We start from the raw sequence: 44,693 nt of genomic DNA on the forward strand, positions 1-44,693 counted from the left end.
TTCCTTTAACTGAAGAATTTGACCATAATGCTTAAGAGAATCATATATCAATGTGTAGGAGTTGCCTGTATGGCATTAATTTTTACGGCATGTAAAACGCCAACAGTCGTAGAAAGAAACGCGAATACGAAAATGCCTGAGCGTTATAACAATGCTCAGGATACTGCCAATTCGGCAAAAATCAATTGGAAGGAATATTTTACCGATCCTTACTTGAATGCACTGATCGATACCGCATTGAAAAATAACCAGGAGTTAAATATTACATTGCGGGAAATTGAAATTGCCCGCAATGAAATCAGTGCCAAAAAAGGGGAGTATTTACCTTCTGTGGGGATCAGAGCCGGAGCCGGAGTGGAGAAGCCTGCCCGGTACACCAGCAAAGGGGCCAATGATGCTACCACCGATATCGAACCGGGAAAGGAAATGCCTGAGCCTTTGGCAGATTTTATGATTGGGGCTTATGCAACTTGGGAAGTGGATATTTGGCATAAGTTACGCAATGCGAAAAAAGCAGCTGTAACCAGGTATCTGTCTACTATAGAAGGAAAGAATTTTATGGTGACGAATCTGATTGCCGAAATTGCCAACTCCTATTACGAATTATTGGCATTGGATAATCAATTGGAAATTGTGAAAAATAATATTGATATCCAGAGCAATGCCTTGAAGATCGTAAAACTGCAAAAAAAAGCGACTCAGGTGACCGAATTGGCTGTGCGTAGATTTGAAGCACAAATGCTGAGTACGCAGAGTCTTCAGTATGAAATTCAACAGGAGATCATTGAGACAGAAAACCGGCTTAATTTTTTGGTGGGCAGGTATCCGCAATCCATTCCCAGAGACTCTCAGGCTTTTAGCACCTTAGTCCCCGGAACCATTCATGCGGGAAGCCCATCGCAACTTTTAGCGAACCGTCCGGATATTCAACAGGCCGAAATGGATATGGTAGCAGCCAAGTTAGATGTAAAAGTAGCCAAAGCCAGGTTTTATCCTTCTTTGGGCATTTCCGCAGGTATAGGGTTGCAAGCCTTTGATCCATCGTACTTGATCAAAACCCCGGAGTCATTGCTTTTTTCTCTGGTGGGAGATTTGGCCGCACCACTGATCAATAAGAAGGAAATAAAAGCCACTTATTTGAATGCGAATGCCAAACAGATACAGGCCGTTTACAATTACGAACGCACCATTCTGACTGCCTACATTGAAGTGGCTAACCGGTTATCAAAGATCAGTAACCTTGAAAAAAGTTACGATCTGAAAGAACAACAAGTGGAGGCATTGACCACTTCAATCACGATTTCCAATAGCCTTTTCAAATCGGCAAGGGCTGATTATATGGAAGTGTTGATGACCCAGCGCGATGCATTGGGGTCGAAGTTTGAATTGGTTGAGACCAAAAAACAACAAATGAATGCTTTGGTCGGTGTGTATCAGGCACTAGGTGGTGGATGGAGTGAAGACGAACGCCACTAAACTAGCTTCTCCTTAAGAAAGTACCCGGTATTTAAACCGAAGCTCCCTTCTGCTCGTTGAAGGGAGCTTCGGTTTTTCTGTAAATTGTTTTCTCTTATAGTTTGTAGAAAGTTGAAAAAAGTAACACAGAGGAGGCGTTTTTGAAACATTTCAAAAAAAAGAAAAAGTTGAATTCACTTCGACATCAAAAATGCAAGGTGAAAACCGTCTCACGTTTCATTAAGTCCGAGTTTACTGTGAGCTTTCCGTTATGCAAATACATGATTTGTCGGGATAAACTAAGTCCTATGCCGGAGCCTTGCTTTTTGGTAGAGTAAAAAGGGATGAAAATCTTTTCCAATGCCTCCGGGATAATACCAGGGCCATTGTCGCTTACTTGTATAAACACTTCGCAGTGGCTGCCTATACCTCCTATCAGTTTTACTTGTGGAGTTGGGGCTTCATGGGTAACTTCAATGGCATTTTTTAAAAGATTGATTAAAACCGTCTCGATTAATTCCAAGTCGGCTGTTAATTCCAAATCGAAAGGATGGGCTTTGCAGGTCAAGGTAATATTGGATTTTTGTGCTTCGACTTTGAACAACTGAGCGACTCTTTCCAGCAAGTTTTTTACCTTGAAAGTGCTAAAATTGGGTTTCGGAATATTGGAAAAACTGCGATAGGCATTGACAAAATGTAATAAACCTTTACTACGCTTTTCAATGGTGAGTAAGGCCTTTGTGATGTCTTGAATGGTTTGGCTGTTTAATTGAGGGGAATTGTTTTTAGCCAATTCCTCTTCCAATATTTCATTAAGCGTTTCTATATAGGAAGTGATCGGAGTGATAGAGTTCATGATTTCATGTCGCAATACTTTGGCCAGGTTTTGCCAGGCTTCCGCCTCTTTTTGTTGGAGTTCGGGTTGAATATTTTGTAACGAAACCAACTTAAAGGCTCTCCCGCGCAATCGCAATTCTGTGGCGGTGACCGAGAGTTGTAGTTCTTCGTTTTTCTGAGAATGGCGAAGGAGCATATTGCTACCCGGTTGAATTTTTTTCAGGATTTGAAGCAGAGTAGGATGATACTTTTCCAGTTCGGCAATGTTCCTAAGGTAAGGAGTTTCCAGTAATTTAATAGCGGCATTGTTGTATAGCTCCACTTTTCCGTCATAATCATACGAAAGCAGCCCCACCCTTACGTATTGCACTACAGTATTAAGATAGGACAGGTTTTCTTCCTTTTCAGCTCTTACCAGGCGAAACGCCTCTAATACCTTATTGAATGCCTCATTTAATTCTCTGAAACTTTTTCCTAATTGACTGTCTTTGCTAAATTTAACAGTGAAGTCCGAGCTCTCTACGGATTCTAAAAAGAAGGCAACTTTCCGATTGGTAGACTCCATATAATAGATAAGATTATAGACAATGATGGCAGAAACTATACCGCACAAGCCAGTCCATAAGTACCGTTCAGAGACAGTGAAATACGTACAGCCGCCAAAGGTTAGTGCCAACAAGAGAATTCTCCAGAGAATCTGGACTCTAAAGTGATTAAAGGTCATATTTTTCCATTCTACGGTAAAGGGACGTACGGGTGAGCCCCAGTTCACGGGCTGCTTGCGTCACACTCCCATGGTATTTCCTCAATATTTTCTGGATCATGATCTTTTCCACATGCTCGAGGTTAAAGTTGGAAATGACCACACTTTCCTTATCTTGGCCTTCCGCTTCATATGTTTGCCGGACATTGATAAACAGGTCTTCAGCCTGCAAGGTGTAACCTTTGTTCATGATTACCGCCCGTTCCATGACATGTTGTAACTCCCGCACATTGCCGGGCCAGGGATATTTTTGCATTCTTTTAAGAGCCGGCTCACTAAGGGAGCGGATATTTTTTTGATATTTTTTTACATATTGTTGTAAAAAATACTCGGCAAGTAAGGGGATGTCTTCAACTCTTTCTCTTAAGGGAGGAACATGTATCTCAATGGTATTTATACGGTAAAGCAAGTCTTGCCGAAAGCTTTTTTCTTTCACCATTTGATAGAGGTCCATATTGGTGGCAAAAATCTGTCTTACGTCTACCGGAATGGTCTTGTTAGAACCGACCCTGACCACATTTTTACTTTGCAAAACGCTTAACAATTTTGCTTGCATGGATATTGAAAGGTTGCCGATTTCATCCAGAAAAATACTACCTCCCGAGGCAATTTCAAAACGTCCGGGACGGTCTTCTTTGGCATCGGTAAAAGCCCCTTTGACATGCCCGAAGAGCTCGCTTTCAAATAAATTTTCACTCAAAGCACCCAGATCTACATTTACAAATACCGCTTCTGACCGTTGGGAGTTGCGGTGTATAGCTCGGGCGATTAATTCCTTTCCGGTACCGTTTTCTCCCAGGATCAATACATTGGCATCTGTGCGGGCGACTTGCCGTATAGTTTCATACAGTTGCAGCATCGGGGCACTTTGACCGATGATGGCCTGATAGTGATAGTCCATATCGGCACTGACTTGTTTTTGCCAGGAACGCAATTTTTCGGATTCCAGGCGGGACGCTCGCAATTTCATGGACGAAAGCACAGTGGCCAAGAGTTTTTTATTCTCCCAGGGCTTGACCACAAAATCGGTGGCACCTTCTTTGATCGCTTTGACGGCTAATTCCACATCACCGTAAGCGGTAATCAAGACGACTACGGCAGAGGGATCCAGTTTGAGTATTTGATCTAACCAATAAAACCCCTCCTTGCCACTACTGACATCTTTGGTGAAATTCATATCCAACAGAATCACATCGTAACTTTCGTTGTGCAATAGATCGGGAAGCACTTGAGGGTCTGTTTCGGTATCGACTTTGGCCAAATGGCGTTTCAAGTAAAGCTTGGCCGCATCCAGTACGTCTACATCATCATCGATTACCAATATTTTTCCTTGAAGCATAGCATCGTTTGAGTTTGTGTGAGAGATTTTTGTTTCCGGTCAGGTAATTTGTTACTGTTACCAAGTTACCTTTCTTTAAGTTTCTGACAGACAATCTATTCGGTGTTTACCAAAATCAGCGTGCTTTTTTTTCAGTTTTGAAGAACGAGTTCTTTTTCAAGAGGCTGTCCGAAATTCCCTTTTCTTGAAATATTTAAATGAAGGTTTTTCCTTTTTATACTTTTCGGACAGCCTCGTCTGGTATCAGAGAGTGCATCTGTATTTAGGGTGCTTGTTTCGGTAAAGTCCGTTTATGAATATCAAGGCAAAGTCTATACCTGTTCATAACAGAGCTTTTTCAGCCTCACGAACTCAATTGAAACGTACGCTAGCGAACAAATTAGTACGCTAGCGTGCAAATAAGTCAAGAAAATCCCCTAAAACAGGCCAAATTACAACTGGTATATTTGTTGGCATTTGTGGGGTACGAAAAAGCATTTACCGATTATGGACCGCCAGTTAAAAAAGAAAAAATGGACATCCCGAAAAATACTTTTCTTTAGTGGGAGTGTTTTGTTGGTATTCATTTGTTTATACACTTTGGTTTTTGCAAAGCACCGCTCCAAATTAAAAGTAGACAGCAGTAAAATTACGATTGCCACAATACAGGAAGGTGACTTTCAGGAATGGATCCCGGAGACGGGGCTTGTACAGCCTATAGAATCCTATTTCCTGGATGCCATTGAGGGGGGAATAGTACAGGAGTTGAATATTGAAACCGGTGCGATGGTTCAAGCCGGCACTCCTTTAATTACCCTTATAAATTCTAATTTACAACTGGAAGTACTCAACCGGGAAGCACAATTGTATGAGCAAATTAATAATTTGCGAACATCCCGTTTGTTGTTGAACCAAAACATTCAAAACCTGGAAAAGGAATTGGTTGAAGTCGATTACCAATTACAACTCGCTACGCCTGATTTTAAACGGCAAAAAGGATTGTATGAGGCAGAGGTCATTTCACTAAAGGAATTTGAAGAGTCCCAAGAACGCTTTGAGTACCACACCAAACGCAAAGCAATTCTCACGGCTGCTTATCAACAGGAACAAAAGTTAAAGGCTGTACAATTCAAGCAGCTCAATGACTCAGAAGCCCGTATGTGGAAAAGCCTGGAAGCTGTGGGAAAGATTTTGGATAATTTGGTAATCAAAGCTCCGTGGGAGGGACAATTTGCTTCCGAGCAACTGGAAATCGGGCAATCGATACAACAGGGGCAACGCTTGGGGCAAATTGATGTAGTAGATGATTTTAAACTCCGGGTACAAGTAGATGAATTGTATTTGTCTCGCATCAATGTAGGGCAGGAGGCTTCTTATGTAAACCCGTATGGGAAAGTGTATCGCTTGAAGGTAACCAAAGTATATCCTACGATTTCACAGGGAAGTTTTGAGGTGGATATGGAATTTCAGGGGGATACCCCGGAAGGAATCAAACGGGGACAGTCTTTGCGAATCAGAATAGAATTGAGTCATCCGGGACGGGCTTTATTGCTGCCGGCAGGAGGCTTCTTTCAATCAACAGGGGGCAATTGGGTTTTTGTGTTGGATGATTCCGGTGAAAAAGCAATGCCTCGCAAGATCCGTTTGGGGCGCAAAAATTACGAAAATTACGAAGTATTGGAAGGCTTGCAACCGGGAGACCATGTGATCACTTCCAGCTATGCCGATTTTGACAAGTATGAAATTCTGATTTTAAAATGATCGGAAAAGAAGGTAATTACATCTGATGAAATATATCCATCTCAAAAACAGGGATTTACCCTTCTGGAAAAGGGGCTGTTATTACCCATATAAACGTTTGTATTTATGATAAAAACGGTAAGACTAAGTAAAGTATACACAACAGAAGAAGTGGAAACTACTGCTCTTGATGCGGTGAATATAGAAATCCAAACCGGAGAATTTGTCGCCATTATGGGACCCTCGGGTTGTGGCAAATCCACCTTGCTTAATATTTTGGGTTTGTTGGATAACCCCAACGGTGGAGAATATTATTTCCTCGATCATGAAGTGGCCCGTTACTCCGAAAGTCAACGCAGTGATTTGCGCAAAGGCTCCATTGGCTTTGTCTTCCAAAGTTTTAATCTCATTGACGAATTAACTGTGTATGAAAATGTGGAGCTGCCCTTGTTGTACCTGCAAATCCCTGGCAAAGAACGGAGGAAAAAAACCGAATCGGTGCTGAAGCGAATGAACATTATGAACAGACGGAACCACTTTCCCCAGCAACTCTCAGGCGGACAACAACAACGGGTGGCGATTGCCCGGGCGGTGGTAACCGCTCCCTCCTTGCTATTGGCAGATGAACCGACCGGCAACCTGGATTCGGCCAATGGAGATGAAGTCATGCACCTCTTGGCGGAGCTGAACCGGGAAGGTACTACCATCGTGATGGTTACCCACTCACCGTACGATGCTAATTATGCCCACCGGATCATCCGGCTCTTGGATGGGCGAGTCGTTTCCGAAAATATCCGGGAGCAGTTTCATGTGTAAACCAAAACTCAGGTTAACTTAAACCTGTCAATCTATTTTAGGAGGGGGTACTCTTTTTACGTAAAAGGAAAGTTACTGTTCTGTGCATATTGCATTGGAATTCCCATCTTTTTGTCGCTAAACGTTGTCTGGAATACTTCTCTTATCGTATGCCACAGGAATGGGAGGTTTTTATAATTCCTCCGGTTTTATTGCTGTTTATTACACTTACTCTTGTAATGGTCATCAGTTTGAAAACAGCTTTGTCCAATCCGGTGAAAGCATTACGATACGAATAAAAAAACAGCAAATTTGTTTGAATCATGATGAAGAATTATCTACTGATTGCCCGGAGAAACCTTTCGAAGAATAAGGCTTTGTTTGCGATCAATGTCATAGGTTTGGGGCTAAGCATCGCCACCAGTCTTATTATCGCACTCTTTGTAACGGATGAATTAAGTTACGATTGTTATAATGAAAAAGCCGATCAAATCTTCCGGGTAGTTCTGAAGGGCAAAATCAATGATGAAATAGTGAAAGAGGCAGTATGCCCCGCACCGGTGGCCCCGACCTTAGAGCGTGAGTTTCCGGAAGTGTTGCAAAGTGCCCGCCTCTGTGATTCCGGCAGCCCCCGTATATCTTACCGCAACAAAACCTTCAGAGACAATAAACTGGCCTTTGTAGATCCGGTTTTTTTCAGCATTTTTACCCTGCCGTTCCTCAAAGGAGCTCCCCAAACAGCCTTGAAAAAACCTCATACGATTGTGATCACCAGTGAGCAAGCCGAAAAGTATTTTGGAGAGGAAGACCCCATCGGTAAGATACTGGAATTCAAAGATTGGAATCAGCAATATAAAGTGACCGGGGTAATTGAGAATATACCGGCCAATTCCCACTTTCATTTTGATTTTTTTGCTTCGATGGAAGGTTTGGCAAGTTCAAAGGAGCTAAACTGGGTTCAATCACATGGTTACCATCATTACCTTTTGTTGAATAAACAAAATAATTACAAAGCATTAGAGCGTAAATTACCATTGATTGTAGAGAAATACATGGGACCCCAATTGCAACAATCCTTAGGTCTTTCTTATACGCAATTTAAAGAAAAGGGCAACCGGGTAGGCTTGTTCCTACAGCCTTTAACGGACATTCATCTATTTTCTGACTTTACCTCTGTCACCGAACTGGAGCCCGGAGGAGATGTCAGATCCGTGTATATTTTCAGTTTGATAGCGGTATTTATCGTGCTTATTGCCTGTATCAATTTTATAAATCTTTCTACTGCCAGTGCCTCAAAAAGAGCCAAGGAGGTGGGGATCAAAAAAGTATTGGGATCAAACAAGTGGCAGTTGATTGCTCAGTTTTTGACCGAGTCTTTTGTTGTGATACTTTTAGCAATATCTTTAGGGGTGGTTCTGGTATTACTGAGCCTTCATTTATTTAATGACTTTTCCGGGAAAGAATTTCAAATAGAGTATATCGCAAACCTGAGAGTGATTTCTTTTTTGCTCCTGTTGGGGGTAGGTATCAGTCTCTTGGCGGGAAGTTATCCGGCTTTTTTTCTCTCTTCGTTCAACCCAATTTCCGCTCTGAAAAATAGATTTAGTCACACCGGGCAGGGTAAAGGGATACGTAACAGCTTGGTCATTTTCCAGTTTGTGGTATCGGCAGGGCTCATCTTCGCCACCATTATAGTAGATCAGCAAATGTCATTTATCCAAAACAAGGAAATGGGATATGATAAAGCCCAAATAATGGTGATCCGAAATTCCTGGGTGTTGGGTGAGAAAGAGGGGGTTTTCAAGAAGGAGCTGCTGAAAGACTCAAGGATAGAGAGTATTACGAGGTCAGGCTTTGTTCCCGTAGGGCCTTCTAACAGTACAATTTCGGTGGTTCAACCTCACCAGAGTTCATACGATATGAGACGGACTGCTTTTTATCATGTAGACGAACAATATATTTCTACGATGGGAATGGAATTAGTAAAGGGGAGAAACTTTTCAAAAGAATATGGTATGGAATCGGGCAATGTGATTATCAATGAAACGGCTGCAAAGCTTTATGGCTTTACCAATAATGTTATCGGACAAACCATAACCATGTGGACAGACTTGGAGGGAAGTAGAAAAGAGCTTACAGTCATTGGAGTCGTCAAGGATTTTCATTTCAAACCTTTACATCAACCCATTGCTCCTTTAATCATGTTGAATAAACCTAACCCCGGACTCATCATAAGAACAGGGGGGGAAGATATGCCCGGACTAATATCAAGCATCAAATCCCTTTGGAATGAGTTTGATGTAGAAGAACCGTTTACATATGCCTTTCTTGACGATCTGTATAATCAGGTATATATGACGGAGCAGAGAATACATACCATTCTGAGGGTCTTTACCCTGCTTACCATATTTGTGGCTTGTTTGGGTTTATTTGGCTTAGTAACGTTTAGTACGGAGCAGCGATTCAAAGAAATCGGCATTCGCAAAGTATTAGGTTCGAATGTAGTGCAAATAGTGGCCATGTTATCAACGGATTTTTTAAAGTTGATAGTGATTGCATTCCTTTTGGCTTTTCCCTTGAGTTTTTATTTTATCAATCAATGGTTGCAAGGTTTTGCCTACCGAATCGAAATCCGGTGGTGGGTGTTCCTGTTAACCGCCTTGATCACTGTGGTAATTGCCTTTTTGACCATCAGTGTTAAATGCATTAAAGCTGCGATGGCCAATCCTGTGGATACCTTACGGGATGAATGATAGTTAGAGGCGCAGTCAGATTGAACTTTAGATCAATGTCATAAACATGACACCTGTTTGTCGTAACAAAAGCACCTGGGTTTTGGTAGTTTTGGGTAAGTCATCCGAATGTTTTTGAATGATTGTAAAAAAATGTTTAATTGTTTGTAAACGAAGATGTTTACTAAAAAAAACTCAACGATCATCATGGAATACCCGTCAATTGCTGAAAATTTAATTTACCAACGAAAACGAAAAGGCTATACGCAAGAGGAGCTTGCAGGCAAAAGCAAAGTCACCATACGCACGATACAGCGTATTGAAAAAGGAGAGGTAAAACCACATTTACAAACCGTAAAATTACTTGCGGCTGCTTTGGCAATAGAGGTAGAAGACTTAATGATTTTAAAAAAATCCCAAGCAGAAACCTCGCAAGAAAAATGGCTGCTCTTGATGCACAGCGCTCCTGTATTGGGAGGGATACTGCCTTTATGCAATATATTATTTCCCTTGTTTCTCTGGCTTCACAAGCGGAAACATAACAAAGTATATGATATGCATGGAAGAGCTATTGTCAACTTTCAGATGACGATGAGCATTTTATTTTTGCTTTCCTTTATAGCTCTGGTGACCCTTGAAGGCTATGGTTTTTTCTTATTTATTGCCGTTATTCCTTATACTCTAACGGTTATTCTCATCAATATAGTGACCGCAGTTCATTCGCAAAAGTGTTATTATCCGTTGTCGATTCCTTTTTTAAGGACAAGAAAACCTTCTGCTTTTAAAAAGCTTGGGGCAATCATTATTTCGTTTTGTGCTTTGTTTTCAAGTGCATGTCATCCTGAACCATCCCCCAATATCACTCGTCTTGACGGATCGCTTATTACAACAGATTCCTTAACATCCAAAATCAAACAATTGATCCGGGATGCCGGAGTTCATGGGCTGGGTGTGACTGTATTTGAAAATAGCCACATCACTTATCAGAAAACTTTTGGGTACAAAGATTATAAAAAACAATCCTTGTTGAGTGATTCGACAAATTTGTACGGTGCTTCTTTAAGTAAGGCTGTTTTTTCTGTGTTGGTGATGAAGTTGGTAGAGGAGAAGGTGATTGATTTGGATACACCTTTAGAAACTTATTTACCCAAGAAAATCTATGAATACCAGCCGCTTACCCGGTGGCATGATGATTATTCGGGTTTGGCACAAGATACCTTGTATTCAAAAATTACCGCACGTATGTGCTTGAGTCATACCAGTGGGTTTCCGAATTGGCGTTGGTTTGAACCGGATCATCAATTAAGGGTGAAGTTTGAACCGGGTACACGCTATAGTTACTCCGGAGAAGGGTTCGTTTATTTACAGGTGGTGCTGGAAAAGGTACTTGGCCATAGCCTTGAGAAACTTGCCCAGCAAAAAATATTCAAGCCTCTGGGAATGAACCGGTCAAGTTATCAGTGGCAAGAAGCCTTTGAAGGTGACTACGCTGCCGGGCATACTACTACAGGAGTGCTTTATCCAAAAGATACGGACAACGAACCTCGAAGCGGAAGTACATTGGAAACGACTGTGGAAGATTATAGTAAATTTATGGAAGCGGTACTTCAGCGCAAAATACTTACAAAAGAATCCTGGGCTGAGCTTTTTACTCCTCAAATAAAATTGCATTCGCTCAAACAATTCGGCCCTTTATCGAATACGGACACTACCCTTTACCAAGACCTCTTGTTAGGGTACGGCCTGGGTTGGGGTTTGTTAAATTCTCCTTTTGGTTTCGGAGCATTTAAAGAGGGGCATGGTGATGGTTTTCAACACTATTCGATTCTCTTTCCGGAAGCCGGGAAAGGGATTTTAATCATGACCAATAGTGATAATGGCGAAAGCATTTTCAAAGAGCTTTTATCCGTGGCAATCAGGGATGTCTATACCCCTTGGCAATGGCAAAATTACATTCCTTATAATCATAACTTTCACTCGGATAAAATATGAACATGTACTTGCTTCCTTTTGTGTGTGTCATCTTTTTGGGGTGCCGCTTTAGTGCAGGTCAGGTATCTGGCAATAGAAAGCTTGAACCTGCCTTCCTTTCAGATAAGCAAACCGTTCATCCCGAGTTAAAGGGGGTTTGGAAGTCAATCGGAAACGGGTATCTTTTGGATGCCACCAACGATCGTATGGCCTTGTATAGTTATACAAAGAGCTATTGTTATAAAGAAAAGAAGGGATACTGGACTCAGTTGCTCCACTCTACGGCTCTCTTTTCCAGAAAGGGAGATACTCTTCATCTCTATTTGCATGATTATGGCGAAAAAACTACCGAACTCCAAGCGCGGAAAATCTTTGTAAGGATCCGTGCTCTCCCCGGCGGTTGTACGGAGTTAAGTGCGCTCCAGCAAAATGATCCGGTATTCCTTTTCGATTTGTTTTTGGAAACATTGGAATGTAATTATGCGTTCGCCCGGGAGCGCGATTTAAACTGGGCCAACATCAGAAAACAGTACCAGACAAGCATTTCAGCGGCTACCAGTTTGGAAGAACTTTTTCAAAGAATGGGGGAAGTGGTTTCCATGACCAAGGACCAACACACTAAAATTATTGCCAAAGACGGACGAAAACATCAATATGCCGTTACGCCTTCTGCAAAACGGGTTTGGGAAGCATTTGAAAAGCAAAATGCCATCGAAAATAGCCATGAGTATTTCGACTTGTTTTTTGAGACAAATTATAAGAACATCAGCGATAGCTTGTTGCTTGGCCAAGGCAAAAAAGTAGCCAATGGGAAAATCGAATGGGGGTTTGTAAAAGAGGATATTGGTTATATACATATTCATTCTCTTACGGGGTTTGCGTCACCTGCATTACCTAGAAAACAACATATGGATTCCTTGAATTTTTCTATGCAAGAAATCATGAAAGCGCTACGGGATACAAAGGCTTTGATCGTTGATATTAGCTTTAACTTCGGTGGGTATGATGCGGCCGGGCTTACTATTGCTAGTTATTTTACGAAAGAAACTGTTCAGGCGTATACCTTGCACACGTATTACGGGGGAGAGTTTTATGAAACCAGTACATTTAATGTGATTCCCGCAACAGAAACCTATAGTAAGCCAGTTTATTTGCTCACAACAGATATCAGCCGTAGTGCAGCCGAAACCTTTGCCATGCAAATGAAAGCCTTGCCCCATGTCACCCTTGTAGGCAGTAGAACCTTAGGGATTTTATCCAATATGTTAGGAAAGAATATCGGGGGTTTTTATTTGACTTGCAGCAATGGGAAATACGAGTCAACGGAAGGAGCTGTATACGAGGTTAATGGGGTGGAGGTAGATATTCCGAGGGAAGTGTTTTCAAGTGAAACTATTTTGCAAGGACATATGGAGGCTGTCAGAAGTATTGTAAAGTTGATTGAAAGTAAAGAGTAAATTTTGAATCTGTCATGCAATCTAAATTATTCCAAAGTCAAAGTTCCTTTTCTTGGGCAAAACTTCTTATGCAAATGCGCTACAAGGTTACCTATAAAGTGGTATTGTTTAAGTAATTTTGTCTCTCTTTATATTGTTAGTGCTTCCTTTGAATACGGTATGTTTTTTAATTCCTATTGATGTAGCTGGATGGGTAATCGCGTAGTTATCAATTCAGAGAGACAAATTTAATGGGGGTATTGCTGTTGATTGAATGGGGAAAGAAGCAGTTTTGACTGTTTAGAAGGCTGAAAATTCCGTATACTTTTTATAGCTCTTTTTCATGCAAACCCTATACTGGAATGGTATAAAAACTATTTTGAATGGAATTGTTGCAAAGGTGGTTTTTGGGTATTTTTTCTTATATTCAATGAACGTTGATTTTCAAATGTTAAACAAAGGTTTTTTTATTTTATTTTTTTAAAATATTGATTATGAGTTATTTGTGTATATGGTCCTGTTTTTTAAATATAAAAAATCAAATTTTTTATTGACTAAGTACTTATTTTAAGATACCTTGTGCTTCTAATCTTTTATGATCAAGTGGGCTTGATCAATCACAATGTAAAAGTTGTGTATTACCTCGTAATACTTATTTTTATTGTAAATAAATAAAATATTATTTTTGCTTGAGTACTTATTTTAAGGTATCTTTATTTTTTTGGTGTTTTTAGGTGAAAAGTTAGCTTTATTCCTTTATGTAAGAGAAAATAAAATGCCTTGTAATACTTATTATTTTTTTATAAAATAAAATATTTTTATTTGTTTAAATACTTATTTTAAGGTACATTAGCGTCTCAAATATGTCTTAGGGGTAAATTAACTGTGCTGCTTAAGATGAACTACTTATTATTGCTTATAATACTTCTATAGTAAAAACACGATCTTTTTTTGATTAAGTACTTATTTTAAGGTATATTGCATGTGAAAACTACCTTATTGAAGGACTAACGTTGTTAGCTACTATGGCGGAGCTGTGTACTGCCTGATGATACAAGTTTTTTGTAATAAAAATATGATCTTTTTTGTTTGACTACTTAACTTAAAATGTATTTTATGTCAAATGAATCTGTATTGAAGGGCTGATATTGTCAGTTGCTTTGGCGAAGCTGTGTCTTGCTTGGTAATGCCTGTTTTTAAGATGAAAATGAATTCTGAATAAAGTGACTTTTAGTTGCTTGTTGTGGAGGGGTATGTATTGTCTGGTAGTGCTTACTGTATTGTATTGTTTGTGCAAATTGAAACTCAACTAAACCAAACTAAAGCTAGATGAAAGAGAATGATGAAATCCTGAATGGTCCTATAATTCCGACCTCTGTTAAGTTGGCTGTGCCTGTGATGATTGGGCAAATACTATCTTTGATTTATGGTATTGTGGATTTGGTCTTTGTGTCAATGCTGGATAAGGAATCCACTTCTTTGATTAGTGGTATGGGGCTGGTATTTCCTATTTACATGCTGTATTTGGCTTTGGGTATAGGGATGTTTACAGGGGTTAGTGTATTGGTGGCAAGAGCAATAGGAGAGCGGAATAAATATATCCTGGATAAGGTTTCCAGCTCAGGGGTGCTGATCGCCTTGTTGATGGCTGTTGTATCAGCGGTTTTATTTTATCTTTTTGGTCGTGAAATTATTCAGTTGTTGGCAGGGGCTGAAATCACCGGATCTGCTATCGTGGCAGGAATTGATTATTTATATTATATAATTCCGGGTTTATGCTTCTTGTTGTTTAATCAGGTGATGTTGGGGATCTTTCAGGGAGAAGGTATAGTAAAGCATTATGCAGCTTCCATGATGCTTTCAACAGTATTAAACATCATACTATCCCCTATATTTATTTTTACACTTGATATGGGGGTTGCGGGAAGTGCTATCGCTACTTCAATAGCAATATTTGTCGGTTTTTTGTATTTGCTTGGGGCCTTTAAGAAAAAGGAAAATAACGTTCCTTTGAGTTGGCAGTTAAAAGAAGCCAAGTCGACAATTATTAAGGAAATACTCCGGATTGGTATGGCGCATGTCGCTAGTATTCTGATTATCAATATCGCCAGTATGGTCATGAACTTTATCATTGGTTCTATCAGTGAAACGGCAATGAACTCTTGGGTTTTGGTAATCAGAATGGATGAATTCTTGTTGTTTGTCGGTTATGCTTTTGGTAGTTCCACTTTGACGATGGTAGGTCAGAATCATGGAACAGGCAATGCTTCCAGAGTGCAGGAAATCTTTAAAAAGAACATCGTACTGGTGACGTTTATGGGACTGATTTGTGTGGGCATTTACAATCTTGTCGCTCCGTATCTATTCTCGTTTTTTACCAATGTACCGGAAGTGATCGATGGTTGTGTCATGCAAGTTCGGATTCTGTCTCTCACCTATGTGGCTATAATAATTACCATTGTGGTTAACTCTACTTTTCAGGCTACCGGGCGGGCTATGCCCGGAGTGATACTTGAAGTAATACGCATGCTGGTTGTGTCTATTCCCTTAGCTTATTCACTGGTTTTTATTTGGGGAATGGGGGTTGCCGGTGTGTTTTTTTCCGTAGGTGGTGCCAACGTGTTGGTGCTGGTTATTGGATTGGTATGGGGTTCAAGTTATGTCAATAAAATGAGGAAGTCATCTTCTTCAATGCAGGCAGCATAGCCTTACCACTTGATAATTGATTAGGAAGTACATTATTTTATATAATAATTCAATATGCGTGAAAGGATAAAGTATTATTCTGTCCATAGTCCGGCTACAAATCCCAAAGAGTATACGTCATTTTTAGACGATTTGCCATCGGAAGTCAATGATGTTTGTATGGCAGTTCAAGGTTTGTTGGTTCATTTCTCTGCAGTATCCAAGGCTAATAGGATGGAGGAGAATAGCCGTTTGTTTTTAGCCCGGGATATAATTAAAGCAATAAACGAACTCGATAATAGTCCTTTAAATAAAAAGCGGGAGGTGAAAAATAAACTCGTGTGTACTGCTCGCGAGTATGCTTTACTAATATGTAGTGTGCTGATTCATAAAAATATAGCGGCCCGGATAAGATGCGGATTTGCTTCGTATATAGCAGAGGGTTATTATTCAGACCATTGGGTGTGTGAGTTTTGGGACGGCAAAACAGAACAGTGGATCAAGGTGGATGGTATGTTGGCGAATGAGGCGCAAGGGGGCCAGTCGTGTAGGGTAAAAGACGGTAGTTTTATTGAATCTGGGAAGGCATGGCAGTTGTGCCGGGAAAACAAAGCGGATGAAAACCTTTTTGGATATGATCTGAAGAGAGGTATAGCTTTCATAAGAAGCAATATGCTGAGGGATTTTGCCGCGTTGAATAAAATAGAGCTAATGCCATGGGCTGTTCTTTGGGGGTACAAATCCAAACAGGAGCTGAGGCAGGAGGATTATAAAAAACTCGATTTGCTGGCAACTCTTATTGTCGACAACGATGTTTCATGGGGTAAAATAAGGGACTTTTATCAAAGTGAGACGTGGATAAGTGGACCTGCAGATCATTTTTTGGAAGAGCACAGTGGGCAGCAGGAACGTACAGTCCCAACAATGGAGCAGAGCGAAAAGCGGATGGTGATTGCCAATGATGGTCGTCACAAGGTTCGGGAAATCAATAGCTCCGAGGTGAAGAATGTAGAAATTGATCCGAACCTAATTCAAATTAAAGGGGCCAAGCAGCACAATTTAAAGGATATTGATCTGGCGATTCCCAAGAATAAACTTGTTGTAATTACCGGGGTAAGTGGTAGTGGCAAGTCGTCTATCGCATTTGATACGATATATTCGGAAAGTCAACGCAGGTTTATGTCAGGCTTGTCTTTGTATGTACGAAAATATATGGTGCAGATGGAGAAGCCCAAGGTGGATTTTATTTATGGCCTCAATCCCTCTATCGCCATAGAGCAAAAGACATTGAGTAATAATCCCAGATCTACCGTAGGCACAATCACTGAGTTGTCAAATTACCTTCGCTTGTTATATTCCAGGGTAGGACAGAAAAACTGTACAAAATGTGGTTGTCAAATTATACCTTTATCGCCCTTGCAAATCGCAAGCAAACTGTACGACCATATTCCTGAAGGTGAAACAGTAGAAATGTTGGCACCCCTAGTGCTTCAAAAGCGGGAATATAACAATGCGTTGTTTAGAGAATATCAGGAAAAAGGCTTTTCGGAATTTAGGGTAAATGGAAAGCGTATAAATGTAGATATTGAGGAAATACCGTCACCCTCTGAGCTCAATACTGTAGAGCTGGTTTGGAGTAAATGCACGCTTGAAAAGCTGGATAGTATTAACCGGGATGAGAAGTTAAAGCAATTGGCAGAAAGCATAAAAGAGCTATATGATTATAGCGGGCAACTCTTGACCGTGATCCATGGTGACGATGAATTGCTCTTTACTTCAAAACTGACTTGTCCTAATTGTGCGACTCCATTTCCTGAGTTGAGTGCTCAGCATTTTAGTGCTAATTCTCCTTTGGGAATGTGCCAGGATTGTAAAGGCTTGGGCATTTTACAGCGCATAGAACCAGAGCTAATTGTAGAGAATGAAGACCTCAGTATCTTAGACGGTGCATTGAAATGGTTTGGTAATTTACGGGAGAATAATCGCTCATCCTGGCCCACCGGACCTTTGGATGTTATCTACGAACATTATGGACTTGATATCAATGCCCCGTGGAAAGACCTTCCAAAATCGTTTCACGAGGTGATCTTCTATGGGTCGGGTAGCGAAAAGATAGCTATGCCGTCTTCTCTGGGAATGAAATCCAGTTTGCGAACCGTAAAAGGGTTGGTGCCGGAACTCAGCAGATTGTTTTTTGACAGTGACTCGAAAACCAACCGTGAGCGTTACAGCATTTATATGGATCAAAAGACTTGTACCACTTGCTGTGGTTCAGGGTTGAGAAGGGAAGCATACAATGTTACCCTCGGGGGGTACCGCATATCAGAAGTTTCTTCGCTTTCAATAGAGCAAGCGGTGGCTTGGGTAAAAGGACTTTATGAGTCTATAGATGGAATAAGTTATGAGATAGGAAAAGAAATCTTGCTGGAGCTGTATAACCGCTTTTTGTTTTTGATGGATGTTGGCTTGCACTACCTCACCATAAACCGTACAGCCCCCACACTATCAGGAGGAGAAGGGCAGCGAGTAAGGTTAGCCAGTCAGTTGAGTAGTGGTATAGTAGGAGTATTGTATGTACTGGATGAGCCTTCCATAGGGCTACATCCTCGTGATAGAGGTTCACTGATCAAAACTCTTCTCAAACTCCGGGATATAGGAAATAGTGTACTGGTAGTGGAGCATGATGATCAGATTATGAAAGAGGCGGATTGGTTGATTGACATAGGGCCAAAAGCGGGTGTTCACGGAGGTGAACTCGTGGCTGAAGGTACTCCGCAACAAGTAATGGAAAACCTGGAATCACTTACCGGTAAATACCTCAGTGGTAAACTGGTGGTCTCTGGCGATCAAAAGCCTGTCAGGGAAATATTTTCAGAGCGATGGCTTACACTCAAAGGAGCTACGTTGCATAACCTTAAAAATGTGAGCATATCACTGCCAATAGGTAAAATGACCTGCGTGACCGGAGTAAGCGGAAGTGGTAAAAGTAGTCTGATTGCCGGTACATTGGAGCCGGTGCTGGAACAAAAGTTAAACAATAGTACTGTTGAAGCAGGGCCGTATGAAAGTATTGATGGCTTGGAATACCTGGACAAGGTGATTAATATTAGTCAAAAGGCAATCGGAAGAACCCCCCGTTCCAATCCGGCAACCTATACCAAGCTATTTGATGACATACGGAAGGTGTTTTCTAAAACAAAAGAGGCACAGGAGCAAGGGTTGAAATACGCTGACTTTAGTTTTAATTCGGCTTCGGGCAGATGTGAAGTGTGTGAGGGGCAAGGTCAAGTGAAAGTAGAAATGCACTTTTTGGCCGATGTTTGGGTAACTTGTCCTGAGTGTGGAGGTAAACGTTTCAATTCCAAAATACTCAAAGTTACTTATCAAGAGAAAAACATTTCTGAAGTGTTGGACCTGGATATTTTGGAGGCAATAGCCTTTTTCAAAGGGCATAAAAAGATTCTACAGATACTCAATACCTTCAAACAGGTCGGTCTTGATTACATTAAGTTGGGGCAAAGTGCTACTACCTTTAGCGGGGGGGAAGCACAGCGAATTAAGCTGGCCAAAGAATTAAGCCGTCCCTCTAAAGGAAATGCCGTTTATGTATTGGACGAACCTACTACCGGATTACATTTTCACGATGTACAACAACTCTTATACACATTGCATCAACTGGTAGCATTAGGAAACACGGTTATCATTATTGAACATAACCTGGATGTGGTGAAAACAGCCGATTGGGTCATTGATATCGGTCCGGAAGGTGGGGAAAAAGGAGGCAATGTAGTAGGGCAATGCCATCCAAGAGACTTAATCAATAATGAAAGAAGTTATACGGGGCAAGCATTGAAAGAATACGCTGATTATTTTCAAATGGAAGAAGTGTAAAAGTGATCAGGGTTTCAGGATAACGTTCTGATAACCCTGCTCCGGAACTACTCTTTGAGGTGGGGTATTTACCCTTTGCTTTAAATGCAGTAGTTGAGAATACTGTGGCTGTTATGTAATTACATGTGATCTTATATGAATACAAGAATTTTGCATTGATGGACCATTTATCTGAAAGTATGCCCGTCAGAAGTGAAGTCGTTTTTCTTTTTTCTGGTCAAGGCAGTCAATTTCATCATATGGGAGAAGAGTTGATGGCGGAAAGCGATGTCTTTCGGAATACAATGAGGTATCTCGATAGGCAGGCTCAACGTCTTATAGGCTCCTCCGTTATTGATTATTTGTATAATCAAGAGGTGGGTCGGAGCCAACCTTTTGATAGATTGCTTTATTCTCATCCGGCCGTTTTCATGGTGCAGTATGCTTTAGTGCAAACACTGATACAGGCTGGGCTGAAACCGGATGCTGTTTGTGGATACAGTTTGGGAGAGAGTGTTGCCGCTGCGGTGAGTGAAATTGCCGATCCTTTGGATATCCTTACTAAAATGATCCATCAAGCCAAGTTGGTGGAAGAGATGATTCCGAAAGGAGGAATGTTGGCTATTTTAGATGATCCCGTAGCGTATTACAGAGTGCCATTGCTGTATACCCGTTCTAGCTTGGTAAGTACAAAGTCCAAGGCAAATCTCAAACAATTTGTTGTGGCCGCCACCAGTGAGGCTATGGCGGAGATAAAACAATATTTGTCAGCTCATAACATCGTATATCATCAATTGCCCGTATTGTATCCTTACCATTCCCATCATATGGATCCGTTATATGATCGTTATCAGTCGATAATTAATCCTATGGATTACAAAAAGCCAGCTGTTACATTTGTCTCTGCGGTTTATGGCCAGGAGTTGAAGGAAATTAACCAACAATATTGGTGGGACTTGCTTAGAGAGCCCATACACTTTCAGGAGTCAATACAATACCTTGAAGATCTTGGAGCCAAAACGTATATCGATATCAGTCCGTCCGGTGAGTTTACCGGTTATATCAATCTTTTAAAACAAGAAGGGTCAGCGTCTCAAGCACATGCTACATTGAGTCCTTGGCGGAGTTGTGGTATGAAAAATCTAAAGAACATTGTATCTCAAGCTTTGTACGGACGTCAAATGGTACAAAACTATGAACTATAGCGAAGGAAGTTTGCTGGCATTACTACAGGTCTAATCGTTTTTATGATTTAAAAAAACAATATTAATGAAGGCATATATTTTTCCAGGACAAGGTTCGCAAAAGAAAAAAATGGGTATTGATCTATTTGATAAATATCCGGAATTAGTATTCAAAGCGAGTGATATTTTGGGGTATGATATTGCGGAGCTTTGTATACATGACCCTCAGAAACAACTGAGTCAAACCCAGTTTACACAGCCGTCTCTCTATGTAGTCAATGCCTTGCAGTTTCTGGAAACGAAGAAATCAGGAGACACTCCTGCTTACTTGGCAGGGCATAGTTTGGGAGAGTACAATGCCTTGTTTGCTGCGTCTGTGTATGATTTTGAAACGGGGCTGCGTCTGGTAAAAAAGCGGGCTGAGATCATGGGCGAAATCAAGGGGGGAGGAATGGCTGCCGTCATAGGACTGAATAGAGATCGGATTAGCCGTATTCTCACAGATTTTCAGTTTGATACCATAGATATTGCCAATTATAATTCATCCGATCAGATAGTACTGTCAGGGTTAAGGGAAGATATTTTAAAAGCTAAAAAAGTATTTGAAGCGAACGGAGCAAAGCTCTATTTTCCATTAAACGTAAGCGGTGCATTTCATTCGCGATATATGAAAGTAGCTAAGGGGGAATTAGCCAACTTTCTTGAACCATTTGATTTCACTCCGCCCAAGATACCCGTAATTTCAAATGTTACGGCCCGTCCGTACAAGGAGGCGAATCTCAAGCAACTGTTAACCGACCAACTGGACCATGAAGTAAAGTGGTATGAAAGTATTAGTTACATGATCGGCCAAGGAGTGGCTGAATTTGTGGAAACAGGTCCCGGTGATGTACTTACCAAAATGACTGGCTACATAAAGCAGAATCCGATGGTGATACCCATGGAGTCCGAAGAAGATCTTGAAGTGAAAGAGCGGTTGAACGAAACGCTGAAACCAACGATAGGAGGGAATGGCTTGGGAGTAAAAAGCGCTGAACTGAAACCGGCACAATTGGGGTGTCCGGAGTTTATCAAAGATCACAAAGTGAAATATGCATATGTGGCGGGCTCCATGTACAGAGGTATAGCCTCTAAAGAACTCGTGATAAGCATGGGGAAGGCTCGTATTTTGAGCTTTTTTGGAACCGGAGGGCTTGATCTTGACACCATTGAAGAAGCCATAATCAGTATTCAAAATGCCCTTGGAGACGATTTGCCCTTTGGTATGAATCTTCTGCATAATCTTTACTCTCCTGAAAAGGAGATGATTACCGTGGAGATGTTTCTGAAACATAATATTCATCAAATTGAAGCCTCTGCTTATATGGGTATTACACCGGCCCTTGCCTATTTTAGGATTAAAGGACTAAAAAGAGCTGAAAATGGAGAGGTATTGATTGGCAATAAGGTAATGGCTAAAATATCGAGACCTGAAGTAGCCGAAGCATTTATGAGCCCTGTTCCGGATTACATTGTGCAAAAATTATTGCAAGAGCATAAAATTACGGACGAGGAAGCAGCGCTCTCCAAGCAGGTCCCTGTGGCGGATGATGTATGTGCAGAAGCCGATTCGGCAGGACATACCGACCAAGGTTCCGCACTGACTCTGTATCCGGTGATAGTAAGATTGCGTGACCGGTTGATGCAAACTTATGCTTACAAAAAGAAAATACGGGTAGGAGCTGCAGGAGGGATCGGTACTCCCGAGGCCATGGCAGCAGCGTTTTTATTAGGGGTGGATTTTGTGTTAACCGGATCTATTAACCAATGTACAGTGCAGTCGGGAATAAGCGATGCGGCTAAAGATTTATTGCAAAAAATGAATGTGCAGGACACCGAATATGTGCCTGCCGGAGATATGTTTGAACTAGGCGCTAAAGTGCAAGTACTGAAAAAGGGAATGTTTTTCCCTGCCCGGGCTAACAAGCTTCTGGAATTGTATAAACAACACGGGGGGCTTGACGAGCTTAGCGATAAAGACAAAAATCAACTTCAACAGCGGTACTTTAAGCGATCATTTGACGAAGTATTCGAAGAGGTGAAAGTATATAAAGGGGGAGAGGCCGAGACTATACGAAAGGCTGAGCAGAATCCTAAACAGAAGATGGCTCTTATTTTCAAATGGTACTTTGGCTATTCCACCCAGTTGGCCTTAAAGGGAGACACTGCCAATAAAGTTGATTATCAGATTCACTGTGGCCCTGCGCTGGGTGCATTTAATGAGTGGGTAAAAGGTACACCTCTGGAAAATTGGAGACAACGAAATGTTGATGAAATCGCGGATAAGATGATGGGGGAATGTGCACACTACCTGGATCGTTTCTATCAGAACAAAAAAGAGTTGGTAAAGCACTAAATCATGTGGATAGATTTTCACTTTATAATACCGTTTGATGATTGGTTATTGCATCCGGCAATGATTTTACACGGGTAATAATTTCTTGATTTAACGGAATAAACCCTGTTTCAGCTTAAACCTGGGATGGGCTCAGTAGATGCATACGAACCGGGAAAACAGACTTAATTTCACTTGAAATGAAAAACTATCTTGACATTACGGAAGACTTACATGAATACGTACTTTCTGTATCATTAAGGGAGCCGGCATTGCTAAAAAAGCAACGTGAACAGGTATCCGAAATGCCCATGTCAGCTATGCAAAGTGTACCGGAAGAAAGTCAGCTTTTGGTATTGTTGGTGAAGTTGATGGGAGCCAAACGCATTATTGAACTGGGTACTTTTACAGGATATACCACCTTATGGATGGCCAAAGAATTACCACCTGACGGCAAAATAATCACCTGTGATATAGATGAAAACTGGACGGCAATAGCCCGTGAGTACTGGAAACAAGCCAATGTAGAGGATAAGATAGATTCGCGTATCGGCCCGGCAATGGATACGTTGGATGAACTCATCAAAACGGGGCATAGCAATTATTTTGATTTTATATACATAGATGCTGATAAACAGAACTACATTAATTATTACGAAAGAGCTCTTAAACTCGTAAGACCCGGAGGCTTGATCGGAATAGATAATGTGCTATGGGGAGGGAGTATTGTGGACCCGGTGAATCAAAGCGCGGAAGTTACGGCATTGCGGGAGCTGAATGCCAGACTGCTTTACGACAACAGAGTGACCATAAGCATGCTAACCATAGCGGATGGATTAACATTGGCCATTCGAAATTAATTCTGAACGTATTTTTCAACACCTTAACAAATAAGAACTCTTAAAGCCAACATTCGGGGTGTACCTCCGGGACAAGGCCATTGCGAAAGCTTTGTCAATTGGCGTAGAGGATTCATCTAAATTGTACAAACATGAAAAAACACCAAGATTTAATTTTCAAGAACTTAAACATTCCGCTTTCTTCCATCCCGCATCATAACGATGTAGAGGGGATCGACAGGTTTTTTGCTGAAGGGTTTCCGGTGCATTTGGCGATTCACAAGATCAGTGCAATCGACAAAAATGAAGAGCAGTATACAAAACCACATGCCCATGAAGATGAGGATGAAATTAACATATTGATTCCTGAAGAAGGTAGTGAGTTGGTATATGAAATACAGTTGGGCGATGAGCTTCATGTAGTGGAAGGAGCTAAAAGTGTTTGGATGCCTGCCGGCTTGAAACACGCTTCCAATGTCATCTCCGGTTCCGGCTATTTCATAGCAATAAGGATGAAAAAAGATACGGTGAAACAGGAAGAGCTGGCAGACCTGTCAGAAGCGGCGAGCAATACTGTTAGTCCTTAAAAAAATATTAACGCATACCTTGATAGGCCTATCAAGGTATAATCGAAATTCCATATGAACACGGTGACCGTATATCGGATGGTCAATTTGCATAACACTTCAATATCAAGTATCTAACGAACAACAGAAGCATGGCGATTCAATCTGGTAGCAAACTGGAATTACCACAGTCTTATTGGGAAGGCAGGCTCGACTGCGATATGAGTAGTATATTCTCTCATTTGACCTTGAACACGGGCCAACCTGATGAATTTGAGATACATCCCTTTACGTTAAATGTCAGTCTGACTAAAAAATTGAAAAAACTGGCTGACTTGCATGAAGTATCCATCCATGCTTGTATCAGAGCGGCTCTGCAAGTCTTTCTATACAATTTCGGCGAGCAGGAAAAGGTGTGTTTATATCAACATACGGGTAAATCACTTTTTCACGAAGTGGTACCGGTTGAAGTGGATATATCAAGTTCATCAACCCTCGAGCAACTGTTGCATGTAAGTGCCAAACAGTACAATGAGGCGAGTAAGTATGCTTTACCCATATCAGTTTTAGAAAAGCTGAATGTGAGTAGTGAGAATGTAATTGGGTTTGCAATGCTTGACAGCATTCCGGATAAGTCTGCCATACTTAAACAATGGAAAGATTTCTGGCCAAAGTCAAACCTTAGTTTGTTGTGTTGTGAAAAGGACGGAATAGTTACCTGCCATTGGGTTTATAAGAAAAACCTGTTTAGTCAACAAATCATAGCCGGTTTTTCGGGCAGTTGGCAACAACTGTTAAAATCCGTTATCGAAATACCTGCCCAGCCGTTACGAAACTTAAACTTAGTGACTCCGGCACTCCAAAAGAAAATCCTGAATGACTGGAAAGGTATGCAACAGGCCTATCAGGATATGAGCAGTATTTTTGAGCGGTTTGATAACCAGGTTCTTAAAAATACTTCCAAAACGGCTTTAATATACCACGGGGAAGACGATGAGGTTTATCAAACTACTTTTGGGGAGTTGTCAAAACAGGTTGATGAGTTGGCACAGTCACTAGCGGCATTAGGGGTAAAGCCCGGAATGCGGGTGGTGATCTATACACCAAGAAGTGAATATACAATCGCAGGGCTTTTGGCAATCCTGAAACTTAGAGCGGTTTATGTTCCTGTAGACGAATCCTACCCCGTAGAGCAGGTGAGGCAAATTGTAGCGGATACTCAAGCAAGGGTGCTGCTCACTTTGACAAAAAGTAGTAATGCCATCAATGGTATGGGTGTACCATCCCTCTGCCTTGATAGTGAATGGGTGGCCTTTCAGCCAGCTCTTAAAGAAAACACCGAGAATCAGTACAACCTTGATGAAGAAGCTTTAATTCTTTATACATCGGGTTCTACAGGCAAGCCTAAAGGAGTAATCCATAGTCAGAGACAGTTGATTAATCGCTTTAACTGGCTTTGGAATAATTACCCCTTCAAGGAAGATGATGTAATGGGGCAACGTACCATGCTCAACTTTTTACCTTCGTTATGGGAACTGTTGGGAGGACTATTGCAAGGTGCTACTACAGTAATTCTCCATAATGCAGTGGTAAAGGACCCCTTAAGACTCTCCCAAGCGATATTTACCCATAAGATATCCTATTTTTCAATGGTACCTTCATTGCTCAGGGTATTTTTGGCGTCTGACCTGCCGTTTAGCCAACACTTTGCTTCCATGAAGCTTTTAATCACTGCCGGGGAGCCGCTTTCATCTGCTTTATGCAATTTGTTCTTTAAACATTTGCCTAAAGTGAAGCTGCTAAACGACTATGGTGCTACGGAGATGAATGGGGTGTTGTTTGAAGAGGTGGAATATAAGGATAAAGAACGGGTGGAGGTAAAAGGCTTTGAACCCATCCCAAATGTTGAAGCATATGTATTAAACGGTCAGGGGCAACTTCTACCGGAGAGCATACCTGGCGAATTGCATATAGGAGGACCTTCACTTGCTTTGGGATATCTCAACCAACCCAAACTCACTGAGGAGAAATTTATTCCCAACCCTTTTAGCACCGAAAAGGGTGCGCGCATCTATAAGACAGGGGATATGGCTTACTTTACTCCTGAGGGTAAGTTAATTGTAACCGGGCGTAAAGACCGTCAAGTTAAAATCAGAGGAGTTAGAATAGAGCTGAAGGGGATTGAAGACACAATCCTCACCCACCCGGAGGTAGAGCAATGTGTATTGGGTATAGACGGAGCCGAAGGAAAATCAAAGACATTAGTAGCCTACATCGTCCCGTTGAAAGGGAAAGCGCCAAAAGATGAGTCATTTATAAACTATCTGTCGTCAAAGCTGCCGGAAAACTATTTGCCTACGCGTTTTCAGGTGATTGACCGGATACCTCGCACATTAAGCGGTAAAGTGGATTATGCCAGCCTGAATGAAGTCACCTCAGCACAAAAGAGCATTGCAAATTCATCCTTCCAGGAAGATAGCCTGATGGGGATGATTCATAAAATCGCTTGTGATATACTGCAACAGGACCAAGTGGATATTACCAAGCGATGGTATGCCATAGGGTTTGACTCTATTAGTATAGTAGAGTTTATGAATAGCCTGAACCGTGAATTAAAACAAAATTTATCGGTGGCCAGTCTTTATAGCCATGCATCGGTTCGGGAGTTGACACAATTCCTGCAAGCGGGAGGCAAAGGTGAGACGCTGGTGGAGTATATTCCGGTACCCAAGGAAACGGGCAATATCATTCAACATACGGCAGCAGTAGAGCATAGAGAGGTTAAAGCAAAAGCCGTTGAGAAGAGCAAACCTCAAGAGGTTATTGCCAATGATATAGCAGTAATTGGCATGTCAGGAAAGTTTCCCGGAGCCAATAATCTTTCGGAATATTGGCATAACCTTATAAACGGGCTTAATAGTGTTACTGACTTTCCCGGAGATCGCTGGAGTATTGATAACAATGTTCAAAAGACTGATAGTGACTTACTCACCCGTGGAGGATTTTTAGAAAATGTAGACAAATTTGAACCGGCTTTCTTTCATATATCCCATTTGGAAGCGGAACTTATGGATCCTCAGCAGCGACTGTTGCTTGAAGAGAGTTGGAAGGCACTGGAAGATGCCTGTTATTCGGAGGCCGATCTCTCCGGACAGGCCGTAGGGGTATTTATGGGTATGCGGCCAGGAGATTATATGAATCTGGTCCAGCAGTCGGAATACCATCAATACGGGCATGCCCTTATGGGAAATGATATGGCCATACTGGCTGCTCGCATTGCCTATTTCTTAAACCTTAAAGGACCTGCGCTTGCTCTGGATACGGCTTGTTCATCTTCTGCGGTCGCCATCCATATGGCATGCAAGAGTATTCAGGCAGGGGAGTCGGATATGGCATTGGCAGGTGGTGTTTGTGTGTTATCAACCCCTTGGCTACATGAAATGTCCGGTAAGTTGGGCATGCTCTCCGGGCAAGGCCAGTGTAAACCCTTTGATGCCAATGCCGATGGGATTGTACCGGCAGAAGGTGTGGGAGTAGTAGTCCTTAAGTCACTTGAGAAAGCATTGCAAGATGGCGATCAAATTTACGGAGTGATCAAAGCTTCCGGTATAAATCAAGATGGCAAGACGAATGGTATAACCGCTCCCAATGCCATGTCTCAAGAAACATTGATACGGTCAATTTATCATAAAAATAAGATAGACCCTGCATCCATTAGCTATATAGAAACGCATGGTACAGGGACTAAGCTTGGCGATCCTATCGAAATAAGTGCTTTAAGCAATGTTTTTTCAAAAACGGAAAGCTCTACCTGTAATATAGGTTCCGTAAAAGCGAATATTGGCCACCCCATTGCCAGTGCCGGAGTGGCTGGTTTACTCAAAGTACTTCTCGCTCTTCAAAATGATCGAATACCACCTCAAATCCATTTTGAAAACCAAAATGAGCTATTGCATTTGGAGCAAACTCCATTCAAAATAAATATTATAGACCAGGAGTGGGTAAAACAGGGACGGCAGCCAAGACGTGCGGCTTTGAGTTCGTTTGGCTTCAGTGGTACCAATGCACATATGGTCATAGAGGAAGCTCCGAACCCGCCGCGCATAGAAACTCCAGATCTCCCAGCATATTTATTCTGTTTTTCTGCCAAATCCGAATATTCATTACAACATAAAATCAAGGACTTTCTTAACTGGCTGGAAGAAAATAAAAAGTATTGCCATACCTGCGATTTGGCTTTCTCAACTACCGCAGGTAGAAGTCATTTTAATCATAGAATAGCAATTGTTGCCGATAACCTTGAAGATCTGAAAGACAGGCTTCAAGTGCTGACAGAGGGATCGGGCCATCAGGATATTATTACCCGGGCGGCACCCAAAGACAATAGCCGGATATTGCAGTCAATAGGATGGCTTGTAAGTAATGTAGGTACAAAAAACAAAGCAACGTATAAAGAAAAACTAAAAACGTTAGCCGGGGCTTATGTAGCTGGAGCGCAAATTGAATGGAAAAAGCTATATAATCCGGAAAGCGGTTGTCGCAGAATTTCTATACCGGCCTATCCATTCGAACAGACCCGACACTGGGTAAAAACAGTAAAGAAAAGGAGCAACATTGCAGAGGAAACTCGTGTAATCGCACAAGAAGCTACCGGTGATGTATTGCCGGTTATAAAAATTGAAAACTGGCTAAAAGAATTGTTTGCCGGAGTGATCAATACCCCGGCCAAAGCGCTCCGGTCTGAAGATCCAATGGAGCATTATGGCATTGAATCAATCATGATTCAAGAGCTAAATAAAGTGCTCGAAAAGGAAATTAAGGGTATTTCGAAAACACTTTTCTTTGAATGCCAGACAATTGCCCAGATAGCTTTATATCTGCTGCAACACCATGGAGATACCATGGCGCAAAAAGTAATGGGGACAAATGAAGACGTTCCTGTTGTAAAGCCACTTGCTAATTCTAACCCTGAATCAAGACCCTTTAGAAATCAATTTTCAAATACACCTTCGGCTGACAAGCAGGTGGCTATTGTAGGGATGAGTGGACGTTATCCACAAGCAAAAGATCTGAATGAATTTTGGCAAAACCTGGTCAATGGCAAGGATTGTATTACCGAAATTCCGGCTGAAAGATGGGATTTTGTCAATAGGTTTTCATCCGATTTGAAAGAAAAAGATAAGATCCATGGTAAATGGGGAGGGTTTATGGAGGATGTGGACAAGTTTGACTCCCTCTTTTTCAATATATCACCGAAAGAAGCGGAATTGATTGATCCACAGGAGCGATTGTTTCTCGAAATGACCTGGCATGCACTCGAAGATGCAGGCTACACCCGTTCGTATCTTCAAGAGTATAGAGTGGGTGTGTATCTGGGAGCGACATGGAGTGAATATAAGCTATTAGACCAAGACAAAAAAGAAAGCGAAAGGCTGTATCCTAATTGCTCATTGGCTTCCATTCCCAACAGGGTGAGTTATTGGTTTAATTTTCATGGTCCCAGTATTGCCATTGATACCATGTGTTCCTCTTCGCTTACTGCCTTGCATTATGCCCATGAAGCACTGCATAGAGGGGAAATAGATTTTGCCGTTGTGGGAGGCGTAAACCTATCCTTACATCCTTACAAGTACCACCTGTTGAGTGGAGGACAGTTCCTTTCCTCGGAAGGGAAATGTCGCAGCTTCGGGCAGGGGGGGGATGGTTATGTGCCGGGTGAGGGAATAGGCGTAATGATTCTCACTTCTCAGGAGCGAGCTTTGTCGGATAAGACCCCAATACATGCCCTGGTAAAAGGTACGGCTATAAACCACGGAGGCAAGACCAATGGCTATACGGTGCCGAACCCTAACGAACAGGAGCGACTGATCATACAAGCCCTAAACGAAGCAAAAGTTGACCCCGAAACCATATCGTATATAGAAGCGCATGGCACGGGTACTTCCTTGGGTGATCCCATAGAAGTGAAAGGCCTTACAAAAGCATTTGAAAAGTTTACAAACAATAGAAGCTTTTGTGCCCTCGGTTCGGTAAAGTCAAACATCGGACATTTGGAAGCTTGTGCAGGTATGGCAGGCATAACCAAAGTCCTCCTGCAGATGAAGCACAAGACACTTGTTCCGTCTATACATACAGATAGTCTAAATGAAAATATAGACTTTGCCAATACTCCTTTTTATGTTCAAAAGTCATTACAACACTGGGAGGTAACCAGCGTAAAGGGAAACAAAGAAGAAGCATTGCCACGAAGAGCAGCCGTAAGTTCATTTGGTGCCGGAGGAGCTAATGCGCATATAATCCTTGAGGAATACCCACATACGGATGACTATGTTGAGCAACAACCATCCGGTGTCGAAGAGTTGGTGGTATTGTCAGCAAGGAATAAAAAACAACTCATCGAGAGTGCACAAAACTTATGGCAATTTCTTGAAAGTGATAAGGAGTCCGTCATATGGGCAAATGGCGGGAACTCTGTATATAGTGAAATTCAAACTATTTTTGCAAGGCAAATCGGGGTTGAAGATACATTGATCAATGCGGATGATGAATGGGACGATCTGGATATAGACCTGGTTTCGTTGATGACATTTAACCGGTTGGTCAGTCAGAAGTTCAATATGCATGTGGATGAGCAACTGGTATATCAGGCATCAAGCTTAAGCACTTATATCAAAGAATTTTCAGAAAAGTATCCACACGTAACAAAGAAAAATACCTGGTTCCAATCTACGAAGCATAGCCTTCGGAGCATTGCGTATACATTGCAAGTGGGGAGGGAAGCATTGGATGAAAGAGTTGCCTTTGTGGTAGACTCCGTTTCCTCACTAACAGATTCTCTCAAACGTTTTATCCATCAACAACCGGACAGTAATACCTATACGGGAAACCCCAAAAAAGCCCGGGTAAATAGCGAGCCGGAAAAAGAGGAAATACGGCAATTAATCGCAGAACGCAATTTGGCAAAGCTTGCGGGCTTATGGGTAAGCACAAGTGTTTGGGATTGGACGTCTTTCCAACATTCGACCAAAGGCACGAAAATATCCTTGCCTTTGTACCCCTTTAAAAGGGAAAGGCATTGGCTGCCGGAAACAGAGCCTGCACTTGTCAGTGATCAGCAAGAAGTGCAAACAGAATATTTACATCCGTTGCTACATAAAAACGGCTCTTCGTTTTTATCACAGTCTTTTGAGTCAAATTTTCACGGGGGTGAATTTTTCTTTGAAGACCATAAAGCTGAAATTGAAGGGATCAGACATAAAGTATTTCCTGCCGCAAGTTTCCTCGAAATGGCTTATCAGGCTGGAAAATACTCACTAGAAAATCAAAATTTAATCCTCAGCAATGTCATTTGGGAACAACCTCTCATTGCAAACGAAGGTGACATAACAGCTCAATGCAAGTTGAACCCTTTAAACGAGGGGGCAGTATGGACGGTCAGCAACAAAAATATAAAATGTGCTCAAGGACAGCTTCGTGTTTCTTCAAATGCGGAAACGATGAAAGCTCCGGTAGACATTACCGCTTTTAATGGGAAGAGATATGAAAAGGAACAGTTGTATGAAGGCTTTAAAAGCAGCGGAATGTACTATGGAAATAGTTTTCGTTCATTGCAGTATATTGATATTCATGGCGATTCATGTCTGGCAAAAATAAGAATCCCTTCTTCATGTAGAGAAGGCTTATTTGAGTATACCATGCATCCGTCATTGTTAGACGGGGCTTTTCAAACGGTCATTGCATTAATGGATAATTTGGAGGGTACTAAGACCCGGTACTTACCTTTTTCTTTAAAAGAAATGCAGATAAGTGGCCCTCTTCCCGAAGAGTTGTATGTGTTTACCCAACTTAGTGTGAATGCTAATGGCAGTAATGATAGCCGCGTGTTTGATATCTACCTATTGACTAACGAAGGCAAGGTAATTACCCAATTAAAAGAGTTTACGATAAAGTCGTTAGGCAAAACAGTGGAGAAGGGGCAACACAACCAAACAGTGGGATCGAATCTCTATTTTCAGCCTGCCTGGAAGCCCCAGGACATTACCACCTATGATCGTCAGGTAGAGGAAGGGTGTATTCTTTGGATAACAGATGAAAATACACTTTATGAGGAATATCAACGGCTACAAACTACAAGGCATATTGTTTTAGTCAGCCAAGGAAAAAAACTACAAAAAGTATCGGGCAATACTTATGAACTGGATTTTCTTAATGAAAGCCATATCGAAGGTTTGTTTCGGCAACTCAAGAATGAAAAAGTAGATATTAAAAAAATAGTTTATCAGGTACCCGGAGCAGGTTGGGAGAACCATAAAAAAATGAATACAGCTCTGGACAACTCCATCTATGTACTTTTTGTATGGGTACAACAATGGCTAAAAGTGGATGCCAATGCGAGAGACAAACAACTGCTTTACATTTATCCGGATGAGGAAAACTATAAGACGGCCGCATTTAAAGCGGTTGGGGCATTTGTCAGATCGATGAATCTGGAAAATCGATTGAATAATTTCAAAACGCTTGCCATTCAGGCGGGAGAGTTAACTACTTCGCAGCAGGCCCGATGGGTAGAAAGTGAATTAAACATTAGCTCTAGCCAAGGTGAGGAAATTCGCTACATAAGTGGCAAACGGCATGTAAAAAGACTGGAATCCTTAGCCTTGCCTCCGTTTCATAACAATGCCCAAGGGTTTAAGGAAGGAGGTACTTACCTGATTACAGGTGGCATGGGAGGCCTGGGGTTAATCTTAGCTCGTCAAATTACATCTGCAATCCCACTAAATGTAGTATTGTCGGGAAGGTCAGTTCTTTCTGAATCAGGACATAAAATACTGTCGGATTTGCAAAAGAAAGGGGCAAATGTAGAATACATGCGCTGTGACGTTACCGATGAAAACGCGGTGAGGCGGCTGATACAAAACACCAAAAACCTATTTGGTCAAATTAATGGGGTAGTGCATTGTGCAGGAGTAATGAAAAGTGCTTTTATTCAAAATAAAAAGGTCGAAGATGTTTCTGAAATAATAGCTCCTAAAGTATACGGGACTTTATACCTGGATCAATACACGGCTGAAGAGCCTTTGGACTTCTTTATCCTTTACTCATCTATCGGAGCCACAATAGGTAGCGCGGGTCAGTGTGATTATGCATATGCCAACAATTTTATGGACCATATGGTCGCGTATCGGGAAAAGCTTAGAGAAAATGGAGGCAGAAGGGGAAAAAGCCTGTCGATCAACTGGCATCTCTGGGCAAATGGTGGCATGCAGGTTAATGAAGATACTCAAAAGCTTTTTGAAAAAACCTTTGGTATGTATGCTCTTGAAGAGGAAGATGGGTTGAACGCGTTGAAAATAGGCCTGAATGCACCTGTTTGTAATTTTATGGTGGTGAAAGGCGATGAGCATAAGATCAATAAAGTGCTGAACGTAAACCGGGAAGCTTTTGAAGGACCGGAAGCAATCAAGAGTACTCATACACAACAGATGAATGGTGAAACCCATGCAAAGAAACGATTGCTTGAGAAGGATTTGACTCAGATGGTTTCTGGTATCTTAAAAATAGATATGGAAGACATAGAATTGGATACCGGAATTGACGAATACGGATTTGAATCGGTTTCATTTACTGAGTTTGCCAATACAATCAATGAGCACTATGGGCTGGATCTTATGCCCTCTGTATTTTTTGAACATGCTACATTAGCTTCTCTGGTAGAGTACTTGCTTGAAGAGTATCCTGAAATACTTCATCGTTACGATGCTCATATAGCAGCGGCAGTGGAGGAAGTGCATCCTTCGGAAAATTTGAAAGAACCTATGCTACAGAGCCAGATTACTGATAATGGCATAGGACAGAAGCCAATTCGTTATCAGGAGCAAAGGCAGATCAATATAGGAGGAAACCAAGGCCCGGAACCCATTGCCATTGTAGGGCTTGACCTCAAAATGCCCGGAGCAAATGATTTACAAAGCCTATGGCAGTTACTGGAAGAAGGAAGAGATGTTCTTACGGAAGTACCTGGTGATCGTTGGGACGTAAAAACCCCGGAAAATTCTAAATATAAGTGGGGAGGTTTTCTGGATAATGTATTTGCCTTTGATGCTCCCTTCTTTTCCATATCACCGGCAGAAGCCCGGTATATGGATCCTCAGCAGCGTCTGTTGTTGGAGTCTGTCTGGAAAACCATAGAGGATGCAGGGTACAAGGCCAGTGAATGGGCGGGAAAAAATGTAGGAGTATTTGTCGGAGTGGCTACGGCTGATTACGATCATTTGCTGAGAGCAAACCAGAAGGAAGGTGATTTTCAAGTAACTACCGGCAACTCACAAGCCATCCTTACCAATAGAGTATCCTACTTCTTTGATTTTAGAGGACCTAGTGAACCGGTAAATACCGCTTGTTCCAGTTCTTTGGTAGCCTTACACAAGGGGGTAGAAGCTTTAAGGAATAAGACCTGTGAGATGTGTATCGTAAGTGGCGTCAATATCATTTTAGATCCCTCGAGTCATATAGCGTTTGGCAATGCCGGGGTTTTATCCGAAACCGGCAAGGCCAGGGTTTTGGATCAAGATGCGGATGGCTATGTGAGGTCGGAAGGAATCGGTACGGTAATGTTAAAACCATTGGCACAGGCCATTGCGGACAATGACCATATCTATGCAACTATACGCAGTACTCATGTCAATCATGGTGGTCGTGTGAATTCGGTCACCACACCGAATCCCAATGCTCAGGCTGCGTTAATTGCCGAGACCCTACGCAAAGCGAATATAGATCCGCTTACCCTTGATTATATCGAACTACAAGGCATTGGCCTTCCCCTTGCCGACTCTATAGAATTTAATGGCCTTCATAAAGCTTTCAAAATGCTCTATGAAGAGCGCCAATATGATGAATTGCCGGTTAATTACTGTGGAATAGGAGCCGTTAAATCGAACCTGGGTCATATGGAAGCTGCCGCAGGGATGGCGGGCTTATTCAAAGTCTTGCTATCCATGAAGCACAATAAGTTGCTTAAAAATGCCAACTTTAATTCCCTAAACCCGCAAATCAAAATTACCGGCACTCCTTTTTATGTACTGGATACAAACAGGAATTGGGATAAACCCGACAGCCAAAAAGAGGCTCCCAGACGGGCCGGAGTCAGTACATTTGGCTTTGGCGGGGTAAATGCACATGTTCTTTTGGAGCAATATCACATGGCGGCTACTTCTCAAGAGGGGTATTTGGAAAGGCCTATGTTGTTTACCCTGTCAGCCAAAAATAAGGATTGCCTCAAAGCTTATATTAATAGTATACTCCGGTTTATAGATCGTTCAGAGGTCATTCCTCTGGCTGATTTTCTGTACACCCTGCAAGTGGGGCGTGAAGCCATGCCGGAGCGTATAGCAGTGGTGGTAGATTCAAAAGATCAGTTGACCGGAGAACTAAAAAGCTATTTGGGTATAGAAGATGGAGATCATAATGTCTTGTTTGGTAATGCGAAGCAAAGAAAAGAGATGGCATACCTGCTGGAGGGGGAAGAAGGGCAAGCCTATTTTGAGGCATTAATGGCCAAGCAAAATTTAAGAAAACTCGCGCAACTCTGGGTACAAGGCATCCATATAGAGTGGGAAACGCTATACGAAGGGCAAAACCTGAAGCGGATTTCCGCACCTACCTATCCGTTTATGCAAACCAACTATCATTTTGACGATAGGATACCTACAAGCATTGAAGAGCCAAGTCCTGTGAACAAGAAACCGGAGAAGGGTCAGAACGCTGTGTTGGATGAACCCACCTGGCAACTTACGAATATGGTAGCCGGGCTATTGGGTATGGCCCCGGAAGAAGTACCTACAGAGGAATCTTTGCACCTCTTGGGACTGGAATCGATGAAAGCGATCAAACTGTTGTCACTCGTAGAAGAACAGTTTGATGTGAAGCTTTCCATGAAAGTTCTTTTTAGGCAAGCTACGGTACAAAAGCTGGCCGGTATCATTAAAAGCAAACATAAAGAGATGCCTCTAACTCAGCTGTAGAGTTATCGAAGGACAACGGAGTTAACTTGGAGGATCAACTTCATTTTACAAGCCTGATTTATGCAGTTCATAATTATTTATTGAAAGGACCATGGATAAAAAAAATATAGAAAATACGCCTATAACTTTTCCGCTGAGTGAAGGTCAGGAAGCCTTATGGGTTGCCCAACAGATGAATCCTGGTAGCTATGCCTACACTATTCCTTTGGCCTATTGGCTGTCTAAGGATACTGACCTTAAGGTGCTGAAAAGTGCTTTTCAGAAAGTCCTTCAAAAACATAAAATATTGGCAGCACGGATAGGTCTTGAAGATGGAAGACCGGTACATGTATTTGAGAGGGGAGAAGAAATACCATTTACGATAACGGATGTTCATCATCAAAGTGATGCCGAGCTTTTAAGTATGGTTAGCCAAGATAGCAAAGAGCCCTTCGATCTGGAAAAGGACTCCTTGATAAACGTAAAAGTATATAAGCGCAAAGACGGTCAACATATACTGTTAATACTGGTGCATCATCTGGTATTTGATGGTGTTTCTGTCAATATTCTGTTGGAAGACTTACTTACTTTTTACTATGGTCAGAATGAAAAATCCTTACCAACACCTTTCCGGGAATATGTAGAATGGCAACAAAACATGCTGAACGGGCCGGAAGGAAATAGACTCGAGGAATTCTGGAAGTTGCAGGCCCTGGAACAACTTGACCCACTTGTACTTCCTGTCAGTACGACAAATGGCTCACGGAAACCAGAAGGAGAAGTATTTGCCATTAATGTAGATGCGGATCTGGTGCGGGAGTTACGCATATTGGCTAAACATTCGGGCAGTACCGATTTCGCCTTGCTACTTAGCTTTTATTATCTGTTGTTAAACAAGTACTCGGGACTTACCTCTATGGCCGTGGGGATACCGATGATAGGTCGGCCCGGAATGAAATTTGAGCAAACCGTTGGCTGCTTTATAAACATGGTAGCATTACGGGGGGACTTACCTGCCGGTTCCTCTTTTCAAAACTTACTGGAACAGGTGAGCGACCGGGTTTTTGAGGCCTATGACCATAGTCAGTACCCACTCTATACATTTAAGAAAGCATTAAAAGCCAACGGGCATTCCACCAATCTTTTTTCCACGGCTTTTTACTATCAAAAAATTGAAGCGCTGCAAGTAAAAGATATTGATGGAATCTTAGGAAAAAGAATCGAAAACATACGGCAGGTTGGGGAATTTGATTTGACATTAGAAGTAGTAGAGCATCCAGAAGGTACTTTCGAATTGTTTTTCAAATATAACTCCAACCTATATCAAGCAGGTTTCATCCGGCAGTTTGCCAATCATTTTATAGCTCTGTTGAAAAATATGTTACCAAACCCGGAGCAACATTTGAATGCCATCAATCTCGAAACCTCAATCAATAATAATGATGGTCCCAGTGTGGCGGAAGCCCTTTCTTTGCCAAACACAGTAGACCTCATTCAAAAACAAGCAGAAAAGCATCCGGATAAAATTGCTGTAGTTTGTGAGGGTAATACACTGACTTATCAAGAACTAATTGAGAAAAGTAAAAAAATCTCCCGGTACTTATCATCCCGAAATATTCAGGGCACGCTGATAGGTGTATTTGTGGAGCGTAATGAAAATTTGCTTCCCATATTCATGGGTATTTTGGCTTCGGGCAATGCCTTCGTTCCCCTTGATCCGGTATATCCGAAAGAAAGGCTGGCGCATATGTTGAAAGGATCGGTATCCTGGGTGCTTTCAAATGAAAGTTTGAAAGCACTATTACCCGAAGAAGATTTCAGTACTCTAATCTATAGTGAAATACTGCAAGAAAAGGTAGAGGAAATCCCGTTGCCGGATATCTTACCCGGTGATCCTGCCTATGTGATTTTTACATCGGGATCAACGGGTAAACCCAAAGGTGTTGCTATTAGTCATAACAGCCTGAGCAATTTTTTGCTTTCTATGCAAAAGCGGCCGGGTATCACATCCTCCGATAAACTGCTGGCAGTAACTACAGTGTGTTTTGATATCGCCTACTTGGAACTCTTCCTGCCTTTATTGGTGGGTGGAACCCTTGAGATTGCTACGAATGCAATTACAAAGGATGGTATCCTGTTGAAGGAGCGCTTAGATAAAGGAGATATATCCGTAATGCAGGCAACACCCAGCACCTGGAAAATGCTTCTTGCCGCAGAGTGGGATGGGGCCTCGGCCTTTAAGGTGCTTTGTGGTGGAGAGGCCCTTAGTAAAGAGTTGGCAAACGCTTTATTGGAGCGAAGTGATTCCGTTTGGAATATGTATGGGCCTACGGAGGCCACCATTTGGGCATCCGTGGCAAAGGTAGAGTCGGGTAAATCCATCGTATTGGGTAAGCCGGTGGATCACATGGAGATGTTGATACTGCACGAAACGGGTGGTGTTTGTCCCATTGGCGTACCCGGAGAAATATATATTGGAGGTACGGGATTGGCCATCGGTTACTTAAACCGGCCGGAAGAAACCGCGGCAAGGTTTGTCAACGTGAAAGTTGGCAACACCCTGAAGCGGCTGTATAAAACCGGAGACTTGGGGAGGTATACAGAAAGCGGAGAGGTAGAATATCTGGGGAGAATCGATCAGCAAATAAAGCTAAAAGGTCACCGGATAGAGCTGGAAGAGATAGAACTTTCCTTGCAAAAGATGAGGGGGGTAACGGATGCTATAGTCGTAAAAAGGGAGTCCCGATTGGTCGCTTTTCTCAAAAGCAATAAGGATAAAGTATTGTCCGAACGTGAACTCAGTGAAAACCTGAAGACCACGCTTCCCGGATACATGGTTCCCTCAACATACTATTGGGTCACCGGATATCCATTGACACTTAATAAAAAAATAGACCGGAAGTCGCTGGAGCAAAAAGCATTGACGGAATTGCCCGTAATTAGTAATAATGATAAGCAATCGCCGGCTTCAAGGAATATTTCCCAACCGAATGCCGAGCGAGAGTCCGTAGAGCAATTCTTAATCGAAGCGATTAAGGAAATACAGTTGTTGGATACGGAACAAGTTAGCAGATCGAGAAATATCGGTGAATTTGGTTTCGATTCTATTGGTTATACCACTTTAGGTGTTAAGATCAGTAAGCACTTTCATAAAAAGGTGACTCCGGCTTTATTTTTCGAATACCGGACCATTGAAGAGATAGCCTCCTATCTCCTGGGAGTCAACCACGGGGATAGCAGAAAGTCGGGTAAAGAGGAAATTCATAGCTTTCAAAAAGAAAATAAAAGCCCTTCCCATGACGAACCCATTGCCATTATTGGTATGGCAGGGAAGTATCCACAGGCGGATAGCCTTCAAGAGTTTTGGGATAAACTGGAAGCCAATGAAAATTTAATCACAGAAGTTCCCTCTTCGAGGTGGAATTGGAGAAAATACTTCGGGGATGTACATAAAGAGCGTAACAAGACTAACTCCAAATGGGGAGGCTTTCTGAACCAGGTAGATAAATTTGATGCTTTCTTTTTTGGCATATCCCCGCGTGAGGCAGAACTTATGGATCCTTTGCAAAGGATCATGCTGGAGATGACCTGGCATACTTTTGAAGATGCGGGATACAAACCCTCGGACCTGGCAGGGAGTGATACGGGGGTATTCATTGGCTGTGTAAGTTCGGATTATACGGAATTGATCCTGAACAGCGGTTGTGAAATAGTACCTCATACGGTGTCGGGTATGGCTAAAACCATGGTGGCTAACCGGATTTCTTTTATGCTGGATTTAAGAGGTCCCAGTGTAGTCATAGATACCGCCTGTTCCAGTTCTTTGGTGGCAGTGCATGAGGCCCTTGAAGCGATTAGATGCGGGCATTGCAAGGTAGCATTAGCAGGTGGTGTTAACGTGATGTTGAGTCCATTTGGCCATATCGCGTTAAGCAAAAATGAAATGTTAAGTCCTGATGGTTCCTGCAAAGCATTTGATGCTTCGGCCAACGGTTATGTACGCGGAGAAGGAGCCGGATTGATACTGCTCAAGCGCCTTTCGGATGCCCAACAGGATGGGGATCATATTTATGCAGTGATACGGGGCTCTTCAGAAAATCATGGAGGACGGACAAACTCTCTAACGGCACCCAACCCCAATGCACAGGCAGACCTCATTGTTGAAGCAATGCAAAAAGCAAAAATTCATCCTTCCACCATCAGCTATATGGAAGCGCATGGAACGGGCACGGCTTTGGGGGATCCTATTGAAGTGAATGGCCTCAAACAAGCTTTTCAACGCTTTATCAATAATGATAAAAGTGAAAATAAACAGGTGGCGTATTGTGGTATAGGATCGGTAAAAACAAATATCGGGCATCTTGAAGGGGCAGCAGGTATTGCCGGGTTGCAACGTATAGTCTTGTCTATGCAACAGCAAAAACTAACCGCCAATGTGCAACTTAAGGAAGTAAATCCCTATATCGATTTGGATAACAGTCCTTTCTATCTGGTTCAACATTCAAAAGAGTGGAAGCGCTTACAAGATGATAAGGGGAGTGAAATACCGAGAAGAGCAGGAGTGAGTTCCTTTGGCTTTGGAGGGGTCAACGCTCATGTTGTGCTGGAAGAGTACACTGAAAATCTTGCTTCAAAAGCAAACGCTGTCAATAATAAGTATCTGATAGTGCTTTCGGCTAAGACTGAGAATCAATTGAAAAAGAAGGCCACTCAGCTAAGGGATTATCTTATCAATAAAGGAAAGAAACACTCCCTTGCAGATATCGCGTATACCTTGCAAAGAGGTCGTGAAGCCATGAAAGAGCGCTTGGCTTTTGTGGTAGAAAATCAAGAGGAGGCGCTTGCTAAATTATCCTCAATTGTTGAGAGTAATTCGGATTCAGAAGTGTATCGGGGCAGTGTGAAAAAACAAACAGGCAACAACTCGTTGGTAGAGGGGCTTTTGGAGGAAGAAGGGTTTCAGGAAATTTTATTACAACGCTTAAGTAGCAAAGGAAATCTCAAGGGACTTGCCAAGTTATGGGTCAACGGAGTGGAGCTTGCCTTTGAAGAACTATACGATGATAAACCCCATAGGCTTCCGCTTCCGGTATATCCATTTGAGGCGGTAAGGTACTGGCTTCCGGTAGATAAACCGGAGGGTTCTTTGATCGATCTTATGGTTCCGAATAATGAATTCAATACCAGTGTATTTGAAAAAACATTGAGTAATCAAGAGCCTCTCGTTAAGGATCATGTAGTAAACGGGAAATATGTGTTTCCTGGAGTCGGTTCGTTGGAAATGGTTTATGAAGCCGTCAGCAAGCTTAAAAAAGGCCCTTTTAGCTTGTCAAAAGTCTACTGGCTGAAACCCTTGGTAATAGATCAAGAAGTAAAAGTGAAAGTAGTATTGAAGCTTAGGGATACTCACTATGATTTTGAAGTATTGGACTCCGATGATGAATTGTGTACTACCGGATCTATACAACTTTTAGACGTGGGGCCTCAAGAGTCTTTGCCAATAGATGGGCTGCTGTCCGGACAAAAGATTGACTTTGACCGGTTTTATAGGAATATGCAAGATAAAGGGGTGTACTATGGAGCTTACTATCAGGTGGTTCGATCTGTAAGGGTCAATGGAAGTGAGGCGATGGCGGTAATGAAAGTTAGTGCTGACTTTGAACACGAAACTTCTTGCTTTTATCTGTCGCCTGCACTGATGGACGGGGCTTTACAGACAGTGGCAACCTTAATGATGCACCTGGAAGCGGATAGCGGCCTGAAAGTGCCGTTCAGCGTGGGTCAGGTAGAATTTTTTGCCAAACCGAAGGCGTCTTGTTATGCGTATGCTACCAAATCAAATGATGAAAAGTACCATGTAGCCATTCTTGATCAAAACGGTAAAGTATGTATTAAGCTATACGATGTGGTCAATCGTACGATGAATAAAAATGAAATGACCGCGCCCTCACACTATCATCATGTAAAATGGGAACAGGTTTCCTTAGAAGGGAATAAAGTTTATCACCGAGATGTAAACAGACTTTATATACATACAGCCTCTAACAAAGCGGAAGCAAAGTCGCTTACAGGTATTTTGTCAGGCGGGGTTTCCTTTTTATCACTTGAAGAAATCCTAAATGAAAATGCAGAAACAGGCTCATCGGCAATATCCGGAATACTTAAAGAAAAAGGACTGATACATGAAATCATATACCTGGGAGGCTTTCAGACAGCACCTGTAAATCTGGAAGATACAGAGCAAGGTACCATACAAGCAGAACAGAGTGTCAGAGGTCTGTTTAGAGTGATGAAGTTTTTGGCAAAACAAAAACTTCTGGATGAAAAACTTACCGTCTGTATTATTACCAACGACACCTGTGCTGTTACGGGAGGTGAAAAAATTCAGGCCTTTAACGGGGGACTTTTAGGTTTGGTACAAACCTTAAATGAAGAGTATCCCAAAAGCTGTATCAGACATTTGGATTTGAGCCTTTCTGGCTCAGAGATAGCTTCAGAAAGTAAATATATAAAAGAGTTGATACCTCAACTCAGAAAAATGCCGGTTCTTATGACCCTCCGCAGAGGCCAGGTATACCGACGGAGCTTGTACCCTTTGCACTTGCCTTCGGGCCGGGCGAGCAAGTTTGAAGCGGGAAAAGTCTACCTGATCCTCGGAGGGGCAGGAGGTCTGGGCCGTGTGCTCAGCGACCACCTCAGCCGGAAACATCCGGTCAAACTGATCTGGATAGGGCGCAGCGAGTTGAATGCCGGGCAGCAAGCCCTGATGCGGACGATCGAATCCCGGGGCAGTGAAGTGACGTACCTTCAGGGGGATATCGGGGAGGCTTCGTCAGCGGCTTCGTTGTTTGCCCGTGCCCGGGCTGCCTACGGTTCCATCCACGGGGTGATCCATTCCGCGCTGGAACTCCGGGACAAGCGATTGGAGCAGCTGGAAGAGGCGGACCTGCTTGCGGTGCTTGCTCCAAAAGTGCAGGGCAGTGTTTATTTCTACCAACAGCTTCGGGAAGAGCCCTTGGATTTTGTGTTGTTCTTTTCCTCCCTGAACGCGTATGTGGGGAGTCCGGGTCAGAGTAACTACGCTTCGGCCTGCACGTTTCAAGACAGCTACGCGGAAGCCCTCCGTTCGGAGCTGTCCTGTCCTGTCCAGGTGATTAATTGGAGTTACTGGTCGGAGAGCGGGATTGTCTCGACGGAATATTACCGGGACTTGCTGGAGTCGTTGGGTCTTTACGGTATCCGGAACGGTGAGGGTCTTCAGGCGATAGAAGAGGTGCTTTCCTCAAGGGTTTCGAATGTGGTGATGGTGAAAAGCCGTGGACGTTTGTTGGAAAAATTCGGATTTCATGATCAGCCGGAACACCTCCTGCAAGCTGTACAACAACCGGTTTCTGTCAAGGGCTTGGTTCCGGGCGTTTCGTCTTCACAGGCGGGTTTTGAGCGGTTGCGGGAAGGTTTTGAAGAGTTGTTGTCCTGGAGTGGCCGCTTGTTGCTTTACAGTTTTCAGCAAATGGGAGTCTTTCACCGGGGAGGCGAGGAGTATGAGTTGGAGTCACTCCGGGAACGCTTGGGGATTGTCCCCGGTTATTTCCGTTTATTCCCCGCGCTACTCGATATTTTAAGTCAGTCGGGTTACCTTTTGCAAGAGGGGGAGAGTATTATCACAAGGGAAGGGATCGGTCTTGAGGACCGGGAAGTTCTTGAAAGGGAGGGCCAAACGCTATCAGGCTTGCAGGAGTCACTATCGGCGTATGTGCGTCTGGTGTGGGAATGTGTGATCCGTTACCCTTCGATTTTGCGGGGGGAGGAGAGTGCGGTATCGGTGATGTTTCCGGAAGGGGACAAGAGTTTGGTGGAGGGAATCTACCGTGGGAATGCTTTGGTGGACCATTACAATGAGTTGGTGGCGGGTCTGGTAAGGGAGTATGCGGAGCAGAGAGGGAGATCGGAACGGCTGCAAATCCTGGAAGTGGGCGCGGGTACGGGAGGAACGAGTAAGTTTGTATTGGAAGCATTGCGGAACTGGGGCGGTCCGGTGAGGTATCATTATACGGATATCTCTGCGAGTTTTACCAACTATGGAAAAGAGACGTACTTGCCGGAATATCCGTTTATGGAGTTTTCCTTGT

General features: G+C 42.4%; 16 protein-coding genes. 14 read left to right on the forward strand and 2 right to left on the reverse strand.

The genetic code is table 11. The features are described from left to right. The first annotated feature begins 27 nt into the window (after window positions 1-27). Window positions 28-1,476: a TolC family protein gene (locus AAG747_RS24560; protein ID WP_346823901.1), complete on the forward strand. Its 1,449-nt coding sequence runs from the start codon at window positions 28-30 to the stop codon at window positions 1,474-1,476. A gap of 184 nt (window positions 1,477-1,660) precedes the next feature. Here the strand turns inward: AAG747_RS24560 and AAG747_RS24565 are convergent, their stop codons facing one another. Further along, window positions 1,661-3,016: a sensor histidine kinase gene (locus AAG747_RS24565; protein ID WP_346823902.1), complete on the reverse strand. Its 1,356-nt coding sequence runs from the start codon at window positions 3,014-3,016 to the stop codon at window positions 1,661-1,663. Beyond that, on the reverse strand, window positions 3,006-4,394 hold the full coding sequence (locus AAG747_RS24570; RefSeq protein WP_346823903.1) for a sigma-54-dependent transcriptional regulator: 1,389 nt from the start codon (window positions 4,392-4,394) through the stop codon (window positions 3,006-3,008). Before AAG747_RS24570 ends, AAG747_RS24565 begins: the two co-directional genes overlap by 11 nt. Window positions 4,395-4,880: 486 nt before the next feature. Here AAG747_RS24570 and AAG747_RS24575 point away from each other — a divergent pair, with 486 nt between their 5' ends. From AAG747_RS24575 to AAG747_RS24635, 13 genes are all read left to right on the forward strand, one after another. Further along, window positions 4,881-6,134, forward strand: coding sequence for an efflux RND transporter periplasmic adaptor subunit (locus tag AAG747_RS24575; protein WP_346823904.1), 1,254 nt, complete (start codon window positions 4,881-4,883; stop codon window positions 6,132-6,134). 105 nt (window positions 6,135-6,239) lie between these two features. Continuing rightward, entirely contained in the window at window positions 6,240-6,929 is a 690-nt protein-coding gene (locus AAG747_RS24580) for an ABC transporter ATP-binding protein (protein ID WP_346823905.1), read from the forward strand. A gap of 302 nt (window positions 6,930-7,231) precedes the next feature. After that, window positions 7,232-9,661 (forward strand): ABC transporter permease, encoded by a 2,430-nt coding sequence (locus AAG747_RS24585; protein ID WP_346823906.1) that lies wholly within the window; start codon window positions 7,232-7,234, stop codon window positions 9,659-9,661. A gap of 186 nt (window positions 9,662-9,847) precedes the next feature. After that, the gene (locus AAG747_RS24590; RefSeq protein ID WP_346823907.1) at window positions 9,848-11,632 is read left to right on the forward strand and encodes a serine hydrolase; all 1,785 of its coding nucleotides are present in this window, start codon (window positions 9,848-9,850) and stop codon (window positions 11,630-11,632) included. Continuing rightward, entirely contained in the window at window positions 11,629-13,068 is a 1,440-nt protein-coding gene (locus tag AAG747_RS24595) for a S41 family peptidase (protein WP_346823908.1), read from the forward strand. Before AAG747_RS24590 ends, AAG747_RS24595 begins: the two co-directional genes overlap by 4 nt. Before the next feature lie 1,308 nt (window positions 13,069-14,376). Then, entirely contained in the window at window positions 14,377-15,753 is a 1,377-nt protein-coding gene (locus AAG747_RS24600) for an MATE family efflux transporter (protein WP_346823909.1), read from the forward strand. Window positions 15,754-15,807: 54 nt separating this feature from the next. Beyond that, the gene (uvrA, locus tag AAG747_RS24605) at window positions 15,808-19,623 is read left to right on the forward strand and encodes an excinuclease ABC subunit UvrA (protein ID WP_346823910.1); all 3,816 of its coding nucleotides are present in this window, start codon (window positions 15,808-15,810) and stop codon (window positions 19,621-19,623) included. Window positions 19,624-19,781: 158 nt separating this feature from the next. Further along, window positions 19,782-20,807 carry an acyltransferase domain-containing protein gene (locus AAG747_RS24610; RefSeq protein ID WP_346823911.1) on the forward strand — a complete coding sequence of 342 codons (1,026 nt, stop codon included), beginning with the start codon at window positions 19,782-19,784 and terminating at the stop codon, window positions 20,805-20,807. A 64-nt stretch (window positions 20,808-20,871) separates the two neighbouring features. Further along, window positions 20,872-23,181 carry an ACP S-malonyltransferase gene (fabD, locus tag AAG747_RS24615; protein WP_346823912.1) on the forward strand — a complete coding sequence of 770 codons (2,310 nt, stop codon included), beginning with the start codon at window positions 20,872-20,874 and terminating at the stop codon, window positions 23,179-23,181. Window positions 23,182-23,360: 179 nt separating this feature from the next. Beyond that, the gene (locus tag AAG747_RS24620) at window positions 23,361-24,020 is read left to right on the forward strand and encodes a class I SAM-dependent methyltransferase (RefSeq protein WP_346823913.1); all 660 of its coding nucleotides are present in this window, start codon (window positions 23,361-23,363) and stop codon (window positions 24,018-24,020) included. Between the two features lie 131 nt (window positions 24,021-24,151). Continuing rightward, window positions 24,152-24,586 (forward strand): cupin domain-containing protein, encoded by a 435-nt coding sequence (locus tag AAG747_RS24625; protein WP_346823914.1) that lies wholly within the window; start codon window positions 24,152-24,154, stop codon window positions 24,584-24,586. 131 nt (window positions 24,587-24,717) lie between these two features. Then, entirely contained in the window at window positions 24,718-36,585 is an 11,868-nt protein-coding gene (locus AAG747_RS24630) for an amino acid adenylation domain-containing protein (RefSeq protein ID WP_346823915.1), read from the forward strand. A gap of 91 nt (window positions 36,586-36,676) precedes the next feature. Then, a partial coding sequence (locus AAG747_RS24635; protein ID WP_346823916.1) for an amino acid adenylation domain-containing protein occupies window positions 36,677-44,693 on the forward strand: 8,017 nt, incomplete at its 3' end.

The organism is Rapidithrix thailandica (genome assembly GCF_039710355.1).
In the GTDB taxonomy this organism is placed as follows: Bacteria; Bacteroidota; Bacteroidia; order Cytophagales; family Flammeovirgaceae; genus Rapidithrix; species Rapidithrix thailandica.

Bases quoted from the DNA above. Each gene is read 5' to 3' on its own strand.
- AAG747_RS24565 (WP_346823902.1), bottom strand. From the start codon at position 3,016: ATGACCTTTAATCACTTTAGAGTCCAGATTCTCTGGAGAATTCTCTTG.
- AAG747_RS24595 (WP_346823908.1), top strand. From the start codon at position 11,629: ATGAACATGTACTTGCTTCCTTTTGTGTGTGTCATCTTTTTGGGGTGC.
- AAG747_RS24590 (WP_346823907.1), top strand. From the start codon at position 9,848: ATGGAATACCCGTCAATTGCTGAAAATTTAATTTACCAACGAAAACGA.
- AAG747_RS24570 (WP_346823903.1), bottom strand. From the start codon at position 4,394: ATGCTTCAAGGAAAAATATTGGTAATCGATGATGATGTAGACGTACTG.
- AAG747_RS24630 (WP_346823915.1), top strand. From the start codon at position 24,718: ATGGCGATTCAATCTGGTAGCAAACTGGAATTACCACAGTCTTATTGG.
- uvrA (WP_346823910.1), top strand. From the start codon at position 15,808: ATGCGTGAAAGGATAAAGTATTATTCTGTCCATAGTCCGGCTACAAAT.
- AAG747_RS24600 (WP_346823909.1), top strand. From the start codon at position 14,377: ATGAAAGAGAATGATGAAATCCTGAATGGTCCTATAATTCCGACCTCT.
- AAG747_RS24575 (WP_346823904.1), top strand. From the start codon at position 4,881: ATGGACCGCCAGTTAAAAAAGAAAAAATGGACATCCCGAAAAATACTT.
- AAG747_RS24610 (WP_346823911.1), top strand. From the start codon at position 19,782: ATGGACCATTTATCTGAAAGTATGCCCGTCAGAAGTGAAGTCGTTTTT.
- AAG747_RS24560 (WP_346823901.1), top strand. From the start codon at position 28: ATGCTTAAGAGAATCATATATCAATGTGTAGGAGTTGCCTGTATGGCA.
- fabD (WP_346823912.1), top strand. From the start codon at position 20,872: ATGAAGGCATATATTTTTCCAGGACAAGGTTCGCAAAAGAAAAAAATG.
- AAG747_RS24585 (WP_346823906.1), top strand. From the start codon at position 7,232: ATGATGAAGAATTATCTACTGATTGCCCGGAGAAACCTTTCGAAGAAT.
- AAG747_RS24625 (WP_346823914.1), top strand. From the start codon at position 24,152: ATGAAAAAACACCAAGATTTAATTTTCAAGAACTTAAACATTCCGCTT.
- AAG747_RS24620 (WP_346823913.1), top strand. From the start codon at position 23,361: ATGAAAAACTATCTTGACATTACGGAAGACTTACATGAATACGTACTT.
- AAG747_RS24580 (WP_346823905.1), top strand. From the start codon at position 6,240: ATGATAAAAACGGTAAGACTAAGTAAAGTATACACAACAGAAGAAGTG.